This is a genomic window from Burkholderia sp. ABCPW 111, from assembly GCF_000773065.1.
Classification (GTDB): domain Bacteria; phylum Pseudomonadota; class Gammaproteobacteria; order Burkholderiales; family Burkholderiaceae; genus Burkholderia; species Burkholderia savannae.
This window is the reverse complement of record NZ_JPWT01000132.1, coordinates 115,344-163,561: the sequence shown is the minus strand read 5'-3', so window position 1 is coordinate 163,561 and position 48,218 is coordinate 115,344. Positions and strand designations below refer to the sequence as shown.

Sequence of the window (48,218 nt, the reverse complement as noted above, 5' to 3'; positions counted from 1 at the left end):
CGGTTTGCGGTTTGCGGTTTGCGGTTTGCGGTTTGCGGTTTGCGGTTTGCGGTTTGCGGTTTGCGGTTTGCGGTTTGCGGTTTGCGGTTTGCGGTTTGCAACTTGCATCTCGCGACTTGCGACTTGCATCTCGCGTCTCGCGTCTCGCGTCTCGCGTCTCGCGTCTCGCGTCTCGCGTCTCGCGTCTCGCGATTTTCAGCTTGCGGCATTCGCAGCGCGTTGTCCTCGCGCCTTTCGTCGCGATTCTCGCTTCGTCACGCGATTCGTCGGCCGCAACGCGCCCGCATTGCCTGCGCGCCCCGCCCGCTCGCACGCGCATCCCGAGCATCCCGACGCATCCCATCGCATCCCGGCATCCGCGATTCGCCTGCCCGTCGCGCTCAATCATCTGATTTAAGGAACCCGGGCCCGCGCCGATAACCAGCCATCGACGCAGGCCACACGGCATTCACCCAGCAACGCCCGAAATCAGATGAAGCTCCGCCACAAAATCCCGCTTGCCTTCGCGGCAGCCCTCGTCGTCACATCCGCCGGCGCGTTCTACGGCATTCATGCGCTCAACCGCTCGCTCGACACGTACGCCACGACGGTCCAGCAAAACGCCGCGAACGAGCGGATGGTGTCCGCGACGCTCGTCGCGTTCAAGCTGCAAGTGCAGGAATGGAAGGACACGCTGCTGCGCGGCAAGGACCCGGCGAAACTCGACAAGTACTGGAGCGCGTTCCAGCAGCGCGAACGAACCGTCGGCGCACTCGCCGCCGAACTCGAATCGAAGCTGCCCGACGGCGAGAGCCGCAGGCTGATCGAGCAATTCGCGTCGGCGCACGTGGAAATGGGGCGAGGCTATCGTAAGGGATTCGAAGCATTCAAGGCGTCGGGCTTCGATCCGTCGGCGGGCGACCAGGCCGTGGCCGGCGTCGATCGCGCGCCCGCCGCGCTCCTCGAAAAGGCCGCGCAGGACATCGCCGCCGACAGCGCGCGCGAATCGGCCGAAGCCGCGAGCAACGCCGCGCACGCGACGACGGTCAGCATCGTCGCGACGCTCGTCGTGTTCGCGCTCGCGCTCGCCGGCGGCGTCTGGTTCAGCGGCGCCGTCACGCGCCCGCTCGCGCGCGCGCTCGCCTGCGTGCGCCGGGTCGCGACGGGCGATCTGTCGACGCCGATCGACGCGCGCGGCGACGACGAGATCGCCGAGCTGCTCGCCGCGCTGAAGGACATGCAGGCGAGCCTGTCGCGCGTCGTCCACGACGTGCGGCACAGCGCCGACGGCGTCGCGACCGCGAGCGCGCAGATCGCGTCGGGCAATCTCGATCTGTCGTCGCGCACCGAGGAACAGGCGGCGTCGCTCGAGGAAACGGCGGCGAGCATGGACGAGCTCACGTCGACCGTGCGCCGCAACGCCGAGCATGCGCAGCATGCGTGCGCGGTGGCCGCAGGCGCGTCGACGACCGCGACGCGCGGCGGCGACGTGATGCGGCAAGTCGTCGACACGATGCGCGGGATCGCGGACAGCTCGGGCCGGGTCGCCGAGATCATCGCGGTGATCGACGGCATCGCGTTCCAGACCAACATCCTCGCGCTGAACGCGGCCGTCGAAGCCGCGCGCGCGGGCGAGCAAGGGCGCGGCTTCGCGGTCGTCGCGGGCGAGGTGCGCACGCTCGCGCAGCGCAGCGCGACGGCGGCCCGCGAAATCAAGGCGCTGATCGAGCAGTCGGCCGAACGCGTCGGCGCGGGCTCCGCGCTCGTCGGCGACGCGGGGCGGATCATCGGCGAGATCGTCGGCTCGGTGCGGCAGGTGACGGACATCGTGAGCGAGATCGCGTCGGCGTCGAACGAGCAGAGCGTCGGCATCGAGCAGGTCAACCATGCCGTCGCGCAAATGGACAACGTGACGCAGCAGAACGCGGCGCTCGTCGAGGAGGCGTCGGCGGCGGCGCACGCGCTCGCCGAGCAGGCGCGCGCGCTGCACGGCGCGGTCGCGGTGTTCAGGCTGCAAGACGATCGCGTGAGCGAGCGCGGCGACGCTCGCGGCGCGCAGCAGCCCGCCGAGCAAAAACTTCGGCTGGCGGACGCGTTTGTCTGAACGCCCGGCGAGCCGCGCGCATACCACCGGCGCTCGCCTCGGCGCAACTCGGTGCGGCTCGGTGTGGCTCGGTGTGGCACGGCGCGGCACGGCTCGGCGCGGCTCGGCACGGCACGGCACGGCGCGGCTCGGCTCGGCTCGGCTCGGCACGGCTCGGCACGGCACGGCTCGGCTAAGCGCGACTGAGCGTGACCGAACGACTGAACGCAACAGAACGAAACTGAACGAAACTGAACGAAACTGAACGCGACGCAGCGAATCACATGCGACGCATCAATGCAACCGCATCCACGCTACGCACTCGGCTTGCTCGCGACGAAGTGAAACCACGCTTCGCCGCCGAGATCCTGTTCGCGCCGCAACGGCTTGCCGGTCGAGCCGCCGAACGCCGCGCGCAGCTTCAGGCCGGCGGCATCGAGCTGCCTCTGCTGCGTGTCGAAATCGGTATACATGATGAGTATCCCGAACTTGTGCGCGGCGCACACGCGCATCGCATAGCCGTCGAACGTTCGATTGAAACGCGAATTCCGGACATAGTTGAACGCGCCGACCGGCAGCGAATAGGCGATCCGCGCCGCATCGATCGCGAGCGCGAGCGGATTCGCCGAGCGCCGCGGCAGACGAACGAGCCGCGACGGCCCTTCCCGATAGCTCGGCCCCGCGAGATTGTGCGTCGAAAACAGCGCGAAGCCGCCCGGCCGCAGCACGCGCGCGAACTCCTTCAGGATCGACATCCGGCCATCGTGATCGACCGCGTCGATGCCGTTGTAGCTGAACACGACGAGCGAAAAGCTCTCGTCGGCGAACGTCGACATGTCGCGCGCGTCCATCCGGTGCACGCGCGTGCCCGGATGATTGCGCCGGCAGATCTCGACGAGCTCGGGCGTGTAGTCGACGGCCGTGTAGTCGGCGCTGATCGACTTCAGCAGCGGCACGGTGCGCCCGCCGCCCACGCCGACGTCGAGGATCGGCTCGTCGCGCACGCGCTCGGCGATCCATGCGAACGCCGCCGCCTCGCCGGGATCGGTCCAGCCGGATGCGCGCCCGTATCCGCGAAGCGCGCTGCGGCTGCGCCAGACGGCCTGATTGATGCGGTCCTGCACGAAACCTGCGTTCACGACTCCCCCTCTTCGCCGACAGCCTCGGCGAATCGCCGCACTTCGTTGAACTCGCTTCGAGTATCGTCATGCGCGCTCACGCATCTCTGTTCTGCGGCTTACACTGGCGGAGATTTCGAAGAAAGGCTCGAAGCGGCGCGCCACGCGCGCACCGCTTCGCGATGCGGCGAGACGTGCGTCGCACGCGATGCCCGATCGCGAATCAACGCTCGCGCGCGAAGCGATCGGTCGCCGCGATCAGCGCGCGCAGGATGCCCGGCTCGTCATATGCGTGTCCCGCGTCGGGCACGATCTCGAGCGACGCGCGCGGCCACGCCTTCGCGAGCTCCCACGCGGTGCGGGCGGGCGTCGCGACGTCGTAGCGCCCCTGGACGATCGCGCCCGGAATGCCCGCGAGACGATGCGCGTCGCGCAGCAACTGCCCTTCCTCCATGAAACCTTGATGAACGAAGTAGTGATTCTCGATGCGCGCGAACGCTAGCGCGTAATGCGCGTCGCCGAAATGCGCTTCGTGCACGGGATTCGGCAGCAGCGTGATCGTCCGGCCTTCCCAGATGCTCCATGCGCGCGCGGCTTCGTGCTTCGCCGCCTCGTCGTCGCCCGTCAGCCGGCGGCGGTACGCGGCCATCAGGTCCGAGCGCTCGGACGGCGGAATGGGTGCGACGAACGCCTCCCAAAGATCGGGAAACAGCCACGATGCGCCTTCCTGGTAGTACCACAGCAATTCCGCGCGGCGCACCGTGAAGATGCCGCGCACGACGAGCTCGCTCACGCGAGACGGATGCGTTTGCGCGTACGCGAGCGCGAGCGTGCTGCCCCACGAGCCGCCGAACACGAGCCAGCGCTCGACGCCCGCCATCTCGCGCAGCCGCTCGATGTCGTCGACGAGATGCCACGTCGTGTTGTTCTCGAGGCTCGCGTGCGGCGTCGAGCGGCCGCAGCCGCGCTGATCGAACAGCAGCACGCTGTAGCGCGCGGGATCGAAAAGGCGGCGGTGATCGGCGCGGCAGCCGCCGCCCGGCCCGCCGTGCAGGAAGACGGCCGGCTTGCCGTCGGGATTGCCGCACAGCTCCCAATACACTTGATGGCCGTCGCCGGTGTCGAGCAAGCCTTGCGCGTAGGGTTCGATCGGTGGGTACAAGAGGCGCTCCGGATGAATGGAAGAAAACGACCGGAGCGATCGGGCGCGGACGACGGGCGCGGGTGCGCATCGTCGGCCGGCGGCCCCGGTTCGGCGTCGAAAGCGACGCTTCATTATGCCGAGTCGACGGAAAATCGGCGCGCCCGTTCGCGCCAGTCCGCGCCAGTCCGCGCCCGGTAGCACCGCTTGCGCGCGGTCATCGCCCGGCCGCCCGCGCTACCCGTCGCGGCGCAACGCGCCGACGAGCAGCGCGAACGCCGCCGGCGGCCCGCATGGTGGAGGTAAGAGCCCGGATTCCCCGGGCACCCGCCGTCGAGCGCACGCTCGAGGCGGCCCTGCGCGACGTGAATTCGTCGGCGCGCCGGACTATCGGCCTATCGGGCGATCGGCGATCGGCCGCTCGATCGCGCCTAGATCTTCTCCGCGTAAGCCGTCCGTTCGAGCGGCATGCAGGTGAGCGCCCGACCGGTCGGCTCGATGTAGCGCCGCGCGAGCGCCGCAGGTTCGGGATGCTCGACGACGCGCCAGCGATAGGGTTCGAGAAAGCCCTGCAAGTCCTGCGGATCGAGGCCGAAATGCCAGAGCCGGCCTTGCTCGACGTAGCGCCGATGGAGATTCTCGTCGCCGTACAGATTCCGGCCGTCGATGAAATCCTTGCGCACGTAGGTCAACGCAAGCCGGCTGCCGCGCGCGACGGTCGCGAGAAAATCCAGCACCTTGCGCACGCCCGCCTCGGTCAGATATTGCGTGACGCCTTCCCACACGAAGAAGCTTCGCCTGCCGCTCGAATAGCCGTGCCGGGCCAGCTCCGCGGCGAGCGTCTCGCGCTCGAAATCGATCGGCACGAGCGTCACGTGCTCGGGCACCTCGCCGAACAGGCGGCGAAGGCGCCGCCGCTTCGCATCGATGTTCCGCGGTTGATCGACTTCCCACACGGGCACGCTCGCGAGCGGCGCGAGCCGATACGCGCGCGTGTCGAAACCCGCGCCGAGATTGACGAACGAATCGATCTCGCCGGCCGATTCGAGCAACTTCTCGTCGATGAAGCGCTTGCGGCACAGGATGCCGCCCCAGACGCCGGGGAAATTCCGGTCCGACTTCGCGGCCATCCAGGCCGCCCCGCGCGGGCCGATCAACGAGACGATCGCTCGCGTGCCAAGCGGCGCGATCGCGCCCGCCAGTTCGTCGACGATGATGCGCCGCTCCGCGGGAAGCCGTTGCTCGACGGCGACCATCGCAATCGGTCGCGCGCCGGTCTGCGCTGCTGTCAACGCCATGTCGACACCTCGTCTGAAAAGTTCGATGAATCCAGTGTAGGCCGCGCATCGGCCGATCGCGAGACGAATGCACTCGCATGCGCGCTCGCGCGAATTCCGCCGCGCCTGCGCTCATCGGCACGTTTCGTTCGTCTAATCGTCGTGCGCGCCGACAAAAACGGTTCCAACAAGCGATCTGATGCCGCGTGCCGCGCTTCGATGCCTGTTTCGATGCCTGTCTCGATGCCTGTCTCGACGCCGCGGACACGACGAGCGCCCCGAGCCGCGATGCCAAGCGCATTGCACATGGAACGTCAACGAAAGCGCCCTAGGGCCTGTTCCCGCTAATAACGGGCTTGCGCTGGCCGCCAGAAGGGCCGAGCACAAGGATTGCGACGAAGTGAATACTCGACGTATTCGCGAGGAGCATGACGCAGCGATCGGCCCTTCTGGCGGCCAGCCCCTCGACGGATTTTTTCGATCACGGGAACGTGCCTTAGAGCGCCTTCGCCTCAGCGACGGCCGCGCGCCGATTGCACCGGATACCGAATCATTCCGCGCCGGCGCTGCCGAACGTCGAATTCACCGGCCGTCGCCTCGCGCATGCAATCGTCCGGACGGTCGGCCCACGATCACGCCCCGCCCGGATCATTGCGCGTCCCGCCTTGCCTCGCTCGACATCCGCGCGTCACGCGTTCCGGCGTGCAGCGCGCCACCCACGCCGATCGCGCGGCGCGACACGCTCCGAGCGCACCGCGCGACGCACGCCGCCGCGAAGCACCGGTGCGCGCTAACCGTCACGGGAAGACGCGCACGATCCGGCTCGTCATGCTGTTGCCGGGTGTCGAATGCGAAATGCAAACACTCCGGCGACGCCCGACGCGCGCATTCGATCCGGATCAACGCGGCTCAGGCGCAGCTATCTAGAATGAAAGGGCATGACGAAGCGCACGTCACCCAAGCGGCGGCGCGCCCCCACGACCGATGAAAGTCGGAACTTCGGCATCGGAATCGCAAACCAAGCAAAGAAAGCCTCGACATTCGCGGCGAATGGAACCGGTGTGTGCCGCGGCTAGACCGACCGGCATTTTCGGATTCGCCGGGGGCAGCTTCGATGAACCGTCCTCACACTACGCAGCCACGTCTCCTTCAATGCGCATGCATGCTTTGCGTCGTTGCACGCACATCGCTTGCGGGCTTCGCGATATTCGTATCGCAACCGGTTAGCGCCGAACTGGCTGCGACGATTACCACCAAAGCATCCGTGTCGGCCAGCGCGGCTTCGGCAGTGGTCGCGCCCGCCACGAAGTCACATCGCGCGCCATCGGGCGCGTCGAACGCATCCGGCGCATCGAGCACTTCGAGCACTTCGAGCACTTCGGGCACTTCAGGCACTTCGGGCACTTCGAGCGCATCGAGCGCGTCGAGCGCGTCGGAGGCATCCGGCGCATCCGCGTCTTTGCAAGCGTCGAGCGCACAATCGGCAACGCCCCGCGTGCTAACCGCCCCGCCGCTGCCGACGCTGACCGAAGCCGAAGCAGCGGACGTAACGCGCCGCGCGCTCGCGTTGCGCGCAACGTTCGCGCACGAAGTCACGCGACGCCTGAAGGTGCCGGCAGCGGAGCAGCGCGCATACGGCGAGCGCCTGCAACAAATGCTCGATACGCGCAATCTGGGCGAGCTGGCCCGTGAATACGTCGTGCTCGTCGATCGCGCGCCGAACGTGCAGGCGGCATTCATCTACTTCCGCACGACGCGGAACAACACGTGGCAGATGATCGGCGCATCGCCCGTCGCGACCGGCCTGCCCGGCCAGTACGACCATTTCGTGACGCCGCTCGGCGTGTTCGAGCACACGCCCGCGAACATGGATTTCCGCGCGGAAGGCACGATGAACGACAACGGCATTCGCGGCTACGGCCGCCACGACATGCGCATCTACGATTTCGGCTGGGCAGACGCGGAGCGCGGCTGGGGCAAGGGCGGCGTGTCTCAGATGCGCTTTCAGATGCACGCGACGGACCCGGAATATCTGGAACCGCTGCTCGGCATTCGCCACTCGAAGGGATGCGTGCGGATTCCCGCGACGCTGAACGTCTTCATCGATCAGCACGGGATTCTCGACGCCGAGTATGAAGCGCGCGCCGCCACCGGCGACACGCCTTGGGTGCTGCGCGCGCATCGGCAAGTCACGCCTTGGTCGGGCCGCTTTCTCGTCGTCGTCGATTCGGCGCGCAAGACGCGCCCCGCATGGTCGCCCGCGCCGGGCAAGAAGGCGCAGGCGAAGGTTCCGAAGGGCGGCGACACCGCGGATTGATGCAAGCAGGCGCGGACGGACGAGGCCGCCGCCTTGGGGTTTCACTGTTTCGCCGCTGTGCGGTTGTGCGGTTGTGCGGTTGTGCGGTTGTGCGGTCGTGCGGTCGTGCGGTCGTGCGGTCGTGCGGTCGTGCGGTCGTGCGGTCGTGCGGTCGTGCGGTCGTGCGGTCTTGCGGTCTTGCGGTCTTGCGGTCTTGCGGTCTTGCGGTCTTGCGGTCTTGCGGTCTTGCGATCGTACCCTCGTGCCGTTCGCCATTACGCCGCCGAGCCGTGCCGCCGCGCCCGGTTCGCATGCGGCTTCGTCGCCGCTCACGTCCGCGCGAGAACGAGCCGAGCCCATGCGTCGACCGCGCCGCCGCCGTGTCAGCGGCGTTGCGCCACCGCGTCGTCCGCGTTCGTCGCCGGCGTTGCGCGCTGCCCGCGCGGCGCCCCGCCGAATCCGTCGAGAGCCGCCTTTGCCCGATACTGCGCGTCCCACATCGCCCGATAGCGCCCGTCGGCCGCGATCAGCTCGTCGTGCCGCCCCTGCTGCACGAGCCGGCCGCCGTCGATCACGAGAATCCGGTCCGCGCCGACGATCGTCGACAGACGATGCGCGATCACGATGACGGTCTTGTCCCGCACGAGCGCATCGATCGCGCGCTGCACCGCCAGTTCGCTTTCGACGTCGAGCGCCGCGGTCGGCTCGTCGAGAATCACGATCGGCGCATTCTTCAGCAGCGCGCGCGCGATCGAGATGCGCTGACGCTCGCCGCCCGACAGCCGGCCGCCGATCTCGCCGAGCCGCGTCTGCCAGCGCTGCGGCAGGCGTTCGATGAACGCGTGGCATTGCGCGGCGCGCGCCGCCGCCTCGACTTCGTCGTCCGTCGCGTCCGGGCGGGCCATCCGGATGTTCGCGAGCACCGTGTCGTCGAACAGGTAGACGTCCTGGAACACGACCGAAATCAGCGAATTCAGCGCCGCCTCCGGAATCCGGCGAATGTCGACGCCGCCGATCTCGATCGCACCGCGCTGAGGATCGGCATGGCGCAGCAGCAAACGTGCGATCGTCGACTTGCCCGATCCGGACGGGCCGACGAGCGCCGTCATCCCGTTCGCCGGCAGCGTCGCGCTGAAGCCGCCGAGCGCGTCGCCCGCCGCACGCGCATAGCGAAACGACACGTCGTCGAAACGCAAATCGAAGCGGCTCGGCACGCAAGACGGCTCACGCAACGGCAGCGGCTCGACCGCGAGCAGCGCCTCGATGCGCTCCAGCGCGGCTTCGATCATCTCGACGACCGCCGCATAGCCGATCAGCGTCGCCATCGGCTCGGAGAAGCGCACGACGATCACCATCACGGCCGCGACGACCGACAGATCGAGCGATCCCATCACGACCCACGTGACGGCCGCCGCGACGACGAGCTGCAGGCCCAGCTCGACGACGCTCGCGACGACGAGATTCGGCTTCGCGCTCTTGCGGTGCGCGGCCGTCTGCATGGCAAGCAACTCGTCGCAGCGCTCGGCGAGCGTGGACGCCTTCGCCGTGTCGCCGCAAGCCGCGCGCAGCACCGGCAGCCCTTGCGTGAATTCGACGATGTCGGCGTTCAGGCGGCGGTGCGCGTCCGCGAGCGCGCGCATCCCGCGTCCGAGCGCCGGCTGGCGCCAGCGGTACAGCGGCACGATCGCGGGAAACACGAGCAGCAGGATCAGGCCGACGCGCCAATCGACGAAAAGCGCGGCGAGCGCGACGACGCAGGGCGTGACGGTCGCGAGCGCGATCATGTTGACGATCGCGAGCGTGTAGTTCAGGTTCTCATCGACGTTGCCGAGCAGCAGCGCGTTCATCTCGCCCGAGCGCTTGTCCTGCAGCGTTTCGAGCGGCATGCGGCGCAACTGCTCGCCGAGCCGCATGCGCAGCGCGTGCGTCGTGTGCGCCATGCGCCCGTTGTATTCGAAGCCTTGCGCGCGCCAGCGAACGAGTGTCGCGAACGCGGCGATCAGCGTCATCGCGACCAGCCAGCCGAACGCCGACTCGATCGAGCGCGCGCCGACGATCGCGGCGATCAGCGGAAACAGGCACGCGAGCGCGAGCCCCTGCGCGGCCGCGGCCACGCACAGGCCGACGATGCTCGCGCGCAGCGCCGCCGCATTCGGGCCCGCGACGCTCGTCAGCCGGCGATACGTCACGCGCCACGACGTCGGGCAGGGGGTTTCGGTCGATTCGTGTTTCATCACGCGCGCTCCTGTTCGACGCGGTTCCGGTTTTCCTGCGCGCCCCCGCGCAGCGCCCAGCGTTGCACGCGCTCGTGGCTGTCCCACAGCCGCGCATAGACGCCCCGCGCCGCCAGCAGCGCATCGTGACGCCCCGCTTCGGCGAGCTCGCCCTGATCGAACACGAGAATCTGGTCGGCATGGCGGATCGTCGACAGCCGATGCGCGACCATGATCACCGTCTTGCCGCGCATCAGCGCGGACAGCGCCCGCATCAGCTCGGCCTCGTTCTCCGGATCGGAAAACGCGGTCGCCTCGTCGAGCACGAGGATCGGGCGGTTCTGCAGGATCGCGCGCGCGATCGTGACGCGCTGCCGCTGCCCGCCCGACAGGAATGCGCCGCGCTCGCCCGCGCGCGTGTCATAGCCGTGCGGCAGGCCCATGATGAAGTCGTGCGCCTGCGCGGCCTTCGCCGCCGCGATCACGTCGTCCATCGTGCGATTCGGCGAACCGAGGCGGATGTTGTTCGCGATCGTGTCGGCGAACAGGAACGTGTCCTGGAACACGAACGCCAGTTGCGACATCAGCGTATCGGCCGTCATGTCGCGCACGTCGACGCCGCCGACGAGCACGCGCCCCGCGTCCACGTCCCAGAAGCGCGGAATCAGCCGCGCGACGGTCGTCTTGCCCGCGCCCGACGGGCCGACGAGCGCCGTCGTCGAGCCCTGCGGAACGTGGAAGCTCACGTTGCGCAGCACGCGCGCGCCGTCGCGGTCGTCGGCGTCGGCGGCGTCGGCGGCGTCGTCGTCGTCGACGGCGGCGGCGTCGTGCTTGTCGCCGCTTGTGCCGCCGCTTGTGTCGCCGCTCGCGCCACCGCCGGCGCCCCGAACGCGACCGGCGTCGCGGCAGGCGGGCGCGGCGTCCGAATCGTCCCCGGCCGTCGCCCCGTAGCCGAAGCCGACGTTCTCGAACGTGACGCTCGCGTCGGCCGGCGCGCGCCCAACGGCGGGCATCGGCAGCGTCGGCAACGCCAGCGTCTGCTGGATTCGCGCGACGCTCAGCTTCGCCTTGTCGACCATGTGGTTGAGCATCATCATCGGCATCATCGCCTCCGCCATGCCGGTGCCGACGAGCAGCACCGCGATCCACGCGCCGAAATCCGCGGCATCGCGCGCGACGAGCCACGCGCCGAGCCACAGCATCACGAGCAACGTCGGCAGCGGATTGAGCGCCGCGAACGAGAAGCGTGCGGAAAAGCCCGCCTGCCGATACCAGCGCGTGAGCACGTCGAGATACGCGTCGAGCGCATGCTGGAAGCGGCCGAACGTCGAATAGCCGGCATCGAACGTACGCACGACGGGCATCGCCTGCACGAATTCGATGACGGCCGCGCTCACGCGCTCGCGCGCGTCGTTGTACAGCCGGCTCATCTCGACCGAATTGCGCATCGCGAGCGTCAGCACGCCGAATCCGATCGCCATCACCGCCGCCGCGCCGAGCGCGAGCCGCCAGTCGAGCCACAGCAGCGCGACGAGCGTGCACGCCGGCCCGACGAACGCGCGCGCGTAGAGCGGCGTGCTGTCGGCGACGAAGATGTGCAGCGCTTTCACATCGTCGTGGACGACCTTCGACAGCGCGCCCGCGCCGACCTGCTGCAGCGTGCCGAGCGGCACGCGCGTCAGGCGCTCGGCCAGATCGCCGCGCAGGATCTTCTCGAGGCGAAACGCCGCGTAGTGCGACTGGCTGAACGCGCCGAGCCGCAGGAAATAGCTGCCGGCGAGGCACAGCACGGCGCACGCGAGAGGCCACGCCGGCCACGCGTGCGGCCGCTCGGCGAGCTGCCGCACGGTCCATGCGAGCGACAGCAGGAACGCGACGTTCAGCAGCGTCGCGAGCGACGAGACGAACATCGCGAAGCGGATCTGCGCACGCACCGGGCGCATGATGCGCCACGGGTCGGGGCGGGCATCCGCGCGCCGTCGGCGTACTGGACGGGCGGATTCGGTCGGTGGTTCGGACATGGCGATTCCTCGTGGGCCCGGCAACGGGCGAGACTGGTTGGCGCGCGGCGGCGCAAGCCGATCACGCGCGGCGCGCGGCGGCGCAAGCCGATCACGCGCGGCGCGCGGCGGCAGGAGAAACCGTGCGCGTCCGCGCGACGGCCGTGCACCGCGTCGCGCGACGGCACGCGATCGCGCGCGGCGGCGCATCGCGGGCGACGTCGCCGCCCGGCGCCGCGCGGCGGGCGGGCGGGCGCATCGAGCGCGGCGCGGCGCGCGCAGCGATCCGCCGCGCCGCGGCTCGCGCGGTCAGTAGTCGAACGCAACCGTCACCCCGACCGTGCGCCCGAGGCCGACCTGCGCGAGATTGCCCGTCGGCGCGCGGAACGCATACGTGCGGTAGTCGCGGTTCGTCAGGTTCTGCGCATAGAGCGTGAGCTCGACGTCGCGGCGCACGCGCCAGCCGAGCGACGCGTCGACGAGCGCATAGCCGCCCTGGCGCAGCTTGTTCGCGACGTCGAAGTACTGCGCGCCGACCCAGCGCACCGCGACGCGCGGCCGGACCGTGCCGACGCTCGTCGGCACGTCGCCGCCCACGTTCAGCGTGAAGCCGTAGCGCGGCGCGAACGGAACGTCGTTGCCGGCGCACGCGGCGCAGCCGAACGGATCGACGTAGCTGCGGAACGTCGCGTGGTTGAAGAAGCCGTCGAGCGCCGCCGTCCAGCCGCGCGCGATGCCCCATTCGACGCCGAACTCGACGCCCGTCGAGCGCGTGTCGCCGACGTTGCGCAGCGATTGGTAGCCGAGCGGATCGCTGCCGTAGAGTTGCGCATTGCGGATGTCGATCCGATAGAGCGCCACGCTGCCGCGCAGCTTCTGCCCGGTGTACCGCGCGCCGAGCTCGTAGCTCACCGCGCGCTCGGGGCCGAAGCCTTGCGCATCCGCGAGGCTCGACGGCGCGAGATTGAAGCCGCCCGGCTTGTAGCCCTGCGACACGTTCGCATAGACGCGCCACGCCGGATCGATCTGATAGCCGGCGGACAGCTTGCCGAGAATCCGGTTGCCTGCCATCCCGCTCGCGCCGGCGAACGGCGCGTACGTCGACGCGGACGCCATCGCCGTGCCGGCGAACTGCGTCCAGGCCTGATCGCGCGACGCCCGCAGGCCGGCCGACAGATCGAGCGCGCCCGTCACGTGCCACGTGACGTCGCCGTAAGCGGCGATCGACTTGCTCTCGTTGCTCGACGCGGTCGTCGACAGATTGACGACCGACGGAATCACCATGTCGTTGACGTACGTGCGCGACTGATGCACGTCCTGCCGATACAGGCCGAACACCGCGTCCCAGCGCCGGCCGGGCGCATGCGTCGCGAGCCGCAGTTCCTGGACGTTCTGCCGCCAGTTCTCCGGCTGCTGCACGAAGTACTGGAGAAACGGGAAGCGCCGCTCGATGTCGAGCGTCTGCCACGCGGAAACCGCCGACAGACGCCAGTCGCCGATGTCGTAGCGCCCGGACAGCGCGTAGCTGTTCCCGCAGCGGCGCATGTACGACTCCGCGTATTGCGCGGGCAGCCGCGGATCGATGTTCGCGGTGCGGCCGCCGATGTCGTCGAAGGGCACGTAGATATCCTGCGTCGCCTTCGCGCAATCGCGCCCGACCGATACGTTCACTTCCCACGGCGCGCCGGTCGGCGCGACGCGCAGCTTCGCGCTGCCTGCCAATGAGCGGGAACCGCCCTGATGATCCGCGCCGCTCACCGGATTGCGCAGATCGCCGGGCGCGTCGACGTGCGCGAGCGACACCGCGCCGTACAGCAAATCCTTGACGAGCGGCCCCGCGACCTCCGCCTGCTCGACGTTGCCGCCGCGGCTCGAGACGCCCGCCCGCAGGTGCACGCGCGGCGTGTTGTCGGGCGGCATCGTGACGATGTTCAGCACGCCGCCTTCCGCGCTCTTGCCGTACAGCGTGCCCTGCGGCCCCTTCAGCAACTCGACGCGATCGACGCTCATGAGCGTCTGCGACGCGAACGTGGGCAACTGCGGCACGCCGTCGACGTACACGGTCAGCGCCGGATTGTAGAAATCCTGCGCCGACGTGACGCCTCGCAAGCCGATCAGCGGAAACAGCAGCGAACCGCCGCCCGTCATCTGCACGCCGGGCAGCACGCGCGCGAGATCGAGCGTGTTCGCGATCTGCGCGTCGTCGAGCGCCGGCTGCTCGACGACGACCGCCGCGCCGTTGAGGGTCGCGAGCGGCTGATCGCGCTTGCTCGCGGTGACGGTCACCGCGGACAGCTCGGTGGCCTGCGCCGCGCCGGGCGGCAAGCCGGCCCGAGCCGGAGCGCCGTCCGGCCGCTGCGCCGGCGATGCGTCGGCCGCGCTTGCGCGGGCGATGCCCGCCAAAGAAATGAGAGAAACCGCTACTGCCGTTGCAAAGGCGTTCGACGCCTGGAGCCTGCCCCGCCAGGCCCGCTGATACCGCATGAAACACACTCCTTGATGATCTCGTAGGACGGCCGGCGGACTCCTCGTGCGATCGTGCCTCACGAGCAATCCCGTGTCGTCGTGGGCGCGCGCCATGACGAGACGAAGCCGTCGCGCGCCCGAGGGCGCGTGAAGCCGCCGAAACCGACCGGCTCTCCCGGAATGAGCGAATCGTCTCGACGGCGGCGACTGGAATTGCAATAATGATAACAATTCTCATTTACATTGCCACCCCGATCGGATCGACTTCTACCCCGATCGGTATGTGCGCGGAGACGATCACCGATGCCTGCTACCAGTCCTACGCATGCGACAACACCCGAAGTCGCGATATCGACGCTGCTCGCGGATTCCACGCCGCCCCCCGAATCCGCGCCCGACTGCCGGCTGCTGCGCGTCGCGTTGCAGGACGGCATCGACGTGCTCGTCTGGCAAGGCGAGCTGCGGCAGCCGGTCTCGATGAACCTTCGCGACGACTGGGGCCGCGTGCATTTCTGTTGCGCGCTGCAGGGCCGCTCGCGCTTCTCGATCGACACCGGCGTCCGCGAAACCGAGCATGTGCTGTCGGCGGGCACGGGATGCATCAGCTACACGCCCGATTGCAGCGGCCGCGCGATGCATGCGGGCCGAATCGAAAGCGTGACCGTGTCGATCCGGCCGGATCTCGTGCGCGAGCTCGCGCCCGATCTCGACACGGCGCTTCAGCGCAAGCTCGATTCGGCGCGCTGTTGCGCGCCATGCCGATGCGACGCCGAGATGCGCGCGACCGCGCAGGCGCTGAGCCATGCGCTGCAAGACAGGCATCGATGCGCGCAGGGCCGCTCGGGCCGCCCGTCGCTGTGGCTGCTCGGGCAGAGCCTCGCGCTCGCGAGCCTCGTGATCGAGGCGCACGGCGAGCCCGCGCAGCACGCGTGGCCGCTGCCGGCCGCGGACCGGCAAAAGCTGCTGCGCGCGCGCGATCTGCTGCTCGCGGATCTGAGCCGCGCGCCGACGATCGCGGCGCTCGCCAAGGAAACGGGGCTCAGCGTGCTCAAGCTCAAGCGCGGCTTTCGCCAGTTGTTCGATCACAGCGTCTACGGGCTCTTCCAGCACGAGCGGATGCACGAGGCGCGCCGTCGGCTGGCGTGCGCCGACATGCCGGTGATGACCGTCGCCGCCGACATGGGCTACGCGAACGCGAGCCATTTCACGGCGGCGTTCCAGAAGCAGTTCGGCGTCAACCCGTCGGCGTTCAAGCATCGCCGCTGACGATTCGTCCGGCGGCATCCGGGCCTTGCGCGATATCCGCATGACGCGCTCTTTCGCGGCATCGCCCGTCGCTGTCCGCACCCCGGCTGCGCCCTCCCGCCCCCCTCTTTTCGCCCGATGCGGATGCCGCGCCATCCGTGTCGGGCGAGCGTTTTTCGGCGGCGGCCGGATACCGATGCGAGCGCAAATAAACCCGTTTCGGGTAGAGGCTCTAAACAATAACGCTTATCGTTCTCAATAATAAGAAGCACGACAAATCGAGGCAGCGCGCGTCGCACAGCGCCGTTGCACTCGGGGCAGGCAGACGATGGCTCGCCGATCCTCAAACGGATCTTTCAGGCGGCCGCCGATCGATTGCGCGTGTCGCCCGAAGGCCGCGCGCGGGTTCGTCTGTCCCGAGTCTTGTCGCTTGCGTGGCGTTACCGACGAGGGATTCATGAACGACTTCATCGACACCCGATCCTGGCCGCTCGTGTATCTGCACATGCCCGCGCAGGTGCCCGATACGGAGGCGGATGCACGGCTCGCGCAGTTCAAGGCGCTGTACGCGCGCGCCGAGCCGTTCGTGCTGGTGATGGACGGCGAGGAGCTGCCGCGTCATTCGCCGCGCTTCGTATCCGCGTATGTTCAATGGAGTCGCGACAACGCCGAGCAGCAGCGGCTGTGCGCCGGCGCGATCCGCATCGAGGCGGACGGCGCGCGGCGGCGCGTCTACGAAGACAAGGCCCGCGCGTGGGACCGCGCCGGGCATGCGCCCTACCCGTTTCGCATCGCCGCGACGCACGTCGAAGCGCGCGCACAGGCGCAGGCGTGGCTTGAGCAGGGCGGCGGCCGCGCGCGAACGCCAGCCGCGCCGCGCGCCGCGCGCAGAAGTCCGTAGCGCCGCGAGAGCGAACGCCGCGCCGAGTTGACCGGCGCACGGCGCCGCACGTGCCGCGGCAGCCGACGCGCCTCGTCACGCGAGCGTTTCCGCCCCCCATCCGAATACCGGCGACCGCACGACGCGTCGCGCCATCGCCCGCCAACGGGCGGCGGCGCGACGCGCCGGCGGAGCGTCCTTGCGTTCCGGGATTTCGCATTCCAACCGACTCGAGAGCTTCATTCATGTCCGACCTTCACACGAGCCTCGCCTCCGATCCCGCCGCCGAAGCCGACCGCGTCGCGCTCGACGGCGCATCGCTGCGCGCCGAGCTTGCCGCTGAACTTGCCGCCGATCTGTCCGTCGAGCCCGAACGGCTCGACGCCGACGCGAACCTGCTGCAGCTCGGCCTCGACTCGATGCGCCTGATGGCGTGGCTGAACCGGCTGCGCTCGCGCGGCCATACGCTGACGCTGCGCGAGCTGTACCGCGAGCCGACGCTCGCCGGCTGGCTCGCGCTGATGCGGCGCAGCCCTGCGCGCGCCGTCGAGCGGCCCGCCGCGCCGCGCTCGTGGCCGACGATGCGCGACGGCGAAGCGTTCTCGCTGACGCCCGTTCAGCATGCGTATCTCGTCGGCCGCTCCGCGCAGCAGCCGCTCGGCGGCGTCGGCTGCCATCTGTATCAGGAATTCGACGGCGCGGGGCTCACGCCCGACAGGCTGGAATCCGCCGTGCGCGCGCTGATCGCCCGTCATCCAATGCTGAGCGTCGCGTTCCGCGCGGACGGCAGCCAGCAATGGCGCGCGCGCTCGAGCTGGCCCGGCGTCGCCGTGCACGACTTGCGCGAATGCGGCGAAGCGGCGCGCGACGCTGCGCTCGCCGCGTTGCGCGAACGCCTCGGCCATCGCGTGCTCGACGTCGAGCACGGCGAGACGTTCGACTTCCAGCTGTCGCTGCTGCCGGGCGGGCGGCATCGCCTGCACGTCGATCTCGATCTGCTCGTGCTCGACGCGGCGAGCTTCACGCTCGTGTTCGACGAACTCGCGGCGCTCGTCGGCGGCCGCGCGCTGCCGGACGTCGGCGGCGGCTACGACTTTCGCGGCTACGTCGCGCAACTGGCGCACGACGGCGCGGCCGCGCGCGACGCCGCGCAACGCTACTGGCGCGCGAAGCTGCCCGCGCTGCCCGCCGCGCCGCGACTGCCGCTCGCGCAGGAGCCCGAGCGCGTCGCGCCGGTGCGCTTCCGCCGCCGCCGCGCGGAGCTCGTCGACGCCGACTGGCGCGCGTTCAAGGCGCACGCGAGCGCATCCGGCGTCACGCCGACGATGGCGCTCGCGACGTGCTTCGGCGCGGTGCTCGCGCGCTGGAGCGGCGAGCCGCGCCTGCTGCTGAATCTGACGCTGTTCGACCGCGAGCCGCTCGATCCGGCCGTCGAGCGGATGATCGCCGATTTCACCAACATCCTGCTGATCGATCTGGCCGCCGAAGGCGAGCCGTTCGACGCGCTCGCGCGCGAGAATCAGGCGACCTTCGCCGACGCCTACGAGCATCGCCGCTGGTCCGGCGTCGAGCTGCTGCGCGAGCTGCGCAAGGCGCAACGCCATCCGTACGGCGCGCCCGTCGTGTTCACGAGCAATCTCGGCCGGCCGCTGTACGGCCGCGACACCGCCGCGGCGCTCGGCGAGCCCGCGTGGGGCATCTCGCAGACGCCGCAGGTGTGGATCGACCATCTCGCGTTCGAGCACGGCGCGTCGGCGTGGCTGCAATGGGACAGCATCGACGCGCTGTTTCCGCCGGGCCTCGTCGACGCGCTGTTCGACGCGTACGTCGCGCTCGTGCGGCGCCTCGTGCGCGAGCCCGACGCATGGCGCAAGCCGCTGCCCGATCCGATGCCCGACGCGCAGCGCGCGGCTCGCGCGCGCGCGAACGACACCGCGCGGCCGGTGCCGGAAGGCCGCCTGCACGACGGCTTCTTCGACGCGGCCGCGCGCACGCCCGACGCCGTCGCGCTGATCCATCGCGACGCGCGGCTCAGCTTTGCGACGCTCGCCGAGCAGGCGCGCCGCTGCGCGGGCGCGCTCGCGGCGCGCGGCGTGCGCGCGGGCGACACGGTCGCCGTCAGCATGTCGAAGGGCGTCGGGCAGATCGTCGCGGTGCTCGGCGCGCTGCACGCGGGCGCGGTCTACGTGCCCGTGCCGCTCGACCAGCCGGACGAGCGGCGCCGCAAGATCTACGACGACGCGCGCGTGAAGCTCGTGCTCGCGTGTCGCGACGATCCGTCGGCGGTCGCGGCGGCGGACGATCCGGCGCGCTACCTCGCGTGGCAGGACGCGATCGCGGCCGACGCGCTGCGCGATCCCGTCGCGGTCGATCCGCGCACGCCTGCCTACGTGATCTACACGTCCGGCTCGACCGGCACGCCGAAGGGCGTCGTGATCCCGCATCGCGGCGCGCTCAACACGTGCGCGGAGCTCACCCGCCGCTACCGCGTCGGCGCGGGCGACCGTGTGCTCGCGCTGTCCGCGCTGCACTTCGATCTGTCGGTCTACGACATCTTCGGCGTGCTCGCGGCGGGCGGCGCGCTCGTGCTCGTCGACGAAGCGCAGCGGCGCGACCCCGCCGCGTGGTGCGAACTGATCGACCGCCATCGCGTGACCGTATGGAACAGCGTGCCCGCGCTGTTCGACATGCTGCTCACGTACGCCGACGGCTTCGCGCTCGGCGCGCCGTCGGCGCTGCGCATCGCGATGCTCTCGGGCGACTGGATCGGCCTCGACCTGCCCGCGCGCTACCGCGCGTTTCGCGCCGACGGCGAGCTCGTAGCAATGGGCGGCGCGACCGAGGCGTCGATCTGGTCGAACGCATACGACGTCGGCGACGTGCCGCCGCAATGGCGCTCGATCCCCTATGGCTTTCCGCTCGCGAACCAGCGCTACCGCGTCGTCGACGAGCAGCGCCGCGATTGCCCGGACTGGGTGCCGGGCGAGCTGTGGATCGGCGGCGAAGGCGTCGCGCTCGGCTACTTCAACGACGCCGAGCGAACGGCGCGGCAGTTCGTCGACGACGCGAACGGGCGCTGGTATCGGACGGGCGATCTCGGCTGCTACTGGCCCGACGGCACGCTCGAGTTTCTCGGCCGGCGCGACAAGCAGGTGAAGATCGGCGGCTATCGGATCGAACTCGGCGAGATCGACGCGGCGCTCAATCGCATTGACGGCGTCAAGACCGGCATCGCGCTCGCGCTCGGCGAACGCGACAAATCGCTCGCCGCGTTCGTCGTGCCGTCGGGCGACGCGCTGTTCGACGAACGGCGCGCCGATCCGGCATGGCCGTCCGACTTTCGCGCATGGTTCGCGCCGCCGGACGCATCCGGCATCGCGCGAAGCGCCGATGCGGATGCGGATGCGAACGGCGACGACGCCCGCTCCGCCGATGTCGATGTCGATGCCGATGCCGACACCGGCGGCGACCCGCGCGCGAACGCCGCCGCCTGCGACGCCCCCGCCGCGATCGCGAAATCCGATGTGGACGTCGAGCGCCTCGTCGCCGATTTCCTGCACGACCATCTGCAACGCGAAGGCGTGATCTTCGACACGCCGCTCGACGTCGACGCCGCGCTCGCGCGATACGGCGCGCAGCCGGCGTGGCGCGCGCTGTTCGCACGCTGGCTCGCGCTGCTCGCCGCGCACGGCCGCGTCGCCGAAGAGCGCGGCGCATACCGCCGCGGCCCGCGCCACGACGGCGCGCGCCGCCGGCCGCGCGCCGACGATCCGCTGTTCACGACCGCGGACGCGCTGCTCGCCCACCACGACGCGCTCGCCGCGATCCTGCGCGGGCAGCGCCCGGCGCACACGCTGCTCGATCACCCGTTCTGGTCGCCGGAATCGCTGCTGCTGCGCAGCGACGGCGCCGGACAGACGATCGACGCGCTCGCCGCCGCGCTCGCGGCGCTGTCCCGCACGCTCGCGCGGCCCGTGCGACTCGTCGAGACCGGCGCGCGCAGCGGCATGTTCGGCGAGGCGCTGCTGCGCCGTCTCGACGCGCGGCAGCTCACCTACACGGCTATCGACGCATCGCAGGACATGGTGCTGCGCGCCCAGGCGCGCCTCGCCGAATTCCCGCATGCGCAAGCGCGGCGCGCGGACCCCGCGGCGCTGAAGGACCTCGCGCACGCCGCCGACGCGATCTGGGCCAACAACGCGCTGCACCGCCTCGGCGAGCCCGCGCTCGGCGAACTCGCCGCGCTGGCCGCGCCGTCGGCGCTCGTCTACGTGACCGAGCTGCGTCGCGCGTCGGCGCTCGCGCTCGTCAGCGCCGACCTGCTCGCGCACGGCGCAGCCGCGCAGCACGGCCTGCGCGGCGCGCAAGACTGGCGGCGCGCGTTCGACGCGCGCGGGCTCGCGTGCGAGCAGGCGGACGACGTCGGCGCGCACCAGCGCTTCGTGCTGCGCGCGCCCGCCGTCGTGCGCACGCCCGATCCGCGCAAGCTGAGCGAAGCGCTCGCCGCTCAGCTGCCGTCGTACATGCTGCCGCAGCGCCTGCATTTCATCGACGCGCTGCCGCTCACCGCGAACGGCAAGATCGATCACAAGGCGCTCCTCTCGCACTGCTCACCCGCCGCTGCCGCCGCTGCCGACGCCGCGCGGCAAGCGCCGCAGGGCGAAATCGAGACGGCCGTCGCCGACGTGTGGCGACGCCTGCTGCAGATCGATGCCGTGCATCGGCACAGCCACTTCCTGCAACTCGGCGGCGACAGCCTGCTCGCGACGCGCGTGATCGGCGAGCTCGATCGGGCCGGCTACGCGGCGCGGCTCGGCGATCTGTTCGACTACCCGACGCTCGCCGCCTTCGCCGCGACGCTGCGCCCGCGCGCCGAGCCGGCGGCCGCCGCGTTGCGGCGCGACGCCGCGTCGCGCTTCGCGCCGTTCCCGCTCACGAACGTCCAGCAGGCGTATCTGGTCGGCCGCCAGGCCGGCTTCGCGCTCGGCGGCGTCGGCTCGCACTTCTTCGTCGAATTCGAAGTCGAGCGGCTCGACGTCGCGCGTTTCGAGGCGGCGTGGAACCGCCTGATCGCGCGTCACGACATGCTGCGCGCGGTCGTGCGCGACGGCCGGCAGCAAGTGCTCGCCGACGCGCCGCCGTTCGTCCTCGCGCGCCATCGCGTCGCGAGCCTCGATGGTCCCGACGCAATCGCGCTGCGCGAGCGGCTCGCGCACCAGGTGCTCGACCCGGCGCGCTGGCCGGTGTTCGACGTGCAGGCGGCCGAAGACGGCGGCGCGCGCAGCCGGCTCTACGTATGCCTCGACAATCTGCTGCTCGACGGCCTCAGCATGCAGATCCTGCTCGCCGAGCTCGAACAGCTGTACGTCGCGCCCGATCGCGCGCTGCCGCCGCTCGAGATCGGTTTTCGCGATTACGTGACGCACGCCGCCGGCCGCCGCGCGAGCGAAGCGTCGCTCGCCTACTGGCGGCGCCGGCTCGACGATCTCCCGTGCGCGCCGCAACTGCCGCTTCGCCGCGCGCCCGGCGAAATCGGCACGCCGCGCTTCGCGCGCCTGTCGGCGCGGCTCACGCGCGCGCAATGGGACGCGCTGAAGGCGCGCGCCGGCGCGGCGAGCCTGACGCCGTCGGCACTGCTGCTCGCCGCGTACTCGGCCGTGCTGTCCGCGTGGAGCGCGCAGCGCGAGCTGTGCGTGAACCTCACGCTGTTCGACCGGCAGCCCGTCCATCCGCAGATCGAGCAGGTGCTCGGCGATTTCACGTCGCTGCTGCTGCTCGCGTGGCAGCCCGCGAACAACTGGCTCGCGAGCGCGCAGCGATTGCAGCAGCGGCTGTGGCAAGACCTCGCGCACCGCGACGTGTCCGCGCTTTGGGTGATGCGCCAGCTCGCGCAGCGGCACGGCCGCGCCGCCGCCGAGATGTCCGTCGTGTTCACGAGCGCGCTCGGCTTCGAGCACGACCGCTTCCTCGCGCACGCGTCCTGGCTCGAACCGCGATGGGGCATCTCGCAGACGCCGCAGGTCTGGCTCGATCACCAGGTGTACGAATCGGAGGGCGAGCTGCGCTTCAACTGGGATGCGGTCGAAGCGCTGTTCGAGCCCGATCGGCTGCGCGCGATGTTCGATCAGTACGTCGCGCTGCTGCAGCGGCTCGCGTCAGACGCATCGGCGTGGCGGCTGCCGCTCGACGTCCTCGTGCCGCGTGTCGGCCAGGCCGGCGCGCGGACACCGCGCGGCGACGCGCCCGCCGCCGCGAACATCGCGACCGCGACGCACGCCGCGCGCTCGACGCACGCCGCCGCCGCGCCGATCGACGCAGCCCGCGGCGACACGCCCGTCGACGCCGCGCTCGTCGGCCGGCTGCGCCAGCACTTCGAGCAAACGCTCGGCCTGCCGATCGCCGCGCGGCAGAGCTTCTTCGAGGCGGGCGCGACTTCGCTCGAGCTCGTCCAATGGCACGTCAGGCTCCGGCACGCGGGCTACGCGTCGCTCGCGGTGACGGATCTCTTCACGCACGCGTCGCCGCACGCGCTCGCCGCGCATCTCGGCGGCGCGAGCGCGCCCGCCGCGGCCGACGACGCGAACCGCCGCGCGCGCCTCGATCAACGCAAGGCGAATCTGCAACGCCGGCGAGGAGCCGCCGCATGAAGCGCTATCTGCCGTACTGGTCGTACTACGCGCACCAGGGCATGGTCAGCGCGCTGACCATGCAGGGCGTCGTCGGCTACTTCCGGCATGCGGGCGCCGATCTCGCGCAACTGAGCTGGCTGTCGCTCGCGATGCTGCCGTGGGTCGGCAAGTTCCTGTGGGCGCCGTGGTGCGAGCGTCATGCACGGCCGCTGCGCGGCAACCGCTATCTCGGCAGCCTCGTCGCGCTGCAGCTCTGCATGGCGGCCGCCATCGCATGCATCGGCCTGTTGCCGCCGGCGCGTGCGGCCGGCGCGATCGTCGCGGCGCTGACGCTGCTGTCGCTGCTGTCCGCGAGCCACGGCATCTATGCGAACGGCATCGCGATCTGCACGACCGACGCGCGCAGCCGCCCGCTCGCGAACGTCGCGCAGGTCGGCGGCAGCTATCTCGGCATTCCGCTCGGCTCGTTCGTGTTCCTCGCGATCACCGAGCATGCCGGATGGCGCTACGGCTTCGCGGCCATCGCCGCGCTGTCGCTGCTGCTCGCGATCCCGCCGCTGCTGATCCGGCAGCCGATGCAAGCCACGCCCGCAGGCTCGGCGCGTCCGCGACTGCGGTGGCGCGATCTGCGCGGCATCGGGCCCGCGCTCGCGCTGACCGCGGTCTACCTCGTCGCGATGCGCGGGCTGATGGCGCTGCAAACCGTGCTGCTCGTCGACGCGGGGCTCGGCCTCAGCGCGCTCGGCGAAGTCGTCACGATCTACAGCACGGTCGCGAGCGGCGTCGGCATCGCGCTCGGCGGCTGGGCGATGCGCCGCTTCGGCCCATGGCGCTGCGTGCTGCCCGTGATGCTCTCGTTCCCGCTGATCGCGGGCGTGCTCGCCGCGGGCTATCCGCGTTTCGGCGTGCGCGAATGGACGCTCGCGTTCGGCGCCGTCAACGTCGCGGCGGCGATCGGCTTCGTCACGCTCTACAACGTGCTGATGGGGCTCACCCGCCCTCACCAGCCGGCATCCGACTATGCGCTGTTCCAGTCGACCGACATGGCCGTCGCCATGCTGATGTCGATGGCCGTGCTGCGCGTGAGCGACGTCACCGGCTATCGCCCGGTGCTCGCGTTGCTCGCCGCGCTGGCCGTCGCGAGCCTGTGGCCCGCGATCCGGCTGTGCCGCCGGCTCGCGCGGCCTGCCGCGGCCGCGCCCTCACCCGCCGTTCACGAACCCTCTCTCGAAACCAGTCATGGATAAAGCCACCTCGTCCGCGCGCCCCGCCGCGGACCTCGACGCGCTGCTCGCGACGCACTACCCGCACGGCGAGCCGATCGCCGTGATCGGCCACGCATGCCGCTTCCCCGAAGCGGACGACAGCGACGCGTTCTGGCGCAACCTGCTCGCCGGCGCCGAATGCAGCCGCCGCTTCACGCGGCAGGAAATGCTCGACGCGGGCCTCGACGCCGCGACGATCGATGCGCCGAATTTCGTCAATGTCGGCACCGTCGTGCGCGACGCCGACGCGTTCGACGCCGCGCTGTTCGGCTATTCCCGTCAGGAAGCCGAATCGATCGACCCGCAGCAGCGCCTCTTCCTGCAGATCGTCTGGCATGCGCTCGAGCACGCGGGCTACGCGCCGCGCAACGTGGCGCATCGCACCGGCGTGTTCGGCTCGGCGCGCGTGAGCACGTATCCGGGCCAGGAACCGCTGCGGATCGCCGAAGTCGCGCAGGTCAAGGGCCTGCAGTCGCTGATGGGCAACGACAAGGACTACGTCGCGACGCGCGTCGCGTACAAGCTGAACCTGCGCGGGCCGGCGCTCGCCGTGCAGACCGCGTGCTCGAGCTCGCTCGTCGCGGCGCACCTCGCATGCGAGAGCCTGCGCTCCGGCGAATGCGACATGGCGGTCGCGGGCGGCGCGGCCGTGTCGTTTCCGCAGCACGCGGGCTATCTGCATCAGCCGGGCATGATCTTCTCGCCCGACGGCCGTTGCCGGCCGTTCGACGCCGACGCGCAGGGCACGTTCGCCGGCAACGGCGTCGGCGCGATCGTGCTGCGCCGGCTCGGCGACGCGCTGCGCGACGGCGACCCCGTCGTCGCGGTACTGCTCGGCAGCGCAATCAACAACGACGGCGACCGCAAGGTCGGCTACACGGCGCCGTCGGCGGCCGGCCAGCGCGACGCGATTCGCGACGCGCTGATGCTCGCGGGCGTCGACAGCACGCAGATCGGCCTCGTCGAAGCGCACGGCACCGGCACGCCGCTCGGCGATCCGATCGAACTCGAAGCATTGCGCGGCGTCTTCCATCGGGCGGACGAAGGGCCGCGCTGCGCGCTCGGCTCGGTCAAGGGCAACGTCGGGCACCTCGACACGGCCGCCGGCATCGCGAGCCTGCTGAAAGCCGTGCTTGCCGTCGAGCGGCGCGCGATTCCGCCGAGCCTGCATCTGCGCAAGCCGAATCCGGCGCTCGGCCTCGACGACAGCCCGTTTTTCGTGCCCACCGACGCGCAGCCGTGGAACGACGCATCGCGCGTGGCCGGCGTGTCGTCGTTCGGCATCGGCGGCACGAACTGCCATATGGTCGTCGCGTCGCTGCCGGACGCGCTGCGCGCGGCCGTCGGCGGCAATGGCGACGGCAATGGCAATGGCAATGGCGACATCGACTGCAATGGCGACGGCAAAACCGAAAGCGAAGGCGAAAGCGAGAGCGAAAGCGACGACAGCCACGCACAGCCGGACGCGGGCGCGGCGCTACTGCTGAGCGCGGCGAGCGAGCCGGCGCTGCAGCGCCTCGCGCGCAGCTATGCGGATGCGTTGAAGCGCGCGAACGCGCGCGACCTGCTCCACACCGCGCTGCACGGCCGGCAGCTCGATCTGCCGCACCGGCTCGCGGTGCCGTTCTGCGCAGAGACGATCGCGGCGCTCGACGCGTTCGCGGCGGGCGAAGACGATGCGCTCGTCCATCGCGGCAGCGGTGAAGCCGGGCAGATGGCCTGGCTCTTCACGGGCCAGGGTTCGCACTGGCCGGGCATGGGGCAGACGCTCTACCGGCAGTCGAGCGCGTTCGCCGCGTGTCTCGATCGCTGCTTCGCGGCCTGCGACGGCGAACTCGACGTCCCGCTGCGCGACGCGATGTTCGGCGAGCGCGGCGATCTGCTCGAACGGATGGACTACGCGCAGCCCGCGATCGTCGCGTTCGAACTCGCGATGGCCGCGCACTGGCGGGCGCTCGGTCTCGAACCGCAGCTCGTGATCGGCCATTCGGTCGGCGAATACGCGGCCGCGGTCGTCGCCGGGCATTACGAGATCGAGCAGGCGATGCCGCTCGTCCGGCTGCGCGGCGCGCTGATGCAGCGCTGCGCGCAGGGCGCGATGCTCGCCGCGTTCGCCGGCGCCGACGCGTTGCTGCCGCTCGCGGCGTGCGCCGGCGTCGACGTCGCCGCGTACAACGACGAACGCCATCTCGTGTTCTCCGGCCGAAGCGATGCGATCGACACGCTCGCGGCCGATCTCGTCGCGCGCAACATCCGGCACGCGCGGCTCGCGGTGACGGGCGCCGCGCATTCGGCGCTGCTCGATCCGGTTCTCGACGCGTTCGAGCGCGCGACCGCGCAGCTGAATGCCGCGCCCGGCCGCGTGCCGCTCGTGTCGACGCTGCTCGGCGGGCCGATCGATGCGCACGGGCTCAACGCGCGCGACTACTGGCGGCGGCACATGCGCGAGCCGGTCCGTTACGCCGACGCGATCCGTCACGCGCTCGCGCAGGGCGCGGACGTGTTTCTCGAACTCGGGCCGGATGCGCAACTGACGGGCATCGGCCTGCGCGGCGCGCAGCCGGGCGCGCGCTGGATCGCGAGCGCGCGGCGGCGGCAACCCGCGCTCGCGCAAACGCGGCAGGCGCTGCTCGAGCTCTATGCGGCGGGCGTCGCGCTGCCGTGGGCGAAGGTGCTGCCTTCGTCCGGCCGCAAGCTGCACGCGCCGCGCTATCCGTTCGATACCGAGCGCTATTGGCGCGACGCGCGGCCGGCGGCGGCCGCCGCACCGCCCGCCGCGCACGGCGGCGATTTCGATCTCGCGCTCGCCGAAGGCCGGCGAATCGCGGCCACGGCCGCCACCTCGCTCGATCTGCCGCGCCTGCAACGGCTCTACGATTGCGTCACGCAGTTGCATGCGATCTACGTCGACCGGCTCGTGCGCCGCTGCGTCGGCGAGCGCTTCGACGAAGGCGCGAGCGCACTCGGCATCCTGCGCGCGGGCCGTCTGCTGCCGCGTCATCGCCAGTTGCTCGTGCGGTTGCTGAACGCATGCGTCGAAGACGGCTACTACCGCCGCGACGGCGACCGCTACGCCCCCGCCCCCACGCTCGCCGTGCCGCACGCCGATCGCGACGCGCTGCTGCAAATCCTGCGCGAGTGCTGCGAAGGCTTCGACGCGATCGCCGACACCGTCGCGCGCGCCGGGGACAGCCTGTACGCGATGATGCGCGGCGACATCGAGCCGGTCGCGGTGATCTTCCCGGACAGCGCGTCGAGCGGCGTCGAGGTGCTGTATCAGGAATTCAGCTTCGGCCGCTATTTCAACCAGATCGCCGCGGGCGTCGTCGCGGGGCTCGTCCGCGAGCGGCAGGCGGGCCGGCGCGCGCATCGCCCGTTCCGAATCCTCGAAGTCGGCGGCGGCACGGGCGGCACAACCGCCTGGCTGCTGCCGGAGCTCGACGGCGCGCCGAACGTGCGCTACGACTTCACCGACATCTCGCCCATCTTCACGCGGCGCGCCGAGCAGAAATTCGCCGCTCACGGATGCGTCGACTATCGCGTGTTCGATTTGCAGAAAGATGCGCAAACGCAAGGCTTCGAAGCGGGCGCATACGATCTGATCGTCGCGGCGAACGTGATCCACGCGACGCAGCACGTCGGCCGCACGCTCGCGAACCTCGCGCCGCTGCTGAAGCCGGGCGGCCGCCTGCTGATGCGCGAGATCACGCGGCCGATGCGGCTCTTCGATTTCGTGTTCGGCCCGCTCGTGCTGCCGCTGCACGACGAGGACGCGCGCGGCGGCGAGCTGTTCCTGTCGACCGCGCGCTGGAAGGCGCAATGCGTCGAGGCGGGCTTCGAGCGCGTCGACTGGCTGCCGGACGACGGCGCGCCGACGTCCGGCATCAGCGAGCACATCGTGCTCGCGAGCATGCCGGGCCGCCCGGCGAGCGCCGCCTCGTGGCTCGACGAAGACGCCGATCCGCTGGTCGGCCAGCCGCTCACCGACGACGGCGTCTATCTCGCCGACTGGTCCGATTGCGCGGGCGAGCGCGACGCGTGGCGGCAACGGCTCGCGCGCAGCGCCGCGGAACTGGCGGCCCGCCACGGCGGCGGCTGGGCGGCTCCGGCGATTCGTGCGCCCGAATGCGCGCCCGCATGGCTCACGCTCGTGCGCCTGCGCTGGTGCGGCAGCCTGTTCGGCGCGGCGCGAATCGCGCTCGACGCGCGCGACGAGGCCGGCGCGTGGCGGCCGCTCGACGCCGACGCCAATGCCGACTCCGGCCATGGCGGCTCCGGCTCCGACGCCCGCGACCTGCCCGCGCCGCAGCCGGCGCGCGACACGCATTACGGCTGGCGCTGGCGGCCCGTGCCCGACGCGTCGCCGGATGCGAGCGACATCGCCTTGCACGCCGAATCCGCGCCGCTCGCCGACACGCTGCGCGCGGCGGGCGTCCCGGTCTCGCCGAGCGCCGAGTGCCGGCTGCTCGTGCTTGACTCCGACGCGCATTCGCCGCACGAGGTCGCCGCCGCCTTGCTCGACGCGCTGTCCGATGCAAGCCGTGCGCCGCTCGTCGTCGTGACGCGCGGCGCATGGAAGATCCGCGCCGACGATCCCGTCGCGCCCGCCCATCGCGCCGCCTGGGGGCTGCTGCGCGTCGCGGCCGCCGAGCAGCCGGACCGCATGCTCGCCGCGATCGATCTGCATCCGCACGCCGCATGGCGCGATCTGCCGCCGGCGCTCGGCGCGCTCGGCCACGGCGCGCGCTGGCTCGCGGTTCGCGACGGCCGCGTGCATGCGCCGTCGCTCGCGGCTCAGCCCTACGCCGCGCCCGCGTTGCCCGCCGGCGGGTTCGCCGACGAACGCTGGCACGTCGTCACCGGCGCGTTCGGCGGCCTCGGCCGACTGAGCGTGCGCTGGCTCGCGCGCCACGGCGCGCGCCGCATCGCGCTCGTCGCGCCGCGCGCGCACGACGACTGGCCCGCGTTCCAGCGCGAAATCGCCGCGCAGCATCGAGGCGAATTGCGCTGGGTGCGCTGCGACGTCGCCGAGCCCGCGCAACTGGCGGCGGCATTGCACGCGCTGCACGCTGACGGCGGCGTCGCGGGCGCGATTCATGCGGCTGGCATCCTCGACGATGCGCCGCTCGCCGCGCTCGACGCCGAACGCGTCGCGCCCGTGCTCGCGCTGAAGGCCGACGCGGCGCGCGTGCTGCGCGACTGGCTCGGCGCGCACGGCGCGCGCTATCTGGTTTGCTATTCGTCGGCGGCCGCCGCGCTCGGCGCGCCGGGGCAAGGCGCGCACGCGCTCGCGAGCGCGTATCTCGACGGGCTCGCCGACGCGCACGCCGGCGACGAAACGCCGAGCGTGATCTCCGTTGCATGGGGCGCGTGGGGCGAAGCCGGCCGCGCGGCGCAATCCGCGTTGCAGCGCAAGCTCGCGGAAAACGGGATGGGCGTGCTGTCGACCGCGGAGGGCCTATGGCATCTGGAACAGGCCGTGATGCGCGGCGCGCCGTACCGGCTCGCGATGCGCGTGCTGCACGAGCGGCTCGACGCCGGCCGCCGCGCGCTGTTCGGCACCGACGCCGATCAATCGCCCGCCCGACTCGCGCGCAACCCGGCGGCGGGGGTTTCCGCCGAATCCTGCGCACCGGCCGCCGCCGGCGCAACGCTCGCCGCCGAGCGCCCCGATCCGCGCGACGTCGAGGCCGTCTGCCGCTGGCTGACCGCGCGCATCGCCGCGCAACTGAAGCTCGACGACCTCGCGCAGCTCACGCCGACACGCGATCTGCTGAAGCTCGGCCTCGATTCGCTGCTGTTCCTCGAATTGCGCAGCGCGGTCGAGTCGCAGCTCGGCGTGAGGCTCGACGCCGAGCGCGCGTACCGCGACATGACGGTCGCCGGAATCGGCCGCCTGATCGCCGAATCCGCGCCCGCTGGCGCCGGCGCGCCCGATCCGGCCGCGGGCGTCCTCGTCCACGATCCCGCGAACCGCTTCGAGCCGTTCCCGTTGACGCCGATCCAGCACGCGTACTGGCTCGGCCGCACGGATCTGATCGCGTACGGCGGCGTCGCGTGCCACGTGCTGTTCGAATGGGACATGCGGCACGACACGTTCGACCTCGCGCGCTTCGAGGCCGCGTGGAACGCGCTCGTCGCGCGCCACGACATGCTCCGGATGATCGTCGACGCCGACGGCCGCCAGCGGATTCTGCGCGACGTGCCCGCATACCGGCCGCAGCGGCGCGACCTGACGCGCGCCGCCGCCGACGAGCAGGCGCGCGCGCTCGAACGCACCCGCGACGAGCTGTCGTACCGCGTGCTGCCCGCCGACCGCTGGCCGCTCTTCGAGCTCGTCGTGACCGAGCTGGACGACACGCGCTACCGGCTCCACATGAACCTCGACCTGCTGCTGTTCGACGTGCAGAGCTTCAAGGTGATGATGGACGATCTCGCGAGCGCGTATCGCGGCGCGGCGCTCGAGCCGCTGCAGATCACGTTCCGCGATTACGTGCTCGCCGAGCACGCACGCCGCGACGCGCCCGACTGGCAGGCATCGTGGCGCTACTGGCAGCGCACGCTGCCGCAATTGCCGCCCGCGCCCGTGCTGCCGCTCGCGCCCGCGCGCGCAGACGATGCGCGGCCCCGCTTCACCACGTATCAGGCGCGCCTCGCGCGCGCGGACTGGGACACGCTCAAACGCGAATGGCAGCGCTGGGGCGCGACGCCGTCGGCCGCGCTGCTCGCGCTCTTCGCGCACACGCTCGAACGCTGGAGCCGGCATCCGGACTTCACGCTGAACCTGACGTTCTTCAACCGGCGGCCCGACCATCCGCAGGTCTCCCAATTGATCGGCGATTTCACGTCGGTGCTGCTGATCGATTTCGCGCTCGGCGGCGGGCCGACGCTGCGCGACACGATCGAGCGCACGCAGCAACGGCTCTGGCAGCGCCTCGCGCACAGCCAGGTCAACGGCGTCGAGCTGATGCGCGAGCTGTCGCGCGGCCGCGCGCACGATCCGCGCCGGCCGCTGATGCCGGTCGTGTTCACGAGCATGCTCGGGATGTCGCTCGACGGCCTGAGCATCGACCAGGCGATGACGAGCCTGTTCGGCGAGCCCGTTCATGTGTTCACGCAGACGCCGCAGGTCTGGCTCGACCATCAGGTGATGGAAGTCGACGGCGATCTCGTGTTCAGCTGGTACTGCATGGACGACGTGCTCGCGCCCGGCGCCGCGCAGGCGATGTTCGACGATTACCGGTGCCTGCTGCGCGGCGCCGCCGCGCAACCGGAGCGGATGATGCAGCCGGGGCTCGCGAAGCTGCGCGACGACGGCGCATGGGCGGATTTCGAACGTCGGCGCTGGCCGCTGCATGTCGGCAACGCAGGCGATTCGGAAGACCCGGTCGACGCCGGCGTCGATCTGCGCGACATCGAGGACGCACTGCGCGCGCAGCACGGCGTGGCCGACGCCGACGCCGCGCTCGCCGAGGACGGACGCACGCTCGACATCGTCGTCTGCGCTGCGCACGCATGCGGCGCGCCGCCGCCGTCGCTCGACGCGCCGCTGGCGTTGGCATCCGCGCTGCCGATGCTCGACGCCGCTCAGCTCGCGGAAATCGACGCGACGTGGCGCTGGCTCGAAGCGCGCGCGCTGCACGGCATCGCCCGGACGCTGAATCGCCACGGCCTGTTCGCGCAAGCCGGGCAGCGCCACGATCTCGACGACGTGCAATCGCGCCTGCGCGCGCTGCCGCAGTATCGCCGGCTGGCGCGCCAATGGCTGATCGCGCTCGGCGAGCGCGGCTGGCTGCGGCGCGAAGGCGACGCGTTCGTCTGCGAGCGCGCGCTCGATGCGGTTCCCGATGCGGCCGAAGCGCTGCCGCAAGCCGACTGGAGCCGCGCGCTCGGCGCGTATCTCGACGCATGCATCGCGCGCCACGACGCGTTGTTCGACGGCACGCAAGCGCCGCTCGCGCTGCTGTTCGACGACGACGATGCGGTCACCCGCGCGCTGTACAGCGACAATCCGGCGATCGACTGCCTGAACCGAAGCGCCGCGCAGATCGCGCGCGCGCTCGGCGAGCCGGCGGGCGGGTTGCGCGTGCTCGAAGTCGGCGCCGGCACCGCGGCGACGACGCGCCATCTCGTGCCCGCGCTCGACGGCCGGCTGCACGGCTACCGCTTCACCGACGTGTCGACGCTGTTCCTCGACGCCGCGCGCGAACGCTTCGCCGATCACGCGAAGCTCGACTACGCGATCTTCGACATCAACGCGCCGGTCGATTTCGATGCGCATCCCGAAGCGGGCTACGACGTCGTGGTCGCGGTCAACGTGCTGCACGACGCGAGCGACGTCGTGCGCTCGCTGCGCCGCCTCGGGCGCTTGCTGAAGCCGGGCGGCCGCCTGCTGATGATCGAGGCGACCGAACGCGACAGCGCGCTGCAGATGGCGAGCATCGGCTTCATCGAAGGCCTGAACGGCTACGAAGACTTCCGCACGGCCGACGACAAGCCGATGCTCGATCTGCCGTCATGGCGCGACGCGCTCGGGCAGGCGGGCTTCACCGTCGAGCTCGCGTGGCCGGAGCAGGAACGCAGCCCGCTGCGCCAGCATCTCGTGCTCGCGCGCGCGACGCACGTCGGCCGGCTCGAGCCCCGTGCGCTCGAACGCGAGCTGCGCGCGCGCTTCGGCCGCGCGCTGCCGCCCGCGCGCATCCGGCAATGCGAGCGCATCGATCGATATGCGGACCGCGTCGCCGAGCGGCATCGCGAAGCGGCCGACGAAACGCCGGCCCGCGCGGCGCGCGCGCCCGTCGCGCCGCCGCGCGACCCGCACGCACAGGCCGCGCTCGAGCGCAGCGTCGGCGAAGCATGGCAGGCGCTGCTGAAGTGCCCGATCCATCGCGACAGCGACTTCTTCCAGTCGGGCGGCGACAGCCTGATCGCGACGCGCATGATCGCGCAGCTCAATCGCGGCGGCATGCGCGGCGCGAGCCTGCAGGCGCTCTTCGCGCAGCCGACGCTCGGCGCGTTCTGCGCGACGCTGACCGCGCCGCCGGCGACCGAAGCGCAGGCGGGCGACTGCGTCGTGCCCCTTGCCGAAGGACGCGATCCGGCGCGCGTGTTCGTGTTCCACGCGTCCGACGGCGAGCTCGCCGCGTACGTGACGCTCGCGCGCCGCCTCGACTGCCGCGTCCACGGCCTGCGCGCGCCGGACGCCGCGCTGCCCGCCGATCTCGGCGCGCTCGCCGGCCGTTACGTGCAGGCGATGCGCGCATCGCAGCCCCACGGGCCGTACACGCTGATCGGCTGGTCGTACGGCGCGACCGTCGCCGCCGAGGCCGCGCGCCTGCTGCACGCGCGCGGCGAGACGGTCGAACTCGTGCTGCTCGATCCCGTGTGCCGCGACGATTTCCGCCACGCCGATCGCGCATCGCTGTTGCGTCTGCTCGCACGAGGGCGCGTCGCCGTGCCGCTGCCCGACGATCTCGAACAGCGCGACGCGGACGAGCAGACCGCATGCTTCGTCCACGCCGCGCAGGCGGCCGGGCTGCTGCCCGAACGCTCGAACGCCGCCGACGGCGAGCGCTGGCTCGCACGCATCGGCGATCTGCTCGGCCTGCTCGCGCGCCACCCCGCGCCCGCCCCGCTGCCGATCCGCTGCCTGTGGATCGCCGCCGCGCATCGCCCGTCCGTCTGGCAGCCGGCCGAGCGCGACTGGCACGGCTGGGGCGCGCACGCGCAACGCCACACGCTCGACGCAGACCATTGGACGCTCGTGATGGACGACGCACGAGCGCAACATGTCGCCGCCCTGTTCCGGCAGTGGCGCGACGACCATCGCCGCCCGCAGGAGAAAGTCGCATGAAATCCACTCACGCGCGCAACAGGCGCGTACTCGTCGCCGGCGCGAAATTCGGCGAAACCTATCTGAACGCGTTTCTCGCGCCGCAGCCGGGGCTCGAGCTCGCGGGCCTCCTCGCGAACGGCAGCCCGCGCGCGCGGCAACTGGCTCACGCGTTCGGCATTCCGCTCTACACGTCGATCGACGAGGTGCCGGGCGACATCGACATCGCGTGCGTGGTCGTCCGCTCGACGGTCGTCGGCGGCGCCGGCACGTCGCTCGCGCAGGCGTTCCTCGAACGCGGCGTGCACGTCGTGCAGGAGCATCCGCTGCATCCGGACGACATCGCCCGCCTGCAACGGCTCGCCGCGCAGCGCGAATGCGCGCACTGGGTCAACAGCTTCTATGCGCACACGCCGGCCGGCCGCTGCTGGATCGATCGCGCGCGGCGCGTGCGGCATGCGCTCGGCGGCGAGCCCGCGCATTTCGCGCACCTCGCCACGAGCCGGCAATTGCTCTATTCGTCGCTCGATCTGCTGCTGCAGGCGAGCGGCGCCGTCGACGCGACCGTCGACGGCGCCGCCGACGACGATCCCGCGTTCCGCACGCTGCGAATCGGCCTGCCCGGATGCCGCGCGACGCTGCGCTTGCAGACCTATCTCGATCCCGACGATCCCGATCTGCACAGCCTCGCGATGCATCAGCTCACGCTCGGCTGGCCGTCCGGCTATCTGTCGCTCGAGGCAAGCTACGGCCCGGTCGTCTGGACCGCCGCGCTGTACGACCCGCGACATCGCGACAGCCAGCGCAGCGCGTACCGGACGACGGGCGCCGACGGCGCGCATCTCGACCTGCCGCCCGCACTGCCGCTGCATCCCGCGCCGGCGAGCTGGCGCGACGCGCTCGAGGCCGACGGCCCCGCGGGCGTCGCGCACGTGCTGCACGCGCTGCGCCGGCATCTCGACGGCGCGCCGCCGCCCGCCGCGTTCGACGCCGCCTACCAGCTCGCGCTCGCCCGCGTCTGGCAAAAGGCGCTGCAATGCGCGGGCCCCGCGCGCGAGCGCAGCGTCGCGCCGCCGCCGGCGATCGATCCGCGCGCGCTCGTCGACGCGCAATCCGACGAGCAGGTGGCGGCATGAACGAGCGGCGGATGCTGCGCCCATGGATCGCGTCGCCGGAGCCGGCCGCGTGGCGGCTCGTCATGTGCCCGTTCGCGGGCGGCAGCAGCAGCGCGTTCCGCGACTGGCGCCAGGTCGACGATTTCGGCGTCGACGTCGCGCTCGCGATCTATCCGGGCCGCGACCACCGGATGCGCGAGCCGGCCGCGGACGACATCGGCGGGCTCGCCGATCAGCTCGCCGACGAGTTGATCGACACGCGCGCGTCGCCCGGCAAGCTGATCCTCGCCGGCCACAGCATGGGCGCGCAGGTCGCGTTCGAAACCTGCGAGCGCCTCGAGCGGCGCGGCGCGCCGCCGTTCGCGCTCGTGCTGTCCGGCTGCCACGCGCCGCACCTGCAAGGGCGGCGCCTGCTCAGCCATCTCGACGACCGCGCGTTCGTCGATCAGCTCGTCGAGATCGGCGGCAGCGACCCGACGCTGCTGTCCGATCCGTCGCTGCTCGCGATCTTCCTGCCGATGCTGCGCGCCGATTTCCGGATCACCGAGGCCTATCGCCGCCCGCCGCATGCCGCCCGGCGCCGTATCGACACGCCGACGCTGCTCGTCTACGGCAGCCGCGACGCCGAGGCGTCGCGCGACGAAGTCGCCGCGTGGCGCGACTGGCTCGCTCACGCGGACGAGCCGATCGCGATGCCCGGCGACCACTTCTACGCGACCCGCAGGCCGCGCGCGTTTCTGCAACAGATCCTGCGCCGGCTCGAGTCGACTTCCGCATGTGTGTGACCCTCAGAGAAGCTCATGGAAACTCTTCTTCATCCGAATCCGAACGAAACGGCCCGCACCGTCGCGGCCGCCCCTGACCACTCCGGCGCCGCGCTGCCGCTCGGCGAGCATCTGCGCCGCTGGGCGGCCGATCACGCGACGCGCACCGCGCTCGTCGCGGGCGGCGAGCGCGTGCCGTTCGCCGCGCTCGATCGCCGCGTCGATCGGCTCGCGGCCGGGCTGCACGGGCTCGGCCTGCGCCCCGGCGACCGCGCGATGGTTCAGCTGCCGAACGGGATCGCGTTCGGCACCGTCTGCTTCGCCCTCTTTCGCCTCGGCGTGGTGCCCGTGCTCGCGATGCCGACGCAGCGCTCGCGCGACATCGACGCGCTCTGCCGCATCGCCGAGCCCGCCGCCTACTTCGTCGCGGACGAAACCGACGGCGTCGACGCGCGATCGCTCGCCGTCGAGATGCTCGACGCGCATCCGTCGCTGCGCCGCGTCGTCGTCGACGGCGGGCCGGGCCGGCACGGCGACGAACGCATCGTGCCGCTCGCGTCGCTCGACGCGCCGCCGCGCGCGTTGACGCCGCCCGCGCCGGCCGACGTCGCGCTGCTGCTCCTGTCCGGCGGCACGACCGGCACGCCGAAGCTGATTCCGCGCACGCATGCGGACTACGCGTACAACTTCGGCGCGTCGGCCGAGCTCTGCCGGCTCGACGAAGCGAGCGTCTATCTGGCGGTGCTGCCGGCCGCGCACAACTTCACGCTCGCGTGCCCCGGCATACTCGGCACGCTGTCGCGCGGCGGCACCGTCGTGCTGTCCGACACGGCGAGCTGCGACGAAGCGATGCCGCTGATCGCGCGCGAGCGGGTCACGCACGTCGCGCTCGTGCCGCCGCTCGCGCAGCTCTGGGCGCAGGCGCGCGAATGGGAGCGCAGCGATCTGTCGAGCCTGCGGCTCGTCCAGGTCGGCGGCGCGCGGCTCGATCCGCCGCTCGCGCGCCGCCTGCCCGACGTGCTCGGCTGCCGTCTGCAACAGGTGTTCGGCATGGCCGAAGGGCTGCTCTGCTACACGCGGCTCGACGATTCGCTCGATACGATCGTGCACACGCAGGGGCGGCCGCTGTCGTCGCGCGACGACATCCGCATCGTCGACGCGCACGGCCGCGACGTCGGCGCCGGCGAGATCGGCGAGCTGCTGACGCGCGGGCCGTACACGATCCGCGGCTACTATCGCGCGCCGGAGCACAACGCGCGCAGCTTCACGGCCGACGGCTATTACCGCACCGGCGATCTCGTGCGCCGCGATGCGGCCGGCAACCTGATCGTCGAAGGCCGCATCAAGGAGCAGATCAATCGCGGCGGCGAAAAAATTTCCGCCGCGGAAATCGAGCAGTTGCTCAATACGCTGCCGGGCGTGCAGGATTCGGCCGTCGTCGCGGTTCCCGACGCGCTGCTCGGCGAGCGCATCTGCGCGTTCGTGCGCCCGCAGCGCGATGCGCTCGACGCCGCCACGCTCAAGCAGGCGCTGCGCGCGCGCGGGCTCAGCGAATTCAAGCAGCCGGACCAGATCGAAATCGCCGCGCATTGGCCGTTGACGTCGGTCGGCAAGATCGACAAGCAGCGCCTGATCGCGCTCGCCCGCGCGCGCGACGCCGCCCCGGCGCGGCGTTACGTCGAGCGGCAACTGAGCGTGCGAAGCGAGCCGCTCGAGCTCGCGTCGCGCGTGATGCGCGCGTTGCCGAGCCGGCATTGCACGCTCTACGAGCGTGACGGCGAATGGAGCGTCGGCATCGATTCGGCGTTGAGCGTGATTGTCGAGCCGGACGGCGCGGTGCGCCGCAGCGACGGCGCATGCTGGCGCAACGTGCCGCCGTGCGACGCGATCGCGACCGCGCTCGCCGACGTCGGGATCGACGCATGGCGCGCGTACGGCCGCGCCCATTTCGAGTTCGCGCATCTGACGTACGGCGTCGCCGGCGCGCGCGGCGACGCGCCGCTGCTGCGGCTCGCGATTCCGCAAAGCGAGATCCGGATGTCGAGCGGCCGCGCGCTGATCCGCAGCCTGGAGCCCGACGCGCTCGCGACGCTCGCCGAGCTGGTCATGACGCAGGACGCCGCGCGCGACGCCGAGTCCGGCGCGCGTCTCGAGGCGATCGACGACGATCGCGACGCCGCCGCATACAAGGAGCAGGTCGCGTCCGCGGTGCGCGAGATGCAGGCGGACGCGTATCAGAAGGTGATCCTGTCGCGCGCGGTCGAGGTTCCGGCATCGCTCGACACGGTGTCGAGCTACGTCGCGGGCCGCCGGACGAACACGCCGGCGCGCTCGTTCCTGCTTCGCGACGGCGCTTTCGAAGCCTACGGCTTCAGCCCCGAGACGGTCGTCGAAGTGAGCGCCGACGGCTTCGTCAGCACGCAGCCGCTCGCCGGCACGCGCGCACTGACGGGCGACGACGCCGAAGACGCGCGCCTGCGGCGCGAACTGCTGCGCGACGCGAAGGAAATCGCCGAACATGCGGTATCGGTGCAACTGGCGATGGACGAAATGTCGTCCGTCTGTGACGCCGATTCGCTCGGCGTCAGCGAATTCATGAGCGTCTACCGGCGCGGCACCGTCCAGCATCTCGCGTCGCGCGTGCGCGGGCGGCTCGCGGCGGGCCGCCATGCGTGGCATGCGTTCGAGAAGCTGTTCCCCGCCGTCACGGCGTCGGGCATTCCGAAGCGGGAAGCGCTCGACAGCATCCGGCGCCACGAACGGCGCTTGCGCGGCCTGTACAGCGGCTGCGTGTTCGTCGTCGACAGCGAAGGCGCGATGGACGCGGCGCTCGTGCTGCGCTCCGTGTATCGGGACGGCGAGCGCTGCTGGCTGCAGGCCGGCGCGGGGCTCGTTCCGCTGTCGACGCCGGAGCGCGAATGGACGGAGACTTGCGAAAAGCTCGCTTCGGTCGCGCGTCATCTGCGGGGGCGGGCGGACGCGTAGGTGTGGGGAGGCGCGGCTTTGCTTTGCTTTGCTTTGCTTTGCTTTGCTTTGCTTTGCGATGTGATGTGATGTGATGTGGTGATGTGGTGATGTGGCGTGGCGCGATGCGGTGCGTACGATGCGACGCGACGCGATGCGATGCGATGCGATGCGATGCGATGCGATGCGATGCGATGCGGCGCAGTGTAGCGGAAGCGCTTGAAACGCCGCATCGCACGGCGACATGTCGCGTCGCCCGACCGTACCGAGCCTGTCGGCGCCCGGCCGGCGCACGCCTCGATCGCCCATCGCCGATGAGTCGCACGAGCGGCTTGCGCAAGCATCGGCATGCGCAAGCCGGCGTTCGCAAGTGCGCATGCCGCGTGCCTTCGATACGGCCGCGCCGATCGCGCGCCGCGCCCTTGCGGCGCGACGCATCGCGTGCCGCCCGTCGACAGCGTGCCGCATCGCAACGATGCGGTTCCTCGCGCCGAGACACGAAAAACCGCGAAGCGGCTGCACATTCGCGCATCGTGCGACATCACGCGTGCGGCGTGCGGGCCGCGCGCGCCGAAGCGCCGCCGTGCTTCGCGCGAGACATCGTGAAGCCGACGTCTCCGGCAAGCGTGCACGCGTGCGGCGTGCGCGCCGAATGCCCCGCACGTCGTCGCCGGTCTTGAATGCACGACCGTCGCCAGCGAACGAGCGGCATCTTTCGAAGCATCGTCGCGCCCGGCGCAACTCGCCTCGCCGGCGTTGCAAGCGGCGAATCGATCGCCGGCACGCGCGTCCGCCGATTCGACGCACGCCGTCACGCCGCCCTCCGGCGCGCGCTAGAATGACCGCTTCGGGTCCATTCTCCAGCCAGCTGCCCGCCCGCCATGTCCGTCACCGGCCTCGATCACTACAATCTGCGCGCGCCGCGTCCGCTCCTCGATACGCTGCGCGACTTCTATGTCGACGTCGTCGGACTGCGGCCCGGCGATCGCCCGCCGTTCCGCAGCCACGGCTATTGGCTGTATGCCGGCGCGCAGGCCGTGCTGCATCTGTCTGAAGCGAGCCCCGGCGAATCGCGCGCGCCGAACGTCACGAACACGTTCGATCATGTCGCGTTCGCGTGCAGCGATCTGCCGGAAACGATCGCGCGCCTGCAGCGGTTCGGCATCCGGTTTTCGAGCGCCGACGTGCCGCTCACGCGCCAGCATCAGCTGTTCTTCGACGATCCGGCGGGCAACGGCGTCGAATTGAATTTCGCGGCGAACGTCGACGGCTGACGCTCGCGCGCGACGCGGGCACGTGCGCGCAGCGGAAGAACGAGCGCGCACGCGAACCCGCGAACCATCCAGCGGCAAAAGCGCACATCCGGCACGTTCGCGCCCGGCGCGCCATCCATCGCCCGCCTTCCGTCCGCCTTCCGCGCGGCATTGCGCCCCGCATCGCACGCCGCCCGCGGCATTTCTCCCGCCCGCGCATAAGCTTGTCACCAAACAAGCTAAAAGCGCGCAACCGCGGCTCCTATAATCGGCCGACACCTTCACGAAAACAGGCCGACCGGAGACCCATCATGACCGAACCCGCATCCGCCGACTGGCGCCTCGAAACCATCGCCGTGCACGGCGGCTATCGCCCCGATCCGACGACGCGCGCCGCCGCGGTGCCGATCTACCAGACGGTCGCGTTCGCGTTCGACGACACGCAGCACGGCGCGGACCTGTTCGATCTGAAGGTTCAGGGCAACATCTATTCGCGGATCATGAATCCGACCAACGACGTGCTCGAGCAGCGCGTCGCGGCGCTCGAAGGCGGCGTCGGCGCGCTCGCGCTCGCGTCGGGGCAGGCGGCCGTCACCTATTCGATCCTGACGATCGCCGAAGCGGGCGACAACGTCGTCTCGTCGAGCACGCTGTACGGCGGCACCTACAACCTGTTCGCGCACACGCTGCCGCAGTACGGGATCACGACGCGCTTCGCCGATCCGCGCAACCCCGCCGCATTCGAGGCGCTGATCGATTCACGCACGAAGGCGATCTTCGCGGAATCCGTCGGCAATCCGCTCGGCAACATCACCGACATCGCCGCGCTCGCCGACGTCGCGCATCGCCACGGGCTGCCGCTCATCGTCGACAACACGGTGCCGACGCCTTATCTGCTGCGCCCGTTCGAGCACGGCGCGGACATCGTCGTGCATTCGCTGACGAAGTATCTCGGCGGACACGGCACGAGCCTCGGCGGCGCGATCGTCGATTCGGGCAAGTTCCCGTGGGCGACGCACGCGGACCGTTTCAAGCGGCTGAACGAGCCGGACGTCAGCTATCACGGCGTCGTCTACACCGAAGCGTTCGGCGAGGCCGCGTACATCGGCCGCGCGCGCGTGGTCCCGCTGCGCAACACCGGCGCGGCGATCTCGCCGTTCAACGCGTTCCAGATCCTGCAAGGCATCGAGACGCTCGCGCTGCGCATCGACCGCATCAGCGACAACGCGCTGAAGATCGCGCAGCATCTCGCTCGGCACGAGAAGGTCGAATGGGTCGACTATTCCGGGCTGCCGAACCATCCGGATCACGCGCTCGTCGGCCGCTATCTGTCGGGCCGCGCGCCGGGCATCCTCACGTTCGGCGTGAAGGGCGGGCGCGCCGCGGGCGCCGCGTTCCAGGACGCGCTGCAGCTCTTCACGCGGCTCGTCAACATCGGCGACGCGAAGTCGCTCGCGACGCATCCCGCTTCGACGACGCACCGCCAGTTGTCGCCGGAAGAGCTCGCGAAGGCGGGCGTGAAGGAAGAGACGGTGCGGCTGTCGATCGGCATCGAACATATCGACGATCTGCTCGCCGATCTCGATCAGGCGCTCGCGAAAGTGTGAACGACGACGACGCGAATCGAACGTCCGCGCGTTCGATTCGCGGCGCAAGGCGCAGCGGCAGTGGTCGACGCGTCGGTGTTTCGGTGTTTCGGTGTTGCGGTGTTGCGGTGTTGCGGTGTTGCGGTGTTGCGGTGTCCCTCTATTCCGCCAGTTCTTCAGTTCTTCAGTTCTTCAGTTCTTCAGTTCTTCAGTTCTTCGGTGCATCGGTGCATCGGTGCATCGGTGCGTCGGTGCGTCGGTGCGTCGGTGCGTCGGTGCGTCGGTGCGTCGGTGCGTCGGTGCGTCGGTGCGTCGGTCCGTCGGTCCGTCGGTGCGCCGGTTCATCGGCTCGTCGGTCCGTCGGTCCGTCGGTTCATCGGCTCGTCGGCTCGTCGGCTCGTCGGCTCGTCGGCTCGACACGATACGTCCGCCGACGCTCGAAGTGACGGGCGAAGCCGCGCGACGCACACTGCCGGCGCGCGCTCGTTTCCGCGCCACCACCCTCCTCGCCGCTTCGCCGTCAACTAGCGGCCTGCGTCGTGAACGCCTCCCGGTTTCGCCTCGGCGTCGCGCCGACGATCCGCCCGAAGCGCTCGCGCAACGCGTTCGCCGAGCCGAATCCCGCCTCGGTCGCGATCTGCTCGGCGGCCGATAGCGCCGTCGTCTCCGGCCATTGCTGCGCGCGCCTCGCACGCGCGGTCTGCGTGGTATACGCGGTCTGAAGCCACCGAGGCGGCGACTTGCCGGTCAGCCCGCGGAAACGGCACGTGAGCATGCAACCGTTCATCACATTCCGCCGCGCGATGAAGTGGAATGTCGATCGCTCACGCACATTGCGCTTCGGCCATTCCATCACGGCCTGCGGCGCCACCGCGCGCCGCGGCGGCCCGACGGCCGCCCTTCCGCTACCGGCTTATCGCCCGCCGCGCGCCGACACTCAGCGGCGTCACACCGCCGCGCGCGTCGTCTGCAACTGCTCGCCGAGCCCCGCGACACCGCAGCGCACCGTCTGCCCCGGCTTCAGATAGACGGGCGACGGCTTCACGCCCATTCCGACGCCGGGCGGCGTGCCGGTCGAGATCACGTCCCCGGGCTGCAGGCTCATGCAGCGCGACAGGTACGCGATCAGCTGCGCGACCGTGAACACCATCGTGCGCGTGTTGCCGTTCTGATAGCGCCGGCCGTCCACGTCGAGCCACAGATCGAGCGCCTGCGGATCGGCGATTTCGTCGCGCGTGACGAGCCACGGGCCGATCGGCCCGAACGTGTCGAAGCCCTTGCCCTTGTCCCACTGACCGCCGCGCTCGATCTGCCATTCGCGCTCGGACACATCGTTGACGACGCAATAGCCGGCGACGTGCGACAACGCGTCCGCCTCGTCGACGTTCTTGCACGCGCGGCCGATCACCACGCCGAGCTCGACTTCCCAATCGGTCTTCACCGAACCGCGCGGAATCTCGATGCCGTCGTGCGGGCCACACACGGCGCTCGTCCACTTGCCGAACACGACGGGCTCGGCCGGCACCGCGAGGCCCGCTTCCGCCGCGTGGTCCGCGTAGTTCAGGCCGATGCAGACGAACTTGCCGATCCGGCCGACGCACGCGCCGATCCGCGGCTCGCCGGGAACGAGCGGCAGCGACGCGGGATCGGCGGCGGCAAGCCGCGCGAGACTCGCGTCCGACAGCGCGTCGCCCGCGACGTCGCCGATCAGCGGCGACAGATCGCGAATGCGGCCGTCGGCATCGAGCAGACCGGGCTTTTCCTGGCCCACGGGGCCGTAACGAAGCAGTTTCATGGCAGGCGACCTCTTCAGTTCTGGACGGACGGGAACCCCGCGAGCGCGATGCGGCCGGCGCGACGGCGCCGTGCGTGAGCCCGTTGCGGAATTTGTACCACCCGTCGCACACGGTGAGACGTTGCATCGCGGATAACGACTATTGGAGCAGACGCTGGCGACGTGCGGGATCACCGTCGGCGACGGCGCCCGACGCCGTTCGTCATCGCCGCCGAAGGCCCGCCGCGCGGGCCTGCCGCGCGCATCCCCGCGCCAACGTTCGCACCGGTGCGCGTTCCCGGCGCCGGTTTCGCGCCGAGTTCGCGCCGGGCTCCCGCCCCACGCCGATTCTTGCCGAGCAGCCCGACGCATACTTTGACTCCATCGACGCAACACCGATACTCTTATTCAACAATTGTCGGCAAAGTTAGCGTTGATTTCGCATCCGTTGATTATCATTGCCGTTGGAGCAGTTACTTAATTTACAGACAAATCAATGATCCATCGATGCATGCGCGCGGCCGCGAAGCAGGCGCCGCGCCGGCGATCGATGCGTCGCGTTCCACCAGATCGACTCACCGATGAAACCCAGGAAAGACCAGCCCGCCGACGCCGCGGAAGAGACGCAGGATTGCGAGGAAATCGAACGCTATCGCGCCCCTGCGCTCGACAAGGGGCTCGACATCCTCGAACTGCTCGCCGAACAGAAGGAAGGCCTCACGCGCACCGAGATCACGAAGGAGCTCGGCCGCAACGCGAGCGAGATCTACCGGATGCTCGAGCGGCTCGTCGCGCGCCAGTACGTGATCCGCTCGCCGGGCGGCGACCGCTACACGCTGAGCCTCAAGGTTTATACGCTCGCGCATCGCCATCCGCCGCTCAAGCGGCTGATCGCCGAGGCGTTGCCGCCGATGCAGCGCTTCGCCGATGCCGCCGAGCAGTCGTGCCACCTGTCCGTCTACGACCGCGGCAACCTGCTCGTGATCGCGCAGGTCGACGGGCCGGGCGGATGGGGCATTTCGGTGCGGCTCGGCTCGCGCATCGGGCTCGTCGACACCGCGTCTGGCCCCGTGATGCTCGCGTTCCAGACGCCGGAGCAGCGCGCGCAAATGCTCGCCGAGCATACGAAGGTGGAAGGCGAGACCGCGCTCGACATGGGCGAATTCGACGCGCTGCTGCGCGAGATTCGCGCGACCGGGCGGCTGCTGCAGGGAAGCCGCCAGGCGTTCGGCGTCACCGACATCGCGTATCCGGTGCTCGGGCCCTCGGGCCATGCGATCGCCACGCTCACGTGTCCGTACATCCGCCGGATCGACGCATACGTCGCGCCGCCGATCGACGACGTCTCCGCGCAGCTGCGCGCAACCGCCAGGCATCTGTCGATGTGGAAGGAGACGGCCGCCTGACGCCCACTCGGCATCCGTCCGAAGCAAATGTGAAATCATCTGGGCCTCGCCGTTCCGATCCAGCCGAAAACGCGCGCCGCGTCCGCCGGCGCGCAGCACAAGGAGACAGGCCCATGTCGTCACACCGAGAAACCTTCGCCCGGCCCGCCAGCGTGCGGGACGTCGCGGACGCCGTGAACAGCGGGCGCACGCCCGCGATCCGGCACGCCGAGGCCGCACTCGAACGCCTCGCGCTCATCGAGCCGCTCCGCGCGATGACGCACGTCGCGCCGGACATCGCGCGCGAGGCCGCCGCGAACGTCGACGCGCAGATCGCGAGCGGTCGCAAGTTGCCGCTCGCGGGCGTGCCGTTCGTCATCAAGGCCAACATCTTCACCGCCGACATGCCGACGCACGCGGCAAGCCCCGCGCTGCTCGGCTTGCGCGCGGCGCACAACGCGACGGCCGTCCAGCAGTTGCTCGACGCGGGCGCCGTGCCGATCGGCAAGGCGAACATGCACGAGCTCGCGTTCGGCATCACGAGCGCGAACGGCCATTTCGGCGCGGTGCGCAATCCGCACGATCCGGCGCGCATCGCGGGCGGCTCGAGCGGGGGCACGGCGTCCGCCGTCGCGGCGGGCATTCCGTTCGGCCTCGGCACCGACACGGGCGGCTCGGTGCGGATTCCGGCGGCGTTCTGCGGCGTCGCCGGGCTGCGGCCGACGCCGCGCCGCTATTCGACGGAAGGCGTGCTCGCGCTGTCGCCGACGCGCGATACGGTCGGCCCGATCGCGCATAGCGTCGACGATCTGCTGCTGCTCGACGCGGTGCTGACGCGCGACGCGTCCGAGCCCGCGCCGCTCGCGCTCGCCGGTTTGACGATCGGCGTGCCGGACGCGCCATACTTCGACGGGCTCGATCCGGCCGTCGCCGAACTGACCGAGCGCGCGCTCGCCGCGCTCACGGGTGCGGGCGCGCGGCTCATCCCGCTCGCCGCCCGCGCGCTGTACGAGGCGGACGAAGCGTGCGGCTTCCCGATCGCCGGTTTCGAGGCGCTCGCGTACTGGCAACGCTTCAGCGCCGAGCGGCTCGATCAACCGTTCACGGAGTTCGTCGCCCGGCTCGGCAGCGACGACGTGCGGCACATCTTCCGAACGCTGATCGACGCGCCGCCGTCGAGCGATGCGTACGCGGCCGCGATCCGCGTGCTGCAAAGCATCGTGCGATGGTATGACCAGGCGTTCCATCGGACGGGCGTCGATTGCATCGTGCTGCCGACCGTTCAATGCGAAGCGCCGCTCGTCGCCGACAGCGGCCACGATCTTCCGCCCGACGCCGCGCACGCGCTTTTTGCACGCGTTATTCGTCAGACGGGGCCGGCGACGCTCGGCGGCGTGCCGTCGGTGTCGATTCCCGCAGGCCTGTCGAAGCACACCGGCATGCCGGTCGGGCTGATGCTCGAAGGCCCGGCCGGCAACGACCGCCGTTTGCTCGCGATCGCGCGCGAAGTGGAGCGGCTGCTCGCACGCATCGCATGACGCACACGCGGCGCGTCGCACAGCGCGCGAGCCGCGCACACGATTCCGCCACCCGCGCGGCGCTACGCTAAAATAGCGCCCCCTTCAAAACGCTGCCGCCGTCTTCGCCGACGGCGGGCGACTCATGGATGTCATGGCCAAACTTCTGACCGATCTCGAATTCCAACGTTTCTCCGAACTTCAGCAGAAGCAGGCAAGCTTCACGATCACGCCCGAAGAGGCCGACGAACTGCGCGACATCGTCGCGCGCGCGCAGAAGAAGCGCGACGATCGCGCGGCCGCGATGCAGGCAATCGAAGACCACATCGCGCAATTCGACATCACGCCCGACGAGCTCTTCTCTCCCGAGCAGATCGGCGAAGCCGCGCGCACCTACGGCCTGATCGCGGCGGGCAAGAAGGAGCGCTCGCTGCCGCCGTCGCTCACGTTCAACGGCAAGCCGTATCAATGGACGAAGACGCTGCCCGACGACGTGCGGCTGCCGCTCTTCGACGCATTCAAGGCGGGCGAATCGATCAAGCGCTTCATCGCGATGCCGAAGGACAGCGCGCGCTGCGCGCTGACGGTCGCGCGCCTCGAACGCGAGACGGGCGCCGTCTACTCGGAAGCGCTGCTCGAAGAGCTCTCGGTCTCGCGCATGCAGGTGGATGAGGCCGCGACGAAGCTCGCGGCCTGATCCCGTCCGGCAAGCGCGTTCACTCGCGCTCGGGCGCGACGGATCGACGGACGCGCGTTCGTGCGTGCCCGCCGATGTGTCGCCGCCCAGCCCGATGTGGTCGATGACGAGCCGTTCGCGCCGCGTTTCGCGTCGGTCGGTTCGTCTCCCGAAAAATCTCACCTGCCTTCTGAAGGTGCGTCCCGTAAAGTCTCACCGCCGGCGGTTGGCGTTGTTGGCGTTGTTGGCGTTGTTGGCGTTGTTGGCGTTGTTGGCGTTGTTGGCGTTGTTGGCGTCGGTGGCGTCGGTGGCGCCGGTGGCGACAATGGCAACCGGGACGCTGAAATCGTCGGCCGCGGTCTGCGGTCAGCAATGTTGACGGCTTGAAAAATTTCGGCAACGCCCGAAGCACCGTCCGCGCCTCAAGCATCGGATTTCAAAACCTCGGCCACATCGACGATATCCGGCAGCGGCTACTTAACCCCTCATCCGAACGCACGCGCACGACGCCGAATGCCACGCCGCCGGGCTCACGGCTGCAGTTTCAACCTGAGCCCGACCACCCCCGGCTCTTCCGTCGCCGACACCGCGAAGCCGCTATTTTTCGCGAGCGTGATCATCGCCGTGTTCTCGCGCAACGCTTCGCCGATCATCCAGGCCGTTCCGCGCGAACGCGCGTATTCGATGATGCGCGCCATCAGCAGCCGCCCAAGCCCCTTGCCCTTCTGATCGGGCCGCACCGCGATCGCAAACTCGGTCG

General features: G+C 70.7%; 25 protein-coding genes (1 of these 25 only partly in view). 15 read left to right on the top strand and 10 right to left on the bottom strand.

The window, feature by feature from the left end:
• Window positions 1-472: 472 nt before the first annotated feature.
• On the top strand, window positions 473-2,083 hold the full coding sequence (locus tag X946_RS28865; RefSeq protein WP_038755267.1) for a methyl-accepting chemotaxis protein: 1,611 nt from the start codon (window positions 473-475) through the stop codon (window positions 2,081-2,083).
• Window positions 2,084-2,376: 293 nt separating this feature from the next.
• Here the strand turns inward: X946_RS28865 and X946_RS28860 are convergent, their stop codons facing one another.
• The 4 genes from X946_RS28860 to X946_RS28840 form a co-directional block, all read right to left on the bottom strand.
• Window positions 2,377-3,201, bottom strand: a complete 825-nt coding sequence (locus X946_RS28860) for a class I SAM-dependent methyltransferase (RefSeq protein WP_038755266.1) — start codon at window positions 3,199-3,201, stop codon at window positions 2,377-2,379.
• A 202-nt stretch (window positions 3,202-3,403) separates the two neighbouring features.
• The gene (gene pip / locus X946_RS28855; RefSeq protein ID WP_038755265.1) at window positions 3,404-4,342 is read right to left on the bottom strand and encodes a prolyl aminopeptidase; all 939 of its coding nucleotides are present in this window, start codon (window positions 4,340-4,342) and stop codon (window positions 3,404-3,406) included.
• Window positions 4,343-4,752: 410 nt separating this feature from the next.
• Complete coding sequence (locus X946_RS28850) at window positions 4,753-5,619, bottom strand: SAM-dependent methyltransferase (RefSeq protein ID WP_038755264.1); 867 nt, start codon at window positions 5,617-5,619, stop codon at window positions 4,753-4,755.
• 1,128 nt (window positions 5,620-6,747) lie between these two features.
• Window positions 6,748-7,002, bottom strand: a complete 255-nt coding sequence (locus tag X946_RS28840) for a hypothetical protein (RefSeq protein WP_038755262.1) — start codon at window positions 7,000-7,002, stop codon at window positions 6,748-6,750.
• 91 nt (window positions 7,003-7,093) lie between these two features.
• Between X946_RS28840 and X946_RS28835 the strand changes: the two genes are divergently transcribed.
• Entirely contained in the window at window positions 7,094-7,915 is an 822-nt protein-coding gene (locus X946_RS28835; protein WP_038755261.1) for a hypothetical protein, read from the top strand.
• Window positions 7,916-8,277: 362 nt separating this feature from the next.
• Here the strand turns inward: X946_RS28835 and X946_RS28830 are convergent, their stop codons facing one another.
• From X946_RS28830 to X946_RS28820, 3 genes are all read right to left on the bottom strand, one after another.
• On the bottom strand, window positions 8,278-10,128 hold the full coding sequence (locus X946_RS28830; protein WP_081990127.1) for an ABC transporter ATP-binding protein: 1,851 nt from the start codon (window positions 10,126-10,128) through the stop codon (window positions 8,278-8,280).
• Complete coding sequence (locus X946_RS28825) at window positions 10,128-12,050, bottom strand: ABC transporter ATP-binding protein (RefSeq protein WP_038755260.1); 1,923 nt, start codon at window positions 12,048-12,050, stop codon at window positions 10,128-10,130. The genes X946_RS28830 and X946_RS28825 overlap by 1 nt, the downstream gene beginning before the upstream one ends.
• 366 nt (window positions 12,051-12,416) lie before the next feature.
• Window positions 12,417-14,591: a TonB-dependent receptor gene (locus tag X946_RS28820; protein ID WP_038755259.1), complete on the bottom strand. Its 2,175-nt coding sequence runs from the start codon at window positions 14,589-14,591 to the stop codon at window positions 12,417-12,419.
• A gap of 285 nt (window positions 14,592-14,876) precedes the next feature.
• Between X946_RS28820 and X946_RS28815 the strand changes: the two genes are divergently transcribed.
• The 10 genes from X946_RS28815 to X946_RS28765 all read left to right on the top strand — a co-directional run bounded on the left by X946_RS28815 (window position 14,877) and on the right by X946_RS28765 (window position 42,127).
• Window positions 14,877-15,839 carry a helix-turn-helix transcriptional regulator gene (locus tag X946_RS28815; protein ID WP_038755258.1) on the top strand — a complete coding sequence of 321 codons (963 nt, stop codon included), beginning with the start codon at window positions 14,877-14,879 and terminating at the stop codon, window positions 15,837-15,839.
• Window positions 15,840-16,275: 436 nt separating this feature from the next.
• Window positions 16,276-16,719 carry a hypothetical protein gene (locus X946_RS28810; protein WP_038755257.1) on the top strand — a complete coding sequence of 148 codons (444 nt, stop codon included), beginning with the start codon at window positions 16,276-16,278 and terminating at the stop codon, window positions 16,717-16,719.
• 224 nt (window positions 16,720-16,943) lie between these two features.
• Window positions 16,944-23,345, top strand: coding sequence for a non-ribosomal peptide synthetase (locus X946_RS28805; protein ID WP_038755256.1), 6,402 nt, complete (start codon window positions 16,944-16,946; stop codon window positions 23,343-23,345).
• Window positions 23,342-24,574 (top strand): MFS transporter, encoded by a 1,233-nt coding sequence (locus X946_RS28800; protein WP_038755255.1) that lies wholly within the window; start codon window positions 23,342-23,344, stop codon window positions 24,572-24,574. The genes X946_RS28805 and X946_RS28800 overlap by 4 nt, the downstream gene beginning before the upstream one ends.
• Window positions 24,567-34,445 (top strand): type I polyketide synthase, encoded by a 9,879-nt coding sequence (locus tag X946_RS28795; RefSeq protein ID WP_038755254.1) that lies wholly within the window; start codon window positions 24,567-24,569, stop codon window positions 34,443-34,445. Before X946_RS28800 ends, X946_RS28795 begins: the two co-directional genes overlap by 8 nt.
• Complete coding sequence (locus tag X946_RS28790; RefSeq protein WP_038755253.1) at window positions 34,442-35,560, top strand: Gfo/Idh/MocA family oxidoreductase; 1,119 nt, start codon at window positions 34,442-34,444, stop codon at window positions 35,558-35,560. Before X946_RS28795 ends, X946_RS28790 begins: the two co-directional genes overlap by 4 nt.
• Complete coding sequence (locus tag X946_RS28785) at window positions 35,557-36,324, top strand: thioesterase II family protein (protein WP_038755252.1); 768 nt, start codon at window positions 35,557-35,559, stop codon at window positions 36,322-36,324. Before X946_RS28790 ends, X946_RS28785 begins: the two co-directional genes overlap by 4 nt.
• Window positions 36,325-36,339: 15 nt before the next feature.
• Window positions 36,340-39,288: a salicylate synthase gene (locus X946_RS28780; protein ID WP_038755251.1), complete on the top strand. Its 2,949-nt coding sequence runs from the start codon at window positions 36,340-36,342 to the stop codon at window positions 39,286-39,288.
• An 860-nt stretch (window positions 39,289-40,148) separates the two neighbouring features.
• Window positions 40,149-40,541, top strand: coding sequence for a VOC family protein (locus tag X946_RS28770; RefSeq protein ID WP_038755249.1), 393 nt, complete (start codon window positions 40,149-40,151; stop codon window positions 40,539-40,541).
• Window positions 40,542-40,831: 290 nt separating this feature from the next.
• Window positions 40,832-42,127 carry an O-acetylhomoserine aminocarboxypropyltransferase/cysteine synthase family protein gene (locus tag X946_RS28765; RefSeq protein WP_038755247.1) on the top strand — a complete coding sequence of 432 codons (1,296 nt, stop codon included), beginning with the start codon at window positions 40,832-40,834 and terminating at the stop codon, window positions 42,125-42,127.
• Window positions 42,128-42,626: 499 nt separating this feature from the next.
• Here the strand turns inward: X946_RS28765 and X946_RS28760 are convergent, their stop codons facing one another.
• Window positions 42,627-42,881 (bottom strand): AraC family transcriptional regulator, encoded by a 255-nt coding sequence (locus X946_RS28760; RefSeq protein WP_231752831.1) that lies wholly within the window; start codon window positions 42,879-42,881, stop codon window positions 42,627-42,629.
• Window positions 42,882-43,052: 171 nt separating this feature from the next.
• Window positions 43,053-43,901: an ureidoglycolate lyase gene (locus X946_RS28755; RefSeq protein WP_038755245.1), complete on the bottom strand. Its 849-nt coding sequence runs from the start codon at window positions 43,899-43,901 to the stop codon at window positions 43,053-43,055.
• A 560-nt stretch (window positions 43,902-44,461) separates the two neighbouring features.
• On the opposite strand from X946_RS28755, the gene X946_RS28750 reads away from it, so the two are divergent.
• The 3 genes from X946_RS28750 to X946_RS28740 all read left to right on the top strand — a co-directional run bounded on the left by X946_RS28750 (window position 44,462) and on the right by X946_RS28740 (window position 47,479).
• Window positions 44,462-45,286 (top strand): IclR family transcriptional regulator, encoded by an 825-nt coding sequence (locus tag X946_RS28750; protein ID WP_038755243.1) that lies wholly within the window; start codon window positions 44,462-44,464, stop codon window positions 45,284-45,286.
• A 113-nt stretch (window positions 45,287-45,399) separates the two neighbouring features.
• Window positions 45,400-46,803: an indoleacetamide hydrolase gene (gene iaaH, locus X946_RS28745; RefSeq protein ID WP_038755241.1), complete on the top strand. Its 1,404-nt coding sequence runs from the start codon at window positions 45,400-45,402 to the stop codon at window positions 46,801-46,803.
• Window positions 46,804-46,927: 124 nt separating this feature from the next.
• The gene (locus tag X946_RS28740) at window positions 46,928-47,479 is read left to right on the top strand and encodes a hypothetical protein (protein WP_038755239.1); all 552 of its coding nucleotides are present in this window, start codon (window positions 46,928-46,930) and stop codon (window positions 47,477-47,479) included.
• A gap of 509 nt (window positions 47,480-47,988) precedes the next feature.
• On the opposite strand, the gene X946_RS28735 is transcribed toward X946_RS28740, so the two are convergent.
• A protein-coding gene (locus tag X946_RS28735) for a bifunctional acetate--CoA ligase family protein/GNAT family N-acetyltransferase (RefSeq protein ID WP_038755238.1) crosses the window boundary here: on the bottom strand, window positions 47,989-48,218 show its 3' end. 2,125 nt of this gene lie beyond the right edge of the window; 230 of the gene's 2,355 nt are visible here — the last part of the coding sequence; its start codon lies beyond the right edge, outside the window; it ends in the stop codon at window positions 47,989-47,991.

Coding starts and splice junctions, on each gene's coding strand:
- X946_RS28865 (WP_038755267.1), top strand. CDS start 473: ATGAAGCTCCGCCACAAAATCCCGCTTGCCTTCGCGGCAGCCCTCGTC.
- X946_RS28850 (WP_038755264.1), bottom strand. CDS start 5,619: ATGGCGTTGACAGCAGCGCAGACCGGCGCGCGACCGATTGCGATGGTC.
- X946_RS28830 (WP_081990127.1), bottom strand. CDS start 10,128: ATGAAACACGAATCGACCGAAACCCCCTGCCCGACGTCGTGGCGCGTG.
- X946_RS28825 (WP_038755260.1), bottom strand. CDS start 12,050: ATGCGCCCGGTGCGTGCGCAGATCCGCTTCGCGATGTTCGTCTCGTCG.
- X946_RS28820 (WP_038755259.1), bottom strand. CDS start 14,591: ATGCGGTATCAGCGGGCCTGGCGGGGCAGGCTCCAGGCGTCGAACGCC.
- X946_RS28815 (WP_038755258.1), top strand. CDS start 14,877: ATGCCTGCTACCAGTCCTACGCATGCGACAACACCCGAAGTCGCGATA.
- X946_RS28810 (WP_038755257.1), top strand. CDS start 16,276: ATGAACGACTTCATCGACACCCGATCCTGGCCGCTCGTGTATCTGCAC.
- X946_RS28805 (WP_038755256.1), top strand. CDS start 16,944: ATGTCCGACCTTCACACGAGCCTCGCCTCCGATCCCGCCGCCGAAGCC.
- X946_RS28800 (WP_038755255.1), top strand. CDS start 23,342: ATGAAGCGCTATCTGCCGTACTGGTCGTACTACGCGCACCAGGGCATG.
- X946_RS28795 (WP_038755254.1), top strand. CDS start 24,567: ATGGATAAAGCCACCTCGTCCGCGCGCCCCGCCGCGGACCTCGACGCG.
- X946_RS28790 (WP_038755253.1), top strand. CDS start 34,442: ATGAAATCCACTCACGCGCGCAACAGGCGCGTACTCGTCGCCGGCGCG.
- X946_RS28785 (WP_038755252.1), top strand. CDS start 35,557: ATGAACGAGCGGCGGATGCTGCGCCCATGGATCGCGTCGCCGGAGCCG.
- X946_RS28780 (WP_038755251.1), top strand. CDS start 36,340: ATGGAAACTCTTCTTCATCCGAATCCGAACGAAACGGCCCGCACCGTC.
- X946_RS28770 (WP_038755249.1), top strand. CDS start 40,149: ATGTCCGTCACCGGCCTCGATCACTACAATCTGCGCGCGCCGCGTCCG.
- X946_RS28765 (WP_038755247.1), top strand. CDS start 40,832: ATGACCGAACCCGCATCCGCCGACTGGCGCCTCGAAACCATCGCCGTG.
- X946_RS28760 (WP_231752831.1), bottom strand. CDS start 42,881: ATGCTCACGTGCCGTTTCCGCGGGCTGACCGGCAAGTCGCCGCCTCGG.
- X946_RS28755 (WP_038755245.1), bottom strand. CDS start 43,901: ATGAAACTGCTTCGTTACGGCCCCGTGGGCCAGGAAAAGCCCGGTCTG.
- X946_RS28750 (WP_038755243.1), top strand. CDS start 44,462: ATGAAACCCAGGAAAGACCAGCCCGCCGACGCCGCGGAAGAGACGCAG.
- iaaH (WP_038755241.1), top strand. CDS start 45,400: ATGTCGTCACACCGAGAAACCTTCGCCCGGCCCGCCAGCGTGCGGGAC.
- X946_RS28740 (WP_038755239.1), top strand. CDS start 46,928: ATGGATGTCATGGCCAAACTTCTGACCGATCTCGAATTCCAACGTTTC.